The organism is Vibrio lentus (assembly GCF_002875945.1).
Taxonomy (GTDB): Bacteria; Pseudomonadota; Gammaproteobacteria; order Enterobacterales; family Vibrionaceae; genus Vibrio; species Vibrio apostichopi.
Window position 1 is genome coordinate 1 of record NZ_MCZK01000151.1, and the last position, 48,249, is coordinate 48,249.

Below are 48,249 nucleotides of genomic sequence, written 5' to 3' on the forward strand. Positions count from 1 at the left end.
ATGAATTACGCAACAAAGCCCGTCACGAGTTTCCGTATTGAACCGACGGAGTTCAATGTTGGTGGTGCTCTTACATCAAATGGATTAGTGGTTGAGCTAAAAGCCGACCCAACCACTCCGGGTGGCTACATCGGTTTTGTGACAACGGCTCCGAATGTTGAAACTAACGTGTTTACGATTAGTTTCTCGGATACCAATTTAGGCCAATACACCTTCACCTTACTTGAAGCGTTGGATCATGTAGATGGCTTAGCGAAGAATGATCTGACTTTTGATCTTCCTGTTTACGCGGTTGATAGCGATGGTGATGATTCACTGGTGTCTCAACTTAATGTGACCATCGGTGATGATGTACAGGTCATGCAAAACCAAGCGCTTAATATTATTGAGCCAACGGTTGCTGATTTGGCGGCAGGTACCCCGACGACAGCTACTGTTGATGTGATGCCTAGTCAAAGTGCCGATGGCGCGACAATTACTCAGTTTATCTACGATAACGGAGCAATAATAACGCTCGATCAAAACGATACGGGTGAACAAAAGTTCGTCTTTGCTGAGGGTTCACTGTTCATCACATTACAAGGTGAAGTTCGCTTCGAACCAAACCGTAATCTAGACCACACGCTTAGCGACGACATCGTGAAGTCGATTGTGGTGACTTCAAGCGATTTAGATAAAGATGTGGTGACGTCAACGGTCACTCTGACCATTACTGATGGTGATATCCCAACCATTGATGCAGTGCCAAGCGTTACCTTGTCTGAAACCAACCTTGCAGATGGTTCAACTCCAAGCGGCAGTGCTGTAAGTCAAACAGAGACGATTACTTTTACGAATCAAAGTGATGATGTGAGCAGTTTCCGTATTGAGCCAACCGAGTTCAATGTGGGTGGTGCACTTAAATCGAATGGGTTTGCGGTTGAGATAAAAGAAGACTCTGCGAATCCAGGTACTTACATAGGCTTTATTACCAATGGTTCGAGCACTGAAGTTCCAGTGTTTACCATTAGTTTCTCGACCACCACGCTCGGTGAATACACCTTTACCTTACTTGAAGCGTTAGACCATGTAGATGGCCTTGCGAATAACAGCTTAAGCTTTGACCTACCTGTTTACGCTGTCGACAGTGATGGCGATGATTCACTGGTGTCTCAACTCAATGTGGCCATTGGTGATGATGTCCAAATCATGCAAGACGGTACGTTAGATATCACTGAACCAAACCTTGCAGATGGAACCATTACAACCAACACCATTGATGTGATGCCAAATCAGAGTGCCGATGGTGCGACGATCACTGAATTCTCATTTGGCGGTATTGTCAAAACACTCGATCAAAGCATCGTAGGTGAGCAGCAATTCAGTTTCACAGAAGGTGAGTTGTTTATTACTCTGCAAGGCCAAGTGCGCTTTGAACCGAATCGCGACCTTGACCATTCAGTTAGCGAAGACATCGTGAAGTCGATTGTCGTTACTTCAAGTGATTTTGATAACGATCCGGTGACTTCAACCGTTACGCTGACCATTACCGATGGTGATATTCCAACCATCGATGCGGTACCAAGCGTTACGCTCTCAGAAACAAACCTAGCTGATGGTTCTGCACCAAATGCTGGCGCGGTCAGCTCAACACAGACGATTACTTTCACCAACCAAAGTGATGATGTGGTTCGCTTCCGTTTGGAACCAACCGAGTTCAATACTAACGATGCACTTAAGTCGAATGGCTTAGCGGTCGAACTACGTGAAGACCCTCAAGGCTCTGGTCAGTACGTCGGTTTTACTACCAGTTCGTCTAATGTAGAGACGACAGTATTTACGTTGGACTTTAACGCTGGAACCTTAGGCGAATACACATTTACCTTAATCGAAGCTCTGGATCATCAAGATGCACGTGGCAACAACGATTTAAGCTTTAATCTACCGGTGTATGCAGTTGATAGTGATGGCGATGACTCGTTAGTTTCTCAGCTTGGCGTAACCATTGGTGACGATGTGCAATTGATGCAAGACGGCACAATCACCAGCCGTGAGCCAGCATCAAGTGTTGAAACATCAAATACCTTTGATGTGATGCCAAACCAAAGTGCTGATGGAGCCAAAGTTACTTCATTTGTTTTCGATGGTAGTACTGCAGAAAGCCTTGATTTAAATGTGAATGGTGAACAATAGTTCGTCTTCACGGAAGGCTCGGTATTCATTACGACGGAAGGTGAGATACGTTTCGAACCAGTGCGCAATCAAAACCATGCAGGCGGTGATATTACCAAGTCGATTGAGGTGACGTCTGTTGACCTCGATGGCGATATTGTTACATCGACAGTGACACTTAAGATTGTTGATGGTGACCTCCCTACCATCGACCTCGTTCCTGGAATTACGTTATCTGAAGTGGATCTGGCTGATGGCTCTGTGCCAACGGGCAACCCAGTAACGATGACACAAACCATTACCTATACCGTCGGTAGTGACGACGTCAGTCATTTCAGAATTGACCCTACGCAGTTCAATACTTCAGGGGCTTTGAAATCAAACGGTTTAGATGTCGAGATAAAAGAGCAGCCAGCTAATTCTGGTAATTACATTGGCTTCGTTAAAGACGGTTCTAACGTAGAAACCAACGTCTTCACGATCAGCTTCTCGACGAGCAATTTAGGGCAATACACGTTCACACTGCTTGAAGCGTTAGATCATGTCGATGGATTACAAAACAATATACTAAGCTTCGATGTCCCTGTTTTAGCGGTTGATGCGGATGGTGATGATTCTGCAATGTCGCCAATGACGGTTGCGATCACCGATGACGTACAAGGTGTTCAAGATGGTACCTTGAGTATCACTGAGCCTTCATTAGCTGATTTGGCATCGGGTACGCCACCAACGACGCCAATCATTGATGTTATGCCAACGCAGAGTGCTGATGGCGCGAAAGTGACACAGTTTACTTATGATGGTGGCACAGCTGTAACGTTAGACCCAAGCATCTCTACAGAACAAGTCTTTACCGTAACCGATGGCTTACTGTACATCACCATTGAAGGGGAGGTTCGTTTTGAGCCGAGCAGAGATCTAGACCATTCATCTGGCGATATCGTAAGAACGATTGTCGTTACCACCAGTGATTTTGATAACGATACAGATACCGCGGATGTCACTTTGACGATCAAAGACGGTATCGATCCAGTTATCAATGTGGTTCCAGATGTTAACTTATCGGAAGTCAATCTAGCGGATGGCTCGACGCCAACTGGTTCTCCGGTAAGTTCGACTCACACAATCACTTACACCGAAGGAAGTGATGATTTTAGTCACTTTAGAATTGCGACCAACGAATTCAATCCTGGCGATCTGTTGAAATCAAGTGGTCTTGTTGTTCAACTAAAAGAAGATCCTTCTTCTGCTGGTGACTACATTGGTTATACCGATGATGGTATGGGTAACGTTACCGATGTATTTACCATTAGCTTTGATAGTGCAAACAAAGCTCAGTTTACATTTACCTTGATTGAGGCGCTTGATCACCTTGATGGCGTGCTCAACAACGACCTTACTTTCCGCTTACCTACCTATGCTGTTGATACAGATGATTCTGAGTCAACAAAGCGCGATGTGGTGGTTACGATAGAAGATGACATCCAGCAAATGCAAGATGGCTTCTTAACCATTACCGAGCCAAATTCTGGTACGCCAACAACAACTACCGTTGATGTGATGCCAATACCAAGTGCAGACGGCGCGAACATTACGCAGTTCACGTATGACGGTGGTTCTCCAATTACTCTGAATCCTAACATCAGTGGCGAACAAGAGTTTGTTTTCACTGAAGGTTCATTGTTTGTGACACTAGATGGTGACGTAAGGTTTGAGCCAAATCGAAACCTTGATCACTCTGCAGGGAACATTGTTAAGTCAATCGTGTTCACGTCTTCAGACTTTGATAACGATATCTTTTCGTCGACGGTTACGCTCACCATTGTTGATGGTGACGGACCAACAATCGACGTTGTGCCGGGTGTGGCATTGTCAGAAAGCTTACTTGCGGATGGTTCTACGCCTAGCGTAAACCCTGTGAGTATGACTCAAACCATTACTTCACTTGCAAGCAGTGATGATATTGCTGAAATAGTGGTGGAAGTAGGGCTATTCAATACCAACGGCGCGTTGAAGTCGGATGGTTTGTCACTGAGTTTGCGTGAAGACCCTGTAAATTCAGGCGACTACATTGCATTCACGACGGATGGTTCGGGTGTTGAGAAAGTTATCTTCACTCTAGATTTTGATGACACGAATCCGAGCCAATATACATTTACTCTGCTTGAACGTTTAGACCATGTTGATGGCTTAGGAAATAACGATCTGAGCTTTGATCTTTCTGTTTATGCAGAAGATACCGATGGTGATATTTCAGCGTCTAAACCGCTGACAGTCACCATCACCGATGATGTTCAGCTGATGCAGTCAGGTGCGCTCAACATTACTGAGCCAACCACGGGAACACCGACTACAGCAGTCTTTGATGTGATGCCTGCGCAAAGCGCAGATGGTGCCACAATCACTAAGTTTACCTATGGCAGCCAACCTGAAGAGTCTCTGGTACAAACCGACACGGGTGAGCAAGAATTTGTGTTCACTGAAGGTTCTCTGTTTATCAATCTCGAAGGGGATGTACGTTTCGAACCTAACCGTAATCTCGATCATTCGGGTGGTAACATCGTTAAAACCATTACGGTGACATCGGAAGATAAAGATGGCGATATTGTCACTTCGACTGTAACGCTAACTATTGCAGATGGCGCGCCACCAACTATCGACACCGTACCGACTGTCGCGCTGGCTGAAGCAAATCTGATTGATGGTTCTTCACCGGGTTTACCTGTGAGCCAAACTGAAACCATTACTTTCACAGCAGGAAGTGATGATGTTAGCTACTTCCGCATTGATCCGGCTCAATTCAACACATCAGGCGATCTGCAAGCGGATGGTTTGGTGGTTCAACTAAAAGAAGATCCTCTGAACAGCGATAATTATATTGGTTACGTTGAGAGCGGCGGTGTCCAAACGGATATCTTCACCATCGCGTTTAGCAGCGTGGTTCTAGGAGAGTACACATTCACCTTGTTGGAAGAGTTAGATCACCTGCCAGTACAAGGTAACAATGATCAAATCTTCACCTTGCCAGTTATAGCAGTCGACAAAGACAACACTGACTCAGCCGTGAAGTCTCTTACGGTGACGATTACCGATGATGTACCAACCATTACTGACACCACTAGCGCGAGTACGTTTGTGGTTGATGAAGATGATTTAGGTACTCTGGCACAAGCGACGGGTTCGTTTGTTACCACAGAAGGTGCAGACCAAGTTGAAGTTTACGAACTACGTAATATCTCAACGCTGGAAGCAACGCTATCGTCGGGCAATGAAGGTATTAAGATCACTGAGATCACCGGTGCTGCCAACACGACCACCTACCAAGGGGCGACCGACCCAAGTGGAACGCCGATTTTCACATTAGTGCTGACTGATGATGGTGCTTACACCTTTACCTTGCTTGGCCCTCTCAATCACGCTACGACACCGAGTAACCTCGATACATTAACAATACCGTTTGATGTTGTTGCCGTTGATGGTGATGGCGATGATTCTAACCAATATGTATTGCCAATCGAGGTGATCGATGATGTGCCTGTGATGACCGCTCCGACAGGTGAAACGGTTGTTGATGAAGACGATCTTACAGGTATTGGTTCGGATCGTTCTGAAGACACCATTATCAATGGACTGTTCACGGTCGATGAAGGCGCTGATGGCGTTGTGAAGTATGAATTGGTTGATGAAGATTTGGTTCTGGCTGGCTTAACTTCCGATGGAGAAGGCTTAGAGTGGTTAACTGTTTCACAGGTAGGCACAACATTTACCTATGTTGCTCAAACCGTAACGAGTAATGAAGCGGTGTTCGAGATTATTTTCGATACCTCGGATAACAGCTATCAGTTTGAATTGTTTAAACCGCTTAAACACCCTGATGGTGCCGATGAAAATAACATCGAACTTGATTTCTCAGTCGTGGCTGAAGACTTTGACCAAGACCAATCAAACGCAATCGATCTGAAAATCACAGTGACGGATGATGTTCCGTTAGTGACAACTCAGTCGATCACTCGTATTGAAGGTCAGAATTACAATGGTTCTAAAGTCGATATGTTTGCCAATGCGACGGATGTGGGGGCTGATGGTGCGGTACTGAGTCGAATTGAGGGCATCTCAAGTAACGGGGCTGATATTGTTTTTCAACGAGGTAACAATACTGGCTTTAGCGATGGCTTGAATGTTCAAAGTGGAAGTCGAACTATCCGTGTTTATGAGCAGACTGATGATGGCAATGGTGGTACTCAGGAAAGGCAACTGGGTACTTTACGTATCAACTCAAATGGCGAAATAGAATTTAGAGCTAATGGCTATCTAGATCATGACGGTGATGACACCATCGACTTCTCGATTAACGTGATTGCGACGGATGGCGATTTAGACACTTCTGAAACTCCGTTAGATATCACGATTATTGATAGGGACTCGACAAGAATCGCGCTGAAAGTGACTACTTTCGAGGACGCGGGTAGAGATTCAACGATACCTTACGCAACGGGCGATGCTCCGACTCTTGAGAATGTTCAAGATAACCAGAGTGGTCTGCCTAATGCGCCAGCTCAAGTTGCGCTGCAAGTTAACCTATATGACCAAGATAACAACGAGTCTATCGGTCAACTGACGATTCAAAACAGCAACCACAGAGGTATGTTCTATTACTTTGATGGCATGGAGTATCACAAGTTAGATCCGGAACCTAACGGCGATATCATCTTTGATTCCTCTGTGATGGACCAAAGTTTTGCTCCAAACCCAAATGAAGCAAGACAAACCATTGCGACGATCGACAACCTGTACTTTGTCCCTGACCAAAACTTTGGTTCTGGTGAAAATGGGGTTCGAATCAATTATGAACTTGAAATTGACAACAACAATAACAATCCTGATCACACCATTAATTCAAACTTCAGAATTGAGATTGAAGCTGTAGCTGATATTGCAACTTGGGATGACACCAGTAGCACGTATCAGTATCAAGTGAACGAAGATGAAGACAACGTTACCCTGCAATTAAACGCAGAATCACAAGATAACAGCCGCACTGAAACCATTACCTATGAGCTCGAAGTTGTTCAGGGAGATGGTAAGTTTGAGTTGCTTGACCAAAATGGCTCAGTGCTTACGCCAGTTAATGGTTTTTATATCATCACATCTGCTGATATCAATAGCACCGTGGTTAACCCTATTGATAACTTCTCTGGGCAAATTGAATTTAAAGCGACAGCTATTACTGAAGAGACACGTAACCCATACGATGATGCAGCCAACGGTGGAGCAAACGATAAGACGACGGCTCGTTCTGTAGAGCAAAATATTATCATTGATGTCACTGCTGACGCCGACCCAGGCACATTCAGTGTGAGTCGTATCAAGATCAACGAAGACAACATCGATGATCCTGATTACATTGGTCCTTTGGACAACAAAGACGCATTCACGCTAGACGAAGTCATCACCATGACTGGGTCAGTGGATACCGATGGTTCTGAAGAACTGTTTGTTCGTATCAGCAATGTTACTGAAGGCGCGGTGCTCTATTTCCTAGGGACGACTACAGTTGTTCCTACAGTCAGTGGTACCAATTACCAAGAAATTGCGTATTCCGATTTGGCTAACGTGGAAGTCGTTCCAACCAAACACAGCAATGTGGATTTTACTTTCGATGTAACCGGTGTGGTTAAAGACACCGCGAACCTTTCTTCAGGTGCGCAAGTCGATGAAGAAATACTGGGTACTAAGACGGTCAACGTCGAGGTTAAAGGTGTTGCTGATGTTCCTTATGGTGGAACGAATGGTACAGATTGGACAACGTTTGATGACGGTACAACGAGTGGTGTTCAAACGACTATTGAAGAGAGTCAAAATGGCGATAGATATGCTCTGCTGGACTTCACAGTGTTATCTGGAGAAAGAAGACCTGATACTGGTACTACGCCATTAGCTGATGATGGTTCGGAGTCGCTCACTGTGATTCTATCGGGTATACCCGACGGCGTTATTCTGGAAGACGGCGACGGTACAGTGATTGATCTTAACTTTGTTGGTTACGAGACTGGACCGGGCGGTAGTCCTGACTTATCTAAACCTATCTATGAAGCGAACATTACTGAGGCGGGTAAAACCTCAGGTATTCGCATCAGACCTGTCGATTCGTCGACGGAGAATATCCATATTCAAGGTAAAGTGATCGTGACTGAAAACGATGGTCATACGCTTTCTTTTGATCAGGAAGTTCGAGTGTTGGTAGAGCCTAGGATCGATACCTCAGCAACTTACAATACCGTGACCAACGGCGACGAAGATACGGCTATCAATATTGATTGGCACCCAGAGGGTACTGACTATATTGATGATGATGAGCATTTTACTTCTATTGTCATCAGTGACATTCCAACGGATGTTGAAAGTGTTGTGGTTAATGGCGATGTAACTTGGGTTTACGATGCTGCCGCAGGCACTTTAACCATCACACCTAAGAGTGGCCAGACGCCAGAAGAGTTCACTCAAATCGCGCTGAACAATAACTTCATCCAAATCACTCCAGCTCAAGATTCAAGTACTGATTTTACACTTGATACTGTGGTGATGATTGAAGAGCGAGATCATGAATACGTCGACGCTGGCAATCCTGGTCAAGGCATCGTTACCGCGACGATTAACGGTTCTATTGATGTTCAAGTACGACCTGTGGTTGAACCAGAAGATGCCAATAACAAACTTGTTGTCGATGAGGTTTCAGGTCTCACTGCTCTAACAACAGTGGTTGCAGATGCTCTGACCGGTGTCCTCAAATTTACAACCAACAGTGACAATGCATCGGTAACGGATGAGTTTGTTATTCGTTACGAAGAAACTGATGCTTCGTCTGCTATCGAAGAAGTGGACCAGTTAGTTATTCAATTGACAAACGTGGACGACTCAGCGCTATCAGATGATGTGCTCAATCAGTTACTTGTTATTGGTGCTGCATACGAAGGTAATGGTCGCTGGGTTGTAACCAATGAAGATCTGTTTAGCATTGGTGCACCGAACGGTCTAGCATTTCCGCCAGTTTCTAATATCCCCGGCGTTTTCAATGACATCAAGATGACCATCTTTAGTACAGTGGTTGATCGCGGTGATGGTGTTGAAATTGAGTCATCAGCGGCGGTTCAAAGGGAAGGTGAAGTAAATCTATCGTTCCCAGAAGTGCTTGTTGGCGGGAATGAGGTGGCTGCAGATATTACGATGACACCAGACAGCGTTGTCGATGCTATAGAAGACACACAGCTAGACTTAGGCTCTGCGCTAAATAGTTTGATCACTTTCTCTGGAGAAGATGCCTCAACAGACCAAGTGACCATCATTATTGATTCCTCTGTGACCATTAACCCAGGCGGTACTTTCCCAATCAGTTTAGCGGGAAGCAGTGAAGTCGACTTCGTTAACGGCAAATATGTATTCGAAACAACAGTCGACCAAGGCGTTTCAACGGACTTTTCTGGGCTGTTACTGAACCTACCAGCGGACTACTCTGGTGACTTTAAGTTACCACTAACCATTGTGACCAAAGATCTCCTTTCAGGTGATGAAAAAACCTTGGTGACCGATGTGGTAATCAAAGTCGCGCCAGATGTTGAAGGCAACCCAGACATCGACGTTACAGTCACAGGCTCATTGGACGACTTGTTCAATCCTGTCGATACCGATGGCCAGGCTGGGCAAGATCCAGTTGGCTACGAAGATACCTATATCCAGCTTGATTTCAGCTCAACTATTACTGACCAAGTAAGTGGGGTTGAAGGTGGTGACGAAAAATTCACATCTATTACGCTGACTTTGGATGACACGAGTGTTGGTGCGTTTTATACCAGCGCGGGTGTATCTCTTGGTACAACGGTAACCTTCGATGAAGCTCAGATTAACGCGGGTGCTCTAGATAACGTCTTGTTCAGAGCTGCTCCTAATTACCCTACGGGTAATGACGTTAATCAGGTTCAAGTGAATGTCAGTGGGACAATTACCGATACGGCTACCTACAATGAGACAGCTTCTCCTGTTGGCAGTGCAATCGACACGGATACTTTCTCTACGAGTGTGAACTTTGAAGTGGTTCCTGTCGTGGATGATGTCCTTGTCACAGGACCGGGCAGTGATCCGGATGTTATCGAGATTACAGGTAACGAAGACCAGCTTATTTCCTTGTCAGGTACGGGCCCAGTATCGATTGCATTGACTGACCTTGATGGCTCAGAGCAGTTCGTTTCGATTAAGTTTACGGGTGTACCCGATGGCTTCTTAATGAGTGCAGATGCTGCATCAGCATACACAGTGAAGAATAACGGTGGTGGTGAATGGAGTGTTCAACTGCCTCAAGCATCAGGGTTTTCGTTCGATTTGAGTGAGCTATCGATTTTACCGCCGAAAAACTTCAGTGGTACGGCCGAGTTTGGCGTTGAAGTCTTCACTCAAGAATCTTTGTTGGGTGTGCCTACTGCGGCGGCAAACTTGCCAAGCTTCAAACTGCATGTGGTACCTGTTGGTGATGATGTCGATACCAATCCAACTGACTCTGTGACAGGCAACGAAGGTCAAAACATTGATATCGAAATCAATGCGACTATTTTGGACAAAGAATTGTCGGCAACAGGAAGCGGAACGTTTACTGAAAATGCTCCTGAAACACTTCGAGTTGAAGTGGCGGGTGTGCCTCAAGATGCTTCTATTTTCTATCCAGACGGCACGACATTGGCTAGCTACGATTCGGGGACACAACTATGGACACTTGATGTTCCTGCTCAGTCGCTCGATAAGATCGTATTTAGTTCGGGTGAACATAACAGCGATGCGGGTAATGTGCTTGGCATCAATGGACCATTGCAGATTACGGTTCGCTCTGTAGATACAGACGCTGACAACACCGAATACTTAGGTACTCCAACCAGCTTCGATGTTGATTTAGTGATTGACCCTATTAACGATCAACCGACGTTTGTGAATGTGACCAACATTGAAACGGCGGAAGATATTAGCATCGCTATCGACAACTTCAGTATCTACGATGTTGACGCTAACTTTGATAACCCAGATGCGCCGTATGTTCTTACGTTGCAAATGGATCAAACGCTGCAGGGAGCGCAAGGTGTGTTTGAGTTTACGAGCTCACCTGACGTGACGTTTGTGTTGCAACCTGACGGTTCATTGGTGATTACCGGTAAAGAAGCTGACATCAATACCGCATTGACTAATGGAACAGTGACTTTCAAACCAGACCCAGATCAGAACTACCTCAATCAGAGTGGTTTAGTCACAATCAATGCAACGCTCGATGATGGTGGTAATAACGGCTTGATTGACGCGGGTGATCCGAATACCGCTCAAACCAATCAAACTACGTTCACCATTAAGGTGACGGAAGTGAATGACGCTCCGGTGGCGACTGATGTTGATTTAGGTTCGATTGCTGAAGATGGCCAGATAGTCATTGTTGAAGGCGATTTGATTGCAGCAAGTTCTGACATCGAAAGCCATAACCTGACGGTTACGGGTGTAACCCTGACTCAAGGACAAGGCCAATTAACGCGCTTTGAAAATGCTGGTGGTGCTGATGACGCTGGGATAACTGGACCATTCTGGATATTCACTGCAGCCAATGATTTTAATGGCGATGTGAAGTTCAATTACGACATTATTGATGACGGTACCACCAACGGTGTGGATGATTTCTTAACTGATAATGCTGAAATTAGCCTTGTCGTAACGGAAGTGAATGATGCACCTGTCGCGACAGACGTTGATTTAGGTTCGATTGCTGAAGATGGCCAAATCGTCATTGTTGAAGGTGATTTGATTGCAGCAAGCTCTGATCCAGAAAACCACAACTTAACGGTAACTGGTGTAACTCTGACTCAGGGACAAGGCCAACTAACGCGCTTTGAAAATGCAGGTGGTGCGGATAATGCAGCGATTACTGGACCATTCTGGCTGTTCATAGCTGACAACGATTTTAACGGCGACGTTAAATTCAATTACTCAATTACTGATGACGGTACAACTAATGGCGTGGATGATTTCCTAACCGATAGTGCTGAAATTAGTCTTGAAGTAACCGAAGTAAATGATCAGCCAGTGGCAACGGACATCGACTTAGGAAACATCCTTGAAGAAGGTCAGTTGATCATCAAAGAGGGCGATTTAATTGCTGCGACGAGCGATCCGGAAAACGACACGATTACCGTGACTAATCTGGTGCTCGACGAAGGCCAAGGCCAGTTACAGCGCTTCGAAAACGTAGGTGGCACTGATGACGCTATGATCACTGGCCCATACTGGATATTTACGGCGGCTGATGAATACAATGGCAACGTTAAGTTCACCTATACCGTTGAAGATGATGGTACAACCAACGGCGCTAATGACTTCTTAACGGATACTGCAGAGATCACCGCGATTGTCGATGGAGTGAACGATACACCTGTCGTTAATGGTGACAGTGTCACTACGATTGTTGACGAGGATGCTGGTCAGCTATTGAGTGGTATCAATGTCAGTGACCCTGATTATGTTGATACATTTTCTGATGATCTGATGACCGTCACGCTGACAGTGGATTACGGTACATTGAACGTTTCACTTCCGGCAGTGACGACGGTGATGGTCAATGGCAACAATACCAGTTCGGTTATCTTAGTTGGCACTCTGAGTGACTTAAATGCGCTGATTGATACGCCAACCAGTCCAAACGGTGTCTACCTTGATGCGAGCCTGTCTCCAACCAGTAGCATTGGCTTAGAAGTTGTCGCTAAAGACAGCGGAAACCCTTCTGGTATCGCGATAGAGACGACGCCTGTTGTTTACAACATCGCGGTAACGCCAGTGGCGAATGCGCCAACCTTGTCGATTGATACTGCGTCTAATTACGTGAGAAACATTACTGCGAGCCAGTCAGTCAGTGCGAGTGGCGTTCCTTTGGTGGGAATTATCGCTGCCTTAACGGACATTACTGAGGAGCTAACGCTGCATATCAGTGATGTGCCTGCTGGCGCTCAAATCACCAGTGATGTCGGTTCTGTGACCGATCTCGGTGGCGGTGTTTGGGTAGCAACGGCGGATGCAATTGAAAGCTTGCAGGCGGTAGGGCTTTCTCAAACTCCGGGTAGCTACACGCTTAAAGTTGAGGCGGTTTCTGAAGAGACTGACAACAACGACACGGCGACCTCGGCTTCAATCGACCTTAACCTGAACATTGTGTCTGACGCGGTCGACATTAACCTGGCTTCGGAAACCGACGATATTCAACTATTGGCAGGCGCGAATGCGACTGACCTAACTGCGGGTTCTGGAAATGACCGACTGGAAGGTGGCGCGGGTGACGATACGCTGGTTGGCGGTGACGGTAACGACACACTGATTGGCGGCGGCGGTTCAGATATCCTAACTGGTGGTGATGGAATGGATTCGTTCGTATGGCTTAATATCGAAGATGGCGTTGAAGACACCATTACCGATTTCAGCCTATCTGAAGGTGACCAGATCGACTTGCGCGAAGTATTGCCAGAGCTGAAGAACACATCTCCAGACATGACGGCGTTACTGCAACAGATAGACGCGAAAGTGGAAGGGGATGATATTGAGCTTACGATCAAGTCTGATGGTTTAGGTACTACGGAACAGGTGATTGTGGTTGAAGACCTTGCTCCTCAGCTAACCTTAAGTGGCACTATGCCTTCGGATATTTTGGATGCGTTAGTGCAACAAAATGTCATCACTCACGGTTAACGTTACATTGGAGGTTAGCTATTAGAATCTAACGATTAAACTAAAAGCGAACCATTTAACCATAACGAAAGAGGCCAGCATTGCTGGCCTCTTTTTTGTCACTGTATAAATCGAAAAGAGTTACTTAAGAGAGTTGTGGATCAAGAACTCTTCTTCAACGCCTTTCAATTTCATCTCATCCATAATGAAGTTTACTGTGTTCAACAAGCGTTGTTCACCTTTTGGAATCAGGTAACCGAATTGGCTGTTGGTAAACGGTGTCTCACAACGAGCTGCTTCAAGGCGCTCGTCTGTCACTTGATAGAACAGGCCTTCAGGAGTTTCTGTCACCATCACATCAACTTTACCTTCCGCAACGGCTTGCGGAACGTCTAGGTTGTTCTCGTAACGTGTGAAGCTCGCGTCTTGCAAGTTAGCATCCGCAAAAATCTCGTTAGTCCCGCCGATATTAACGCCAACACGCACAGAAGAAAGGTTCACTTTCTCGATGCTGTTGTACTGTTCTGCTTTGCCTTTCGCAACTAAGAAACACTTGCCAAAAGTCATGTAGCCTTGAGTTTGTTCTGCGTTTAACTGACGCTGCATTTTGCGCGTGATACCGCCCATCGCGATGTCGTATTTATCGTTGTCTAGATCGGTCAGTAGATCTTTCCATGTAGTACGAACAATCTGCAATTTAACGCCCAGCTGCTCTGCAACATGTTTAGCTACGTCAATGTCATAACCAGAGTAGGTTTTGCCGTCGAAGTAAGAAAAAGGTTTGTAGTCGCCGGTGGTGCCGACACGAAGTGTGCCTGATTTTTGGATGTCTTCTAATTGGTCAGCTTGTGCGACACCAGAAAGAGCCAGAGTAATGGAAGCAAGTAATAGTGATGTTTTTTTCATTGTAATTATCTGTTGTGTTTGTCTAGTTGTTAAAAGTAACAGAAAGAAAAGCAGAAAGAGATCAAACCATTGGAAAGTTTAAAAGAAAGTGAGATTACAAAAAATAGAGGTAAGAAAACTCTGTCTGAAAGAGGGGGGTAACGGGTGTATTGGATGGGTTTCGAGAAGGAGGGGAGAAACATTAAAGTGCTATTCAGAGTTGACAGTATGCGCAAGCTTAAGTGGTAAACAAAAAGCCCATGTTATCGAATAACATGGGCTTCATTATTGGTTTAACGTGTTAGTGGCCTGTTTAGCTACTTAGCAACTGACTCGTTGTTCATCTTAGCCGGAGCTTTAGATGCGTTAACCAGTAGGATACCAACGGTGAGTACCATTGAACCACATAGTAGGAACAACAAGCGTCCTGTTGGTTCGTTTGGAATCAGAGCCATTGCTAGGATACCGAAACCTGCTGTGCTGATAAGCTTACCAAGCATTGAACGCTGTTTAGTATCTAGGTTTTGTTGCTCTTCACCTTCCGCTACTAGCGGCGTGTTCCAGTTAGTGAATAGTTGGTCAACTTCTTTCTCACGTTCAGGCGATAGGCCTTTGTAGAAGCGAGAAGTTAGGATGAAGTAACCACCAGTGAACACTACGTGAGCCGCTAGGCTAAGACCAACTTTCAAGTCGCTCCATTCACGGCCAGTAAGCGCTGTTTCCATACCGAATAGGTGCTCGATGTCTTCTGCTTGAAGCGAGATACCGAAGATGTAAGAAACGAAGCCACCAACGATTAGCGTAGACCAACCAGCCCAGTCAGGCGTCTTACGAATCCACATACCAAGTAGTACAGGGATAAGCATTGGGAAGCCAATTAACGCACCTACGTTCATTACGATATCGAACAAGCTCAAGTGACGTAGAGAGTTAATGAACAAGCCAATCGCGATGATGATAACACCCATCATGATAGTGGTTAGCTTACTTACAATAACCAGCTCTTTCTGAGTCGCGTTTTGACGAAGAATCGGGCTGTAGAAGTTCATTACAAAGATGCCAGCGTTACGGTTCAAACCTGAATCCATAGAAGACATTGTTGCAGCGAACATTGCTGACATAAGAAGACCAACCATACCTGCTGGCATTACGTTCTGTACGAATGCTAGGTAAGCAGCATCACCCGCTTTATCACCCATTGAAGCGTACTCCAATGCGAAATCAGGCATGAATGCACTTACGTACCAAGGTGGCAGGAACCAGATTAGTGGGCCAACAACCATAAGGATACATGCTAGGCCTGCCGCTTTACGTGCGTTTTCACTGTCTTTCGCACATAGGTAACGGTAAGCGTTGATGCTGTTGTTCATTACACCGAACTGCTTCACGAAGATGAACACAACCCAAAGAACGAAGATGCTCATGTAGTTTAGGTTGTTACCTAACATGAAGTCGCCGTCGAAGTTAGCAACGATGTTAGTTAAGCCGCCACCGTGGAAGTAAGCCGCAACCGCACAAGTAATGGTTACCGCCATGATAACAAGCATTTGCATGAAGTCAGAAGCAACAACCGCCCAAGAGCCGCCCGTGACTGCCATCAATACTAGAACCATACCCGTTACCACAATGGTTGCTTCCATTGGGATGTTGAATACCGCTGCTACGAAGATAGCTAGACCATTTAGCCAGATACCCGCAGAGATAAGGCTGTCAGGCATACCTGCCCATGTGAAGAACTGTTCAGACGTTTTACCAAAGCGCTGACGAATAGCTTCGATCGCCGTTACCACACGAAGTTGGCGGAACTTTGGAGCGAAGTACATATAGTTCATGAAGTAGCCAAAAGCATTGGCTAAGAATAGGATTACAATAACGAAACCGTCATTGAACGCGCGTCCTGCGGCACCTGTAAACGTCCATGCTGAAAACTGTGTCATGAAGGCAGTTGCACCAACCATCCACCACAACATTTTGCCGCCCCCTCTGAAGTAATCACTAGTCGACGTGGTGAACTTACGGAACATCCAACCAATAGCGATTAAAAAGAAGAAGTAGGCGAGAACAACAAAAGTATCAATAGTCATCTTTTCAGCCTTTTAAATATCATAATTAACTGGGCTTAGATTAACGCGTCCAAAGGTTTATTTGTACTACAATATGTCTTTAGTATGATCTAGGTCGCATTGATTTTTGGGTACACACGGTAAGTTAATTTAACCTGCTGTTTTTATTGGTTTTAATTGTTTTTGTGAATTGCTCTAGATCCAAGGTAAATTGAAGTTTAAATGTTTATATGTATTACAATATAAGTAATAAGGCTTTGGTTTGCCTTATTTATAAGATTTTAATTATAACCGTAACAAATATGCTACAACTGAACGTGGTTGTGCGACGGGATTCACGTTAAATCTCAGTACTAAATCGCAAAATTTCGTTTCTGGCATTTAAGTGTAGCTTATTGTTTTTATGCCGCTATTTTCTATTTCACGCCCTGAATTGCTCATTATTTATCCGTACTATTTATCTACACGATTTATCCGCTCAATTTTTCTGCTGTTCTGCTGTTCTGCTGTTTAGGGTCTAGGTTTGTCCAACCGCTCGAAATTGGAGTAGGCGACAGCGAGAATCATACCCAATACCCAATACCCGATAAGCGATAACCATAGCCACAGCCATAAGCCTTGTATTACTTCATGGCGATTTCTAAGCATATGAAAGATATTTGTATGCTTATGGGCTAAGAAGGGCGGAGGCGTCGATACAGGGCTCAAGATACGATATGAGTCGAGTGAGTTAGATTACATAAGTGAGTGCTTAGAGTGTTTGTCAGGTCGTGTAAGTCGTTCTAGCGAAGTGAAATAGCATGTGCACAAAATTACAAATTACCAGTCACAAAGCTGGTGGATGGCCTGATAAACGGGAATGTATTGTAGAGGTCTTAACTTGTTTGAGCATTGTGCTTTTCAGGTAACAGCTTCAAACTATCAACTATCAACTATCAACTATCAACTATCAACTATCAAACTTCAGTTACCCAAAAGATTTAGATAACAAAATCCAGTTATTGAAAAACCTCAGATAACAAAAAGCCCCACCGAAGTGAGGCTTTATCACCAAATCTAAAACAGATTAAGCGTTAACGTGATCAACTGCGTCACGAACAAGCTTGCCTAGTTCGTCCCACTTACCTTCGTCGATAAGATTAGTTGGAACCATCCAAGTACCACCACACGCAAGTACAGAAGGGATAGATAGGTACTCATCTACATTCTTCAAGCTTACGCCGCCAGTTGGCATGAATTTAACAGGGTAAACCGCAGTAAGTGCTTTAAGCATACCAGTACCGCCAGAAGGCTCAGCAGGGAAGAACTTCAACGTGCGAAGACCCATTTCCATTGCTTGCTCAACTAGGCTTGGGTTGTTTACACCCGGTACAATTGCAACACCTTTGTCGATACAGTATTGAACAGTACGAGGGTTGAAACCTGGGCTTACGATGAAATCAACGCCTGCTTCGATAGATGCGTCAACTTGCTCGTTAGTCAGTACCGTGCCTGAACCGATTAGCATGTCTGGGAATTCTTTACGCATGATGCGAATCGCTTCGATTGCACATTCTGTACGTAGTGTGATTTCTGCACATGGCATACCGTTTTCAACAAGTGCTTTACCTAGAGGGATAGCGTCTTCAGCACGGTTGATTGCGATTACAGGGATTACTTTTAGGCTTGCTAGTTGTTCATTTAATGTAGTCATGAATTCTTTCTCACGTTAATTATGGGCTTGCTTTCAACTAAGCAAACCCTTGATTAATATATAAAGTGCGTAATTATAGAGACAAATCAGGCGTCGCTTCTAGAGGTATGATAGCACCTGGATGCTGAATCACGGTCCCTGCCACAATATGACCTGCTAATGCTGCATCGCTAGCATTACCACCACTTAAGCGTTTAGCTAAGAAGCCAGCACTGAATGAATCACCAGCTGCGGTAGTATCAACGATGTTGTCTACAGGGTTGGGTGCAACGTATCGAGCACTTTGGCTTTCAACCACTAAGCAATCTTTTGCACCACGTTTAATGATGATCTCTTTCACACCAGACTCAGACGTACGTGCAATACACTGTTCAATACTTTCGTCACCGTACAGCTCTTGTTCGTCATCGAACGTGAGTAGAGCCGTGTCCGTGTACTTAAGCATTTTCAAGTACCAAGAAATCGCTTCTTGTTGGCTTTCCCAAAGTTTAGGACGGTAGTTATTGTCGAAGAATACTTGGCCGCCTTGAGCTTTGAATTTGTCTAAGAAGTTGAATAGCTGCGTACGTCCGTTCTCAGTCAAGATAGCAAGCGTAATACCACTTAGGTAAACCGCGTCAAAAGAGAATAGCTTATCAAGTAGAGCAGGGGTGTCTGGTTGATCAAACATGAATTTCGCGGCAGCGTCACTACGCCAGTAATGGAAGCTGCGTTCACCAGTTTCATCGGTCTCGATGTAGTAAAGCCCTGGTTGTTTGTGATCAAGCTGAGCCACTAGGCTTGTGTCGATACCTTCTGCTCGCCACTTTTTCAACATGTCGACACTGAATGGATCAGTACCTAACGCTGTTACATAGCTAGTTTGGATATCTTGCTCTTTTGTTAAGCGTGACAAGTAAAGTGCAGTATTCAGCGTATCGCCACCAAAACTTTGCTTAAGCCCGTCTTGTTTCTTTTGTAGCTCAACCATGCACTCGCCAATGACCGCGATGTTTAATGATTTCATATGCTTACCTTAGCAACTGAGGTTGCGCTATTAATTATTTTAGGAAATCTTCACGCGCAGGGTTGAAGATATCAAGAAGGATGCTGTCTTGCTCTAGTGCAACTGCACCGTGCATCATGTGTTTACGAGCGAAGTAAGCATCGCCTTCTTTAAGCACTTTCTTCTCGCCGTCGATTTCAGCTTCGAAGCTACCACGAACAACATAACCGATTTGGTCGTGAATTTCGTGAGTATGAGGATGGCCAATCGCGCCCTTATCAAAACACAGGTGTACAGCCATAAGATCGTCAGTGTAAGCAACGATTTTACGCTTAATGCCGCCACCAAGTTCTTCCCATGGGTTTTCATCTAGGATAAAGAAAGAGTTCATTGTGTATCTCCTAATCTGTTTAAATCTTTTAAGTGTTACTTAACTTGCATCCATCATAAGGGAATGAGCCTAATTGTAATACAATATATCTAAATTTGTGTGATATTGATCAAGCGATACTTTATATAGCGTAAATAAATCAACAACTTAATGAATGACTGATATTTGTCATTAGTCAGCTACATCAATGACTTATAGCTAATTATGTGACTCTACTCATCATTTGGCGACGAATAGGTATAATTAAAGCTCATATTGTATTACTTTATATGGAGTTTGAAAATTTAATCAAAGTTTAAGCAGATAAACTCTTTATTGAGGGTGACAAAGAATATGACGACTAAACCAGTATTGTTGACTGAAGCTGAAATAGAGCAACTTCATCTTGAAGTGGGCCGTTCTAGCTTAATGGGCAAAACCATTGCAGCGAACGCGAAAGATCTAGAAGCATTCATGCGTTTACCTATTGATGTCCCAGGTCATGGTGAAGCTGGGGGTTACGAACATAACCGCCATAAGCAAAATTACACGTATATGAATCTAGCTGGTCGCATGTTCTTGATCACTAAAGAGCAAAAGTACGCTGACTTTGTTACAGAATTACTAGAAGAGTACGCAGACAAATATCTAACGTTTGATTACCACGTACAGAAAAACACTAACCCTACCGGTCGTTTGTTCCACCAAATCCTGAACGAACACTGCTGGTTAATGTTCTCAAGCTTAGCTTACTCTTGTGTTGCTTCAACACTGACACAAGAACAACGTGACAACATTGAGTCTCGCATTTTCGAACCAATGCTAGAAATGTTCACCGTTAAATACGCACACGACTTCGACCGTATTCATAACCACGGTATTTGGGCAGTAGCCGCAGTGGGTATCTGTGGTCTTGCTCTAGGCAAGCGCGAGTACCTTGAAATGTCAGTGTACGGCATCGACCGTAACGACACTGGCGGTTTCTTAGCGCAAGTTTCCCAACTGTTTGCACCTTCTGGTTACTACATGGAAGGTCCTTACTACCACCGTTACGCGATTCGTCCAACGTGTGTGTTCGCTGAAGTGATTCACCGCCACATGCCTGAAGTGGATATCTACAACTACAAAGGCGGTGTGATTGGCAACACAGTACAAGCGATGCTTGCGACGGCTTACCCGAACGGTGAGTTCCCGGCTCTGAATGATGCTTCTCGTACTATGGGTATCACAGATATGGGTGTTCAAGTTGCCGTTAGTGTTTACAGCAAGCATTACTCTTCTGAAAACGGCGTAGACCAAAACATTCTTGGTATGGCGAAGATTCAAGACGCAGTATGGATGCACCCATGTGGTCTTGAGTTATCTAAAGCCTACGAAGCCGCTTCTGCTGAAAAAGAAATCGGCATGCCTTTCTGGCCAAGTGTTGAGTTGAACGAAGGCCCTCAAGGTCACAACGGCGCACAAGGCTTTATCCGTATGCAGGATAAGAAAGGCGACGTTTCTCAACTTGTTATGAACTACGGCCAGCACGGCATGGGTCACGGCAACTTTGATACGTTGGGTATTTCTTTCTTCAACCGTGGTCAAGAAGTGCTGCGTGAATACGGCTTCTGTCGTTGGGTGAACGTTGAGCCAAAATTCGGCGGCCGTTACCTAGACGAAAACAAATCTTACGCTCGTCAAACGATTGCTCACAATGCCGTCACGATTGATGAAAAATGTCAGAACAACTTTGACGTTGAACGTGCAGACTCAGTACACGGTTTACCTCACTTCTTTAAAGTAGAAGACGAGCAAATCAACGGTATGAGTGCATTTGCTAACGATCACTACCAAGGCTTTGACATGCAACGCAGCGTGTTTATGCTAAACCTTGAAGAATTAGAATCTCCGCTACTATTAGACCTTTACCGTTTAGATTCTGAGAAAGGCGGTGAAGGCGAACATCAATACGACTACTCACACCAATATCAAGGTCAGATTGTTCGTACTAACTTCGAATACCAAGCAAACAAAGAGTTGAACACCCTAGGTGACGATTTCGGTTACCAACACCTATGGAACGTGGCAAGCGGTGAAGTGAAGGGCACAGCACTTGTAAGCTGGCTACAAAACAACACTTACTACACTTGGCTAGGTGCAACGTCTAACGACAATGCTGAAGTTATCTTTACTCGCACTGGCGCTAACGATCCAAGCTTCAACCTACGTTCAGAGCCTGCGTTCATTCTACGTAGCAAAGGCGAAACAACATTGTTTGCTTCTGTTGTTGAAACGCACGGTTACTTCAACGAAGAATTCGAGCAATCAGTTAATGCACGTGGTGTTGTGAAAGACATCAAAGTAGTGGCTCACACGAATATCGGTTCGGTAGTTGAGATCACCACAGAGAAATCAAACGTGACAGTGATGATCAGCAACCAACTTGGCGCGACTGACAGCACTGAACACAAAGTAGAGCTGAACGGCAAAGTATACAGCTGGACAGGCTTCTACTCAGTAGAAACAACTTTAAACCCAGAATTAGCAGAGCAGGGGAAATAATAATGAGCTATCAACCACTTTTACTTAACTTTGATGAAGCAGCAGAGCTTCGTAAAGAACTTGGCAAGGATAGCCTTTTAGGTAACGCACTGACTCGCGACATTAAACAAACTGACGCTTACATGGCGGAAGTTGGCATTGAAGTACCTGGTCACGGTGAAGGCGGCGGTTACGAGCACAACCGTCATAAGCAAAACTACATCCACATGGATCTAGCGGGTCGTTTGTTCCTTATCACTGAGGAAACAAAGTACCGTGATTACATCGTTGATATGCTAACCGCGTACGCGACGGTGTACCCAACACTTGAAAGCAACGTAAGCCGTGACTCTAACCCTCCGGGTAAGCTGTTCCACCAAACGTTGAACGAGAACATGTGGATGCTTTACGCTTCTTGTGCGTACAGCTGCATCTACCACACTATCTCTGAAGAGCAAAAGCGTCTGATCGAAGACGATCTTCTTAAGCAAATGATCGAAATGTTCGTTGTTACTTACGCACACGACTTCGATATCGTACACAACCACGGCTTATGGGCAGTGGCAGCGGTAGGTATCTGTGGTTACGCAATCAACGACCAAGAGTCTGTAGACAAAGCGCTTTACGGCCTGAAACTAGATAAAGTAAGCGGCGGTTTCTTAGCGCAACTTGACCAACTGTTCTCGCCTGACGGCTACTACATGGAAGGTCCTTACTACCACCGTTTCTCTCTACGTCCAATCTACCTGTTCGCAGAAGCGATTGAACGTCGTCAGCCTGAAGTTGGTATCTATGAATTCAATGATTCAGTGATCAAGACAACGTCTTACTCTGTATTCAAAACGGCATTCCCAGACGGTACATTGCCAGCTCTGAACGATTCATCGAAGACAATCTCTATCAACGATGAAGGCGTTATCATGGCAACGTCTGTGTGTTACCACCGTTACGAGCAGACTGAAACTCTGCTTGGTATGGCTAACCACCAACAAAACGTTTGGGTTCATGCTTCAGGTAAAACATTGTCTGACGCGGTTGATTCAGCAGACGACATCAAAGCATTCAACTGGGGTAGCCTGTTTGTAACCGACGGCCCTGAAGGTGAAAAAGGCGGCGTAAGCATCCTTCGTCACCGTGACGAGCAGGACGACGATACGATGGCGTTGATCTGGTTTGGTCAACACGGTTCTGATCACCAGTATCACTCTGCTCTAGACCACGGTCACTACGATGGATTGCACCTAAGCGTATTCAACCGTGGCCACGAAGTACTGCACGATTACGGCTTCGGTCGCTGGGTAAACGTTGAGCCTAAGTTTGGCGGTCGTTACATTCCAGAGAACAAGTCTTACTGTAAGCAGACGGTTGCTCATAACACAGTAACGGTTGATCAGAAAACGCAGAACAACTTCAACACAGCATTGGCTGAGTCTAAGTTTGGTCAGAAGCACTTCTTCGTAGCAGACGACCAGTCTCTGCAAGGCATGAGCGGCACAATTTCTGAGTACTACACAGGCGTAGACATGCAACGCAGCGTGATTCTTGCTGAACTTCCTGAGTTCGAGAAGCCACTAGTTATCGATGTATATCGCATCGAAGCTGACGCTGAGCACCAATACGACCTACCAGTTCACCACTCTGGTCAAATCATCCGTACTGACTTCGATTACAACATGGAAAAAACGCTTAAGCCATTAGGTGAAGATAACGGTTACCAACACTTATGGAACGTTGCTTCAGGCAAAGTGAACGAAGAAGGTTCTCTAGTCAGCTGGCTACATGACAGCAGCTACTACAGCCTAGTAACCAGCGCTAATGCGGGCAGCGAAGTGATTTTTGCTCGTACTGGTGCTAACGATCCAGACTTCAATCTTAAGAGTGAGCCTGCGTTCATCTTACGTCAGTCTGGTCAAAACCACGTGTTTGCTTCTGTACTAGAAACGCATGGTTACTTTAACGAGTCTATCGAAGCCTCTGTAGGCGCTCGTGGTCTAGTTAAATCAGTGTCTGTTGTGGGCCATAACAGTGTCGGGACTGTTGTTCGCATTCAGACTACTTCTGGCAACACTTACCATTATGGTATTTCAAACCAAGCTGAAGACACGCAGCAAGCAACTCACACTGTTGAGTTCGCGGGTGAGACATACTCGTGGGAAGGATCATTTGCTCAACTGTAAATGATTAATACCAATCACAGTAAGTAAGTGTTCAGAAATAGCGCAGGAAAAAAGCTTGAGAACAAGACGGAATTTTTCGATAAGTAGTTATTCTACAATCAAAAATTCTAACGAAGTTGTCGAGCTTTTTAACAAGCTAGGATGACCAGTTATTTACTACGATTGGTATAACATACATGCCGTTTAACAATGGCATGTATTGATGTGGTGCTTTGCGGGAACGAAGCATCACATTGAATTCAGTCGTGATTGCAAAATCGTTCGTTGATACCAACAACGACTGAATACATCGGGAATAAGTCAAACCGAGTAACTCACTGCGAGTTGCTCGGTTTTTTTATGCGTGTAGAAAACAGAATCGAACGGTTTGCTAGACAGGAAAAGGAACAAACAGAGAACCTGATCCGCTGAGAATAAGCGATGCATACTTGTGTTTAGACTACAGTAACTGATAGGAATAAACGGTTAGGGAGTTAGCCATGAAGTTAATGAAAGGGTTGGTATCAATACTTGCGGTGTCTTGTTCTACCTTTGTTTTTGCTAACGCTGCTTTAGCAAATGACGAGTCTGATAGCAGCGTCGAAACTGAGGAGTTCGTGCGCTATCAATATCAAGATAAGATCAGCTATGGGAAGTTAGATAAAGACTCTGTGTTGCCAATCAGTGGTGACATCTTCGGTGAATATGCAGTCGCAAAAACCTCGATTCCTCTTGAGTCAGTCGAAGTATTATTGCCTACCAAGCCTGAAAAGGTGTTTGCGGTCGGCATGAACTTCGCTAGTCACCTAGCATCACCTGCCGATGCGCCGCCACCTATGTTTCTTAAGCTTCCTTCTTCTTTAACCCTCACAGGCGAAGTGATTCAAGTGCCACCGAAAGCGAAGAACGTTCATTTTGAAGGCGAGCTGGTGGTTGTGATTGGTAAAGAGTTGAGCCGAGTCAGTGAAGAAGAGGCGGAACAAGCGATCTTTGGTGTCACTGTGGGTAACGATATTACAGAGAGAAGCTGGCAAGGCACGGATTTACAATGGTTACGAGCGAAAGCATCCGATGGCTTTGGCCCAATTGGTAATACGATTGTGCGTGGTGTCGATTATAACAACGTGCAACTGACCACACGCGTTAACGGCGAGGTTGTGCAGCAAGAAAATACGTCTTTCATGATTCACAAGCCTCGAAAAGTCGTCAGCTACTTGAGTCACTATTTTACTCTCAAGCCGGGTGATCTTATTTTTATGGGCACACAGGGCAGAACGTTTGCTTTATCCGATAAAGACCAAGTGAGTGTCACTATTGAAGGAGTAGGTACTGTCGTTAACGAAGTGCGGTTCTAAGTGTGAATTTGTCTGTAAAGTCTTAACAAACAAAAAGCCTACTCAGTGAGTAGGCTTTGATCTTATTGACTAGGGCGTGTTGACTTTTCGCGGTTAAATTTTGTTCGAGATAAAAGCGTTTTAATCGAGGCGAGGGGGAAGTCGCCTAGTCATTCTAAGCAAATCCCCCTCAACAAAGAGTAAAACGCTTTTAGCCGAACCCTTCGGGCAGCGTTTGCTGGTCATTTCTACTACGTTATCGGCTTCTCATGTAGGCTAGCTACACATCGAAGCCTCTGTCTTGTATAAATACCCAGCAACTCGCTGCAAAAATCAGCTCGAAAGGTCAACACGCCCTAAATAACCGTCTATTTGACGTTGTTTTTAGTATTTAGATAAGGGCTTTTCTTGCTTTGGCAGCCACCCATTCGGAGAAGATGACTGTCACTAGAATCGCACAGAAAATCACAGTTACTTGAGGCCAAGCCAGCATTGCCATCGACTCTTGTAATTTTAAGCCGATACCGCCAGCGCCCACCAAACCTAAGACGGTAGACTCTCGAATATTGATGTCCCAACGGAACAAGCTCGTGCCGATGAAACTTGGCATTACTTGCGGAAGAATGCCGTAGTTCAATACTTGTAGTGGAGATGCCCCCGTCGATTGGATCGCTGACATCTGCGTGACGTTCACTTCTTCAATCGCTTCGTACATCAACTTAGCTACGAAACCAATCGAGCGCAGCGCAATCGCGATAATACCTGCCAATAACCCCGGGCCGATGATAGCCACCAACAGGAGCGCCCAAATTAGCGAGTTGATCGAACGACTTGCCGCAATGATGAACAGTGCGATAGGCCTGATAAACGTTGTGCTTGGCGTTGTGTTGCGTGCAGCTAAGAATGCAACTGGAAATGCCAGTACAATTCCTAACAGTGTGCCAAGTGTTGCGATGTTAATGGTGTCCCACAAAGGACTCCAAAGTGACTCTAAATAACTCCATCTTGGTGGCCACATACGTGACGAGATATCAGCAAGTTGGTTGGGTGAATCAGTCACAAAGTACCAAATGGTGTCTTTGTTCATGACTTGCCATGCAAAAACCGTTAGCGCAACAAAGCAAAGCCAGCCAATCCAAAGCATTAGGCTCTGCTTACTGTCGTAACGCTGCCATTGGGTACGATTCATGGAGCTTGTAGAGGTGTCATTTAGCGTGCTCATTGGTCGTTCCTTACTGCACATGCTTGCGGATGATGGTCGATAGGTATTCACACAACATCACGATCACGATAATAATCAATAGAATAGCGGCCGCTGCGCTGTATTCGTAACGGTCCATGGCAGTGTTCAATGTTGCGCCGATGCCCCCTGCGCCCACAATGCCAATCACAGCAGACTCACGAAAGTTGATGTCGAGTCGGTACATCGAAAGCCCGATAAAGCGTGGCATAACCTGCGCTTGAATGGCGTAGTTCACCTGTTGTAACCAACTAGCGCCAGTTGCGCGCATTGCGGTGAGTGGTGCTGGGTCGATGGCTTCAATTTCATCGGCAAACAATTTCGCGAGAAAGCCGATGGTTGCGAATGTCAGCGTGACAAAACCCGCAAACGTACCAAAGCCAAACAGTGCCACACACAGAATCGCAACGATGATCTCTTGTAAGCTACGAGCGATCGAAATAAACGCACGGCAGAATAGATAAACAGGAGTAGGGGCAAGGTTTTTGGCTGCGCCTAATCCGAATGGGATTGAAAGAATGACACCTGCCACGGTTGACGTGAGCGTCATGGTTAAGCTCTCAATCAAACCTTGTGAGATGTTGTTCCAACGTCCGCCAAAATCTGGATTCATGAAAGCTAAAATGAACTGCCAGCCGCGCTCGCTGCCTTCGTAGATCCGAGCCCAGTTTACGTGTACCGATTGAGTCGCAAGGTATAAGTACACCGCGACGATGATGATCAAACTCCAACGCAACCATGAATTAGATATCAGTGGCGGCTTTGTCCAATGCGTCGGGTATTGTTTGGGGTTCTGTTGTGCAGACTTTAAATGCCGCTGAGCTTGTTTTGGATATGGCTGAGTCATATTGTTGCCTCAGACAAGCGAGGGTTCATGATGATCAGATCATCTTCCTCTTCTTCTGCTTGTTGGCTCCAATCTTCTTCACCGTAGATCTGTGTGAGTACGTCTTCGGTGAGCAAGTTTGGTTTGTCATCAAACACCACACAGCCAGCATTTAGGCCGACAACACGGTCGACAAACTGTTTCGCTAACTGAACGTCGTGAATATTGATGATGGCTGGGAGTTGTTGTTCTGAACAAATTTCGCTGATCAATCGCATGATCTGTCGGGCAGTGCGTGGATCGAGCGCGGCCGTAGGTTCATCAATTAATAGTAACTTTGGCTTTTGAGCGAGTGCACGTGCAATACCTACGCGTTGGCGTTGGCCACCTGATAGGGCATCAGCTCTTTTATTTGCGTGTTCTAATAATCCAACGCGGTCGAGTAGCGCATAAGCGGCTTGGATATCCGATTCTGGGAAACGACGAGTGAAGCTTTGCCAGAAATTCACGTACCCCAAACGGCCTGAAAGTACGTTTTCCATGACTGTTAAACGTTCAATCAGTGCATACTCTTGGAAAATCATCCCAATTTCACGTCGAGAATGTCTCAGTTGGCGCTTAGACCAGGTCTCTAGGTTGGTGTTGGAGAAGATAACTTCACCGCTGGTGGGCTCGGTTAGTCGATTAATACAGCGAATCAGCGTTGATTTACCCGCACCAGATGGGCCAATCAATCCAACGACTTCACCGGCATTCACCGATAAGCTAACGTTGGTCAGGGCTTTATCAGAACTGGAGTAGTGCTTAGTAAGCCCTTTAAGGGTAAGAGTAGACATAGAATTCCTATAAGGACGGTGTACTAACAGTCCGCCTGAGGCAGAAATCGGAAGCAAACCGCTGAGAGTGGTGAATAACTGCAGGCACATAAGCCTGCAGTTAGTTTTATCAATGTGTGATTGGCTTTTAGTTCGGTTGAACTTAGCTACACGTGTAAGACACTTTATTCGCGGTATCGATAGTGCGGATCACTTCCCAGTGCTCTTGGTAAGTGATCGGAACAAATTTCGCTTCACCGTTACGCTCAAATTCTTCTTGAAGCTTCGTGCCTTCCCAGTCGAAAGTGAAAAACGCTTTTTGAATCTTCTCTTGAAGCTCTGGTGTCAGGTTGTGCGCTGTGCCGTAAGCCGTTGTTGGGAAGGTCTGTGACTTGTAGATGCTCTTGATTTGACCTTCTTTCACGACTTCACGTGAAAGCATACGGTTCAATACTGAGTTAGCGACGGCTGCTGCGTCATAATCTTTGTGTGCCACACCCAAAATAGAGTTGTCGTGTGCGCCAGAGAAAGCTGGTTTGAAATCACGCTCAGGTTGAAGCTGGTATTCAGCATCCAGAATCGCAGAAGGCGCTTTGAAACCAGAGTTTGACGTTTGCGATGTGAATGCTAGGTTTTTGCCTTTTAGGTCTTCAACCTTTTCGATGCCTGAACCTGGGTGCGTGATGATTTCCATTTCGTAACCGAAAGAGCCATCTTCAGCCGCCATCATTGTGAATGGAGCAAAGCCAGCACAGTTAACTGCTAGTGGCGTTGAACCAGTGTTGAAACCTGCGATATGCAGACGACCTGAACGCATTGCTTCAATTTGAGCTGCGTTATTTTGAACAGGGAAGAAACGAACCGTTTTTTCCGTTGTTTTTTCAAGGTGGCTCAAAAACTCGCTCCACACATCAGCGTATACTGCTGGATCTTCAACTGGCGTGTAAGCAAAAATTAGCGTGTTTGGATCCACCCATTGTGATTCATCTTGAGGTACATCGGCGACCAAGTTACCAGAGCGGTCTTCGTATCGCGTATCCATCGCTAATGCAGAACCAGAAAAAATCAGCGCAGCAGTAATAGCGCTTTTAAGCGTGAGATTTGTTTTTGTCGGTTTCATTATGTCAGTCCAATTGAGTGATTTGTTGGAAGGAAGTATAGGAATCGAGGATGACAGAACCGATGCTTTTTGATGACGGATTTATGAATGGTGTAACATAATGTTTCTAGCGGAGTGGAATTAGATACTTTCTAAGTGTTTGATTAGGCGAGTAAATTAATAGCCTGTGATTCGTTTGGATTTTACTCAATTGGCTGTAGGTTGAAATACTGTTATAGTGATCCTTAAATAATACATAAACATAACATATAAAATAAGTGAACTTATGGTTACCACTTTTAATTCAATTTCGGGCTCGAAGCGCAGCCTGCACGTGCAAGTAGCTCGTGAAATCGCTCGTGGAATCTTGTCTGGCGAACTGCCACAAGGTTCTATTATTCCTGGTGAAATGGCGTTGTGTGAACAGTTTGGTATCAGCCGAACAGCACTTCGTGAAGCAGTTAAACTATTGACCTCTAAAGGTCTGTTAGAGTCCCGCCCGAAAATCGGTACTCGTGTAGTTGACCGCGCATACTGGAACTTCCTTGATCCTCAACTGATTGAATGGATGGACGGTCTAACCGACGTAGACCAATTCTGTTCACAGTTCTTAGGTCTTCGCCGTGCGATTGAACCTGAAGCGTGTGCACTGGCGGCAAAATTTGCGACGGCTGAGCAACGTATCGAGCTTTCAGAGATCTTCCAAAAGATGGTAGAAGTGGATGAAGCTGAAGTGTTTGACCAAGAACGTTGGACAGACATTGATACTCGTTTCCATAGCTTGATCTTCAATGCAACCGGTAACGACTTCTACTTGCCATTTGGCAATATTCTGACAACCATGTTCATTAACTTCATTGTGCACTCTTCTGAAGAGGGAAGCACATGTATCAATGAACACCGTAGAATCTATGAAGCTATTATGGCGGGTGACAGTGACAAGGCGAGAGTCGTGTCTGCAGCTCACTTGCAAGATGCTAACCACCGTTTGGCTACTGCGTAATAAAAACGATTTAAAGCACATCTGAGCCATCTCACATTGAGATGAGTGGCCACACACTCAGATAAACGACTTAAAAAGGTATGCCAAGTGCATGCCTTTTTTATTGTCTGTTTTTACAGGAATTGATTGTTTATTGTGTACTAAAAAGCCAGAGACTTAGGTCTCTGGCTTTGATTTTTTAAGGTTACAGGTTACAGGTTATAGCTAATAATCTAAATGCTGTGCCTTAACCGCTATCCATTGAACAAGTCGTCAACTATGGACATTGTTCAGTTTCCTTTTGTTTCTGTTTCTTCTTCATTTTTAACGTTGAATAAACAGAGAATACAGCCAACACGATAAACGCGAGTGCAATAGGGCGCTCATAAAGGAAAGACCAACTGCCATCGTACATCAGCAGTGATTTCCTCAGATTTGTTTCTGCCATTGGACCTAAAATGATCGCAAGCAGAATTGGCGAAGACGGAATATCCAGTTTAGTTAAGATAAAGCCTAACAGACCGAAGCCGATCGCAATACCCACATCAAACATCGAGTTGTTGATCGCATAAGCACCAACGATCGACAAGAAGACAATAATTGGGATCATGATGATCTTGGGTACTTCAATGATGCGGCAGAAGAAACGAATACCCAGTAAACCAATCACTAACATCACAAGATTAGCAACCAACATCGAGCTGAATACGCCATAAACCACTTCTGGGTTTTGGGCAAACAGTAGAGGCCCCGGAGTTAAGCCTTGAACAATCAATGCGCCTAGAAGAACCGCTGCCACAGCATCCCCCGGAACGCCAAGTGTTAACAATGGAACTAGCGAACCACCCGTTACACCGTTGTTTCCAGATTCGGCTGCTGCTAGACCTCGTACTGATCCTTTACCAAACTCTTCTGGATTTTTCGATGAACGTTTTGCTTCGTTGTAACAAACGAATGCCGAAATATCAGCACCAGCCCCCGGTACAGAACCGATGGTTGTTCCCATCAAGCCACTTTTTATTGCGGTTGGTAGCATTTCTTTAAGGTCGCCTTTGCTCAATAGTTTATGGTCAAACTTCGGCGCGACGACTTTCTTCTCAGAGAACAGTTTCTCAAGTTGGTTTAATGCTTCAGATAGAGCGAACAGACCAATCAAAACAGGGATGACGTTGATTCCGCTGTAGAGATCCATGATGTCAAAAGTAAACCTTGGCACACTGCTGATTGGATCGAGCCCAACGGTTGATACCAATAGTCCAATCGTACCCGCAAGTAACCCTTTAAAGATGTTGTTCGAAGAAACACTCGCAATGATAGTTAAACCAAACAGAGCAAGTGCGAAGTACTCTGGTGCATTAAAACGCAGTGCAAAGGTCGCAAGTTTAGGTGCAATGGCAATAAGGACGATAGTACTGAGTAACCCGCCAATAAATGAAGCAACAGCCGAAATACTTAATGCTCTTGCTGCTTGTCCTCTCACTGCCATGGTGTGGCCGTCGAGTACACTGGCTGCAGACGCTGGTGTCCCTGGTGTTTTAAGCAGTATTGCGGCAATTGAACCACCGTAAATGCCACCAATGTATACACCAATTAACATCACGAGGGCTGACGTCGGTTCCATGCCAAAGGTAAACGGTAGCAGAATCGCAACGCCCATCGTCGCCGTTAGGCCGGGTAGTGCGCCTAGAATTACGCCGCCCAGTACGCCAAAAACAAGGACAGGAAGCACTGCAAAACTAACAGCTGTTGCGAGACCATCGATTAGATATTCAAACATTATGACCTCCTATGACCAGGTTGCTTCAGGAAGCGCGATGTAGAACACCTCGCCAAACAAATAGTAAACCGCAAAAACAAAAACAACGGCGACAACGTAGTAGATTGGCTTCTTAACTTTGAAGTAAACGAGGTAGAACATAAATGCAATCAAACTCGCGTAAAGGTAGCCAACCACACTGATGAGTAATGCGTATCCGATAAGAAAGGCAACGCCGAAGATAGACATCTTGCTTATCATCGGTTCTTGTTGTTCTGAGACGCCTTTGAGTTTGTGTTGAATGATGAGAACAATGCAGATAGCAATCTGAGCAATCACAATCATCATCGGGAAGAATTTTGCATCAACACTTGCATCTTGATACATCGGACGATCAAACTGAGTAATCAACGCGAGTGCTATTGCGCTCAATATGATGATTATGGAAGGGAAAACGACATTCCGATTTAAGTTGGCGTTAGACATAGAATTTACCCCTAAAAAGTAAAGCAAGGGAAAGGTACAGACCGATAAAAAAGGCACAACTGATTGTTGTGCCTCTGGATGAATGTTATTGAATGAGTTCAGTAAGCGATTTTGTATCTTCGGAAACGAACGTAGTGAAGGCTTTATCGTCAAGGTTGTGGATAGTCATTGCGCCTTTTGCCATGAAAGACTTGAACTCTTCACTTGCCATTGCTTCATCAAATGCCGCACCCAGCTTCTCGATGACTGCATCCGGCGTATCTTTTGGAGCGCCGATACCACGCCATGTTCCTGTTACTACATCAATACCTTGCTCTTTCAAAGTAGGGACATCGGGAATGTACTGAATACGTTCTTCTGACATGACACCCAATGCTTTTAGTTGGCCTGAACGAAGCTGAGCGATAGCTTCACCCGGTGTTACCATGGTTACGTCTGTGTGGTGGCCGAGTACTGCAGGAATTGCTTCAGATGCACCGTTGTAAGGGATAGCATTGAGTTTAATATCTTGGTCTTTTTCAAGAGACATTAAGTAGAAGTTTGGCGCAGCGGTTGAAGCAAATTTTACGCTGCCTGGGTTTTCTTTAGCTTCTTTAATCAGATCATTAATGGTGTTGTATGGGCTATCTGCTGCAACTAATACGACCGCTGGGTCGAGGTTTACTAAGCGAATGAGTCTAAAATCGTCTGCGGTATGGCGCATCAAACCCATTTGAGGAAGCGAAGCGATTTCACGAGTGACCACTGTTAAAGTGTAACCATCAGCACGCTGCTGAGCACCAAAGCTCATACCAACGGCGCCAGCACCACCCGTGCGGTTCATGATTGAAATGTTTTGTCCTAGAATATCTTTCGCACTATTTGCAAGGGTACGGCCAACGGCATCTGTACCGCCGCCCGCGCCAAATGGGACAACTAAGCGAATGTTTTTGCTCGGGTAGTCAGCTGCAATCGACGTTGCAGAAACAAGTATGCCGGCTGCCAACATGATGGATTTCAATAATTTACTCATAGTAAGTTCCTTCTGTTTCTAATTATTAGCGATATGTTTTTGTAGGGTTTTCTGCTTTTTCTGTTTGGTATTCGTGCATTGCTAGCTGTTCAATAGCCACCGCTATCCAGCCACTGATCAGCATGTCATACCATTGTTGTACGCCACTGCAGGCAACAACCACGTTTCCGTAAACAAACGAACCATAAAACAGTAAGTCTTCGTCACGTAATGAAGATGGGTGTTGGGAATGAAGTGTTAGATTGCTTGTCGATTCACGCCATGCTTGCTGAGCTTTCTTACGAGCAAGGTGATCAAACTTGATAGTCCAGTTATCAGGGGTTCCTAAAGACTCTTCATAAAGAATGGCGTCTTCGAAAGAGGCTTCCCAAGGCTTGAGGTGCGGATTCATAACGACAATATACAGTTCTTTTCTATTGGTTCTTTCAAACAGCTTGTCGATAGAAGGTTTAACGATATCGATAGCGTCTTGAGTGATATCTTTCATTGAGCGCATGCCACATGTCCTTATGTCTGGTTAGACATATAGAATATTGTATGACAATAATTCTTCAATTAACGAAAGCTTGGAAGCGCGTAGCGATCACAACCGGAACTCTTCTAACTAGACTTCGATCTTGTTTTAACCGTATTGTTTCGGAAATAGTGTGATTCTGGTCTTTTATTGAGCTGGAAATAAATGCACTCAGCGCCAGCTTATTTTGTCTTATTTATTAGATATAAACTCATCATCATATGGTCACCATTCTATTAATTCATATAGGCGAAAATTTTGGCGTGATAACAGAGCATCCTATAAAACCATGGGATACATACGAACATGTAAGCGAACTAATCTGTTTGTTTTTAGGAAGTGTGTTGCACTGTTTTGGTTCAATCATTTTCCCATATTTCTTAAGCTATTCATGTTGCTCAATACCCCCTAATCTTTGCACGCTCTCTTTATCACTCTCAGAGACAGCATGTTAAATTTCCTCTCTTAACTCATCAGGATATGGTCAAAATAATCATTCGATTGAGGTGATTTCTCATCCATTTGTATTTAGATCTAAAGATAAGAGCACTACACAAATTTGAATTGAATTCTAACTAGATTAACTTGTCAATTTTTTAAAAGACACTGGTTTATTGTGTGATTAATGGTCTTAATTGTCCTTTAGCTTGGCTTTGATTATTTTTGAGGATTTTATATTTATATGTATTTTGTTGCATTTTTAATTTAGTGCGTAAAGTCCCACTGTTTTATGTAAGTGACTGATTTTAAATAATTATTTTGTTTGTTTCTTTTAGGGGTGAAATTTTTATCTAAAATATCAGTAATTACCTTGATTAATTGGCCATATTCCATCCTATGTCATATATATAATTAACTTAATCAATCAAAATAAGATCACCATCACTTATTTGGATTATTGTACTACAAATAAATGGTCGAATTTCCTATAGTCCTCGTAACAAATTATAACGGACAAAGGATACACGATGGAACTCAACACGATTATTGTCGGCATTTATTTCCTATTCTTGATTGCGATAGGTTGGATGTTTAGAACATTTACAAGTACTACTAGTGACTACTTCCGCGGGGGCGGTAACATGTTGTGGTGGATGGTTGGTGCAACCGCCTTTATGACCCAGTTTAGTGCATGGACATTCACCGGTGCGGCAGGTAAAGCGTATAACGATGGTTTTGCTGTTGCGGTCATCTTCGTAGCCAACGCATTTGGTTACTTCATGAACTACGCATACTTCGCGCCGAAATTCCGTCAACTTCGTGTTGTTACCGTAATTGAAGCGATTCGTATGCGTTTCGGCGCAACCAACGAACAAGTATTCACTTGGTCTTCAATGCCGAACTCAGTGGTATCTGCGGGTGTGTGGTTAAACGCATTAGCAATCATCGCTTCGGGTATCTTCGGTTTCGACATGAACATGACTATCTGGGTGACTGGCCTAGTGGTATTGGCAATGTCGGTAACAGGTGGTTCATGGGCGGTAATTGCATCTGACTTCATGCAGATGGTTATCATCATGGCGGTAACGGTAACTTGTGCGGTTGTAGCGGTTGTTCAAGGTGGCGGTGTTGGTGAGATTGTTAACAACTTCCCAGTACAAGATGGTGGTTCGTTCCTTTGGGGCAACAACATCAACTACCTAAGCATCTTCACGATTTGGGCATTCTTCATCTTCGTTAAGCAGTTCTCTATTACTAACAACATGCTTAACTCATACCGTTACCTAGCGGCTAAAGACTCAAAGAACGCTAAGAAAGCTGCACTGCTTGCTTGTGTGTTGATGTTGTGTGGTGTGTTTATTTGGTTCATGCCTTCTTGGTTCATTGCAGGCCAAGGTGTCGATTTATCAGCGGCTTACCCGAATGCAGGTAAAAAAGCGGGTGACTTTGCTTACCTATACTTTGTACAAGAATACATGCCAGCAGGTATGGTTGGTCTATTAGTTGCCGCGATGTTTGCCGCGACAATGTCTTCAATGGATTCTGGTCTAAACCGTAACTCAGGTATCTTCGTTAAGAACTTCTACGAAACAATCGTTCGTAAAGGTCAAGCATCAGAGAAAGAGTTAGTAACCGTATCTAAAATTACTTCAGCGGTATTTGGCTTCGCTATTATCCTTATCGCACAGTTCATCAACTCGCTTAAAGGTTTGAGCCTGTTTGATACGATGATGTACGTAGGTGCGTTAATCGGTTTCCCTATGACGATTCCTGCATTCCTTGGCTTCTTTATTAAGAAGACTCCGGACTGGGCTGGTTGGGGTACGTTAGTTGTTGGTGGTATCGTATCTTATGTGGTTGGTTTTGTTATCGACGCAGAGATGGTAGCAGCGGTGTTTGGTCTTGATACTCTAACAGGACGTGAATGGTCTGATGTTAAAGTTGCGATTGGTCTCATTGCTCACATCACGCTAACCGGTGGCTTCTTCGTACTATCTACAATGTTCTACAAGCCTCTATCAAAAGAACGTCAAGCGGATGTTGATAAGTTCTTTGGCAACTTAGAAACACCATTAGTCGCTGAATCGGCAGAGCAAAAAGTGTTGGATAACAAACAACGTCAAATGCTTGGTAAACTGATTGCGGTAGCGGGTGTTGGTATTATGCTGATGGCTCTTCTGACTAACCCAATGTGGGGGCGTTTAGTCTTCATCCTATGTGGTGTGATAGTGGGTGGTGTCGGTATTCTACTTGTGAAAGCGGTCGATGACGGCGGCAAGCAAGCTAAAGTTGTAACTGAAAGCTAATATATAGCGAACACTTAGATAGAATGCGACGACTCGAAAGGGCGTCGCATTTTTGCTTTGTGAAGCGAGTAAACGTGTCAGCCTTACAACATCAGACCTAAATCACGAAAACTGTAAAAAATTGTACGATTGAATCGAAATACGTTCAATTGTCCTACAATAAGACGTATATTATTGCTAATTCCTTTCAATCAACTTGAAAAATAAGTGAGTTAGAATGAGCGACCAAAAATCTCTTGATGCAATCAGGAAGATGAAGCTGGAAAATGATACTTCAGCAGGTAATCTTGTAGACCTACTCCCTATCGAAGTTCAAACACGTGACTTCGACCTATCATTTCTAGACACCTTGAGCGAAGCACGTCCGCGTCTTCTTGTTCAAGCTGACCAGTTAGAAGAATTCAAAGCGAAAGTGAAAGCTGATGAAGCTCACTGCATGTTTGATGACTTCTACAATAACTCTACTGTTAAGTTCCTTGAGACTGCTCCTTTTGAAGAGCCTCAAGCGTACCCAGCTGAGACGGTAGGTAAAGCTTCTTTATGGCGTCCTTATTGGCGTCAAATGTACGTTGATTGCCAAATGGCACTGAACGCGACACGTAACCTAGCGATTGCTGGTGTTGTGAAAGAAGACGAAGCGCTCATTGCGAAAGCAAAAGCTTGGACTCTAAAACTGTCTACGTACGATCCAGAAGGCGTGACTTCTCGTGGCTATAACGATGAAGCGGCTTTCCGTGTTATCGCTGCTATGGCTTGGGGTTACGACTGGCTACACGGCTACTTCACAGATGAAGAACGTCAGCAAGTTCAAGATGCTTTGATTGAGCGTCTCGACGAAATCATGCACCACCTGAAAGTGACGGTTGATCTATTAAACAACCCGCTGAACAGCCACGGTGTTCGTTCTATCTCTTCTGCTATCATCCCAACGTGTATCGCGCTTTACCACGATCACCCGAAAGCAGGCGAGTACATCGCATACGCTCTAGAGTATTACGCAGTACACTACCCACCATGGGGCGGTGTAGACGGCGGTTGGGCTGAAGGTCCAGACTACTGGAACACACAAACTGCATTCCTAGGCGAAGCATTCGACCTATTGAAAGCATACTGTGGCGTAGACATGTTTAACAAAACATTCTACGAAAACACAGGTGACTTCCCACTTTACTGCATGCCTGTTCACTCTAAGCGCGCAAGCTTCTGTGACCAGTCTTCAATCGGTGATTTCCCAGGTTTAAAACTGGCTTACAACATCAAGCACTACGCAGGTGTTAACCAGAAGCCAGAGTACGTTTGGTACTACAACCAACTGAAAGGCCGTGATACTGAAGCACACACCAAATTCTACAACTTTGGTTGGTGGGACTTCGGCTACGACGATCTTCGTTTCAACTTCCTTTGGGATGCACCTGAAGAGAAAGCACCGTCAAACGATCCACTGTTGAAAGTATTCCCAATCACGGGTTGGGCTGCATTCCACAACAAGATGACTGAGCGTGATAACCATATTCACATGGTATTCAAATGTTCTCCGTTTGGCTCAATCAGCCACTCTCACGGTGACCAAAACGCATTTACGTTGCACGCATTCGGTGAAACGCTAGCGTCAGTAACAGGTTACTACGGTGGTTTCGGTGTAGACATGCACACTAAGTGGCGTCGTCAAACGTTCTCTAAAAACCTTCCACTATTCGGTGGTAAAGGTCAGTACGGCGAGAACAAGAACACAGGCTACGAAAACCACCAAGATCGCTTCTGTATCGAAGCGGGCGGCACTATCTCTGACTTCGACACAGAATCTGATGTGAAGATGGTTGAAGGTGATGCAACGGCATCTTACAAGTACTTCGTTCCTGAAATTGAATCTTACAAGCGTAAAGTCTGGTTCGTTCAAGGTAAAGTATTCGTAATGCAAGACAAGACAACGCTTTCTGAAGAGAAAGACATGACTTGGCTAATGCACACAACTTTCGCAAACGAAGTGGCAGACAAGTCTTTCACTATCCGCGGCGAAGTTGCACACCTAGACGTAAACTTCATCAACGAGTCTGCTGATCACATCACTTCAGTTAAGAACGTTGAAGGCTTCGGCGAAGTTGACCCATACGAGTTTAAAGATCTTGAGATCCACCGTCACGTTGAAGTGGAATTCAAGCCATCGAAAGAGCACAACATCCTGACGCTTCTCGTTCCTAATAAGAACGAAGGCGAGCAAGTTGAAGTGTCTCATAAGCTTGAAGGCAACACGCTACTGCTCAATGTTGACGGTGAAACGGTTTCAATCGAACTGTAATCCGCTGAAGTAACAGAAGCTAGATACCAAAAACTCCGAGTGAAAGCTCGGAGTTTTTTTGTTTTCCTAGTTAGTTAGTTGGATAGCTAGTTGGTGGAAGAGTTGGTTAAGTTGGTAAACCCATCAGGTTGCGAGAAAACTTGATTGGCTAAAGATAAATAGCTTCTCGATGCTAAGTCAGTGGCTCAAGGGCTGAATCTGGACACTGATGCACACAAAGACCGGGCATGTACTTAGCCATTATGCTGAATGAAATATGCAGAAGTCGTATAAGAGACTCGCATGTATCGCACTGTTAGAAGAATAGGGCGCCAACGCCTGTTTCCTAGAAATTGTTATGACTTACTTTTCCGTGAACAGTCTAATCACTGGCTGAGTAAGGGAGGAGTGAACTATACATAGATAAAGGCGTAGCTTGTTTTTACTAATCGTATGACATTTAACGTACGTTATTTCATCAATAGACGGTTTTTTAAGTGGTAAATAGTTCCTGTAAGTACAAAGCGTGACCCATATTTTCTCGTAAAGTGAACCCCCGTCACAACTTGCATCGAACCATCAAATCAATGCCCTAAAACTATTGCGTAACGAGAAAGACGTAGTTATTATAATGAGCATATAATCATACAATACTATATTTGGAGTTTGAACATGACTAAACCTGTAATCGGTTTCATTGGCCTAGGTCTTATGGGCGGCAACATGGTTGAAAACCTACAAAAGCGCGGCTACCACGTAAACGTAATGGATCTAAGCGCTGAAGCTGTTGCTCGCGTTACAGATCGCGGCAATGCGACTGCATTCACTTCTGCTAAAGAACTAGCTGCTGCAAGTGACATCGTTCAGTTTTGTCTTACAACTTCAGCTGTTGTTGAAAAAATCGTTTACGGCGAAGACGGCGTTCTAGCGGGCATCAAAGAAGGCGCAGTACTAGTAGACTTCGGTACTTCTATCCCTGCTTCTACTAAGAAAATCGGCGCAGCTCTTGCTGAAAAAGGCGCGGGCATGATCGACGCACCTCTAGGTCGTACTCCTGCACACGCTAAAGATGGTCTTCTGAACATCATGGCTGCTGGCGACATGGAAACTTTCAACAAAGTTAAACCTGTTCTTGAAGAGCAAGGCGAAAACGTATTCCACCTAGGCGCTCTAGGTTCTGGTCACGTAACTAAGCTTGTAAACAACTTCATGGGCATGACGACTGTTGCAACTATGTCTCAAGCTTTCGCTGTTGCTCAACGCGCTGGTGTTGATGGTCAACAACTGTTTGACATCATGTCTGCAGGTCCATCTAACTCTCCGTTCATGCAATTCTGTAAGTTCTACGCAGTAGACGGCGAAGAGAAGCTAGGTTTCTCTGTTGCTAACGCTAACAAAGACCTTGGTTACTTCCTTGCTCTTTGTGAAGAGCTAGGTACTGAGTCTCTAATCGCTCAAGGTACTGCAACAAGCCTACAAGCTGCTGTTGATGCAGGCATGGGTAACAACGATGTACCAGTAATCTTCGACTACTTCGCTAAACTAGAGAAGTAATCGACGTACGACCTCGCTAGGGTATTGTCTGTCTTTTAGGCGGCGATACCTCAGCGAGGTTCGTTTTTATCTACACCAGGTCTTATTTACAAGCCCGTTTTATCTCAAATTCCGCTTTATCTGCAACTACAATTCCCAGCTTACTCCCACGGTTTCACTCTTTTTCGTAAATCCCGTTACCATCTGCATTATTCTTCTAGCTCTACTTTTTTGCTTCCTGTTGTTCTATCTAATCAAAACTCTACCTGTTTCGACTTTCATTTAATCTCGATTTTCAATGCTGCAAAGCTGCTTGCTAACACTCAATGCCTCTAGGAATTCTTTGTTCTAGACGCGCTTTGTTAGGCATCAGCTGATTCTCTATTCTCACATGCTCAAATATCTAATACCGTCACTACTGCGCGATAGTTTGTAGCGTAGATCGATAACCAAAACCCGAAGCAATAATAACAAAGTAAAAAAAGCCCACACAGCTGGTGACTGTGTGGGCGTATTCGGACTAGCCGTCTGGAAAAACCAATGAACAAGACAAGTGAAATAACGATTAACGAGATCCCCCGACAGTTTCTGCATTAAACGTGTTCAATGACCTTAAAGCGAGTTGCTTCAATTACCACTTTGAATTGCACAAAAGCATCCAGAAAGAACTTAAGTTATGATTCAAATACACCATACATCAGGGGGTTATTGTATTACAAATAAATCTGGGGATTGAATGCCTTTAGTGAATGGTTGGTTAGTGAAAATGTGATTTAATGCTCACTTTTCTAGTCAGCGAATCGAGATTGATATGAATAATTTAAGTAGAGGCATTATCGGCGAAGTTGTTGTTCTGTTATTCAAAAATCGATCATTTTTAGTGATTTACTTATTCTTTCCCAATCGCGTTAAAAGTCCAGATTCATAAATGATACCTATGTCACAGGGTGGTTTTAGCCAGTTTTAATATATCAATATCGCTCACAGAAAGTGCAATTAATTAAACATACAATATTAATTAAATCGATGGTTGTGACGATGGATCGGCATGAACAAGTTTCGCTTCCCGTATCTTCGAAAATCTTAAAAATGACCATTTCATTCGGATGAAAATAATAGATATAGGTTGATATGGATGATGAGTTTTATGAATTCAAAATTGTCTCTAGGGTTTAAAGGAAAATTGATTTTAATGGTAGCGATCGTCAGTTCTAGTGCCTTGGCATTTACGAACTGGTTTACGCTTGACTTAGCAACAGACCAGGTAAACCAAACGATTTATAATGAGATTGACCACTCGCTAACGATAGAAATTAATCAAATCGAAAGTACCGTCCAGCGCACCATAGATACCGTCAATTCCGTAGCACAAGAGTTCATGAAATCCCCATATCAAGTGCCTAATGAAGCGCTTATGCATTACGCTGCTAAGCTTGGTGGCATTGATAAAATTGTAGTGGGTTTTGACGACGGCCGTTCTTACACTTCTCGTCCGTCAGAGTCTTTCCCTAACGGTGTTGGAATCAAAGAAAAATACAACCCAACAACTCGCCCTTGGTATCAACAGGCAAAATTGAAACCAGGGTTATCTTTTAGTGATCTGTTTTTCACTAAGAGTACTCAAGTGCCTATGATTGGTGTGACGTACTCATACCAAGATCGCGTGATCATGGCCGATATTCGCTTTGATGATTTGGAAGCACAGCTTAAACAGTTAGATAGCATCTACGAAGCAAAAGGTATCATCGTGGATGAGAGAGGAATGGTTGTTGCTTCCACAATAGAGAACGTGCTTCCGCAAACCAATATCTCCTCTGCTGACGCTTTGATGAAACTAAGCAGTGCAATTGAACTGCCTGACCAGTTCATTGAAGGTGTGATTGATGGCAATACAAGAATCTTGATGGCTAAGAAGGTGGATATTGGCAGTCAAAAAGAATGGTTCATGATTTCCAGTATCGATCCTGAATTAGCGTTAAATCAGTTGAATGGCGTGATGTCGAATACGCGAATGCTGATTGTTGCCTGTGTATTCGGTTCGGTGATATTGATGATTTTACTTCTGAATCGTTTTTACCGCCCAATCGTGTCACTGCGCAAAATCGTTCATGACCTTTCTCAAGGTAATGGCGACTTGACTCAAAGGCTTGCTGAGAAAGGCAATGACGATCTAGGACATATTGCAAAGGACATCAACTTGTTCATCATTGGCCTGCAAGAAATGGTTAAAGATGTAAAATTCAAGAACTCGGATCTCGATACCAAGGTATTAAGCATTCGAGAAGGTTGTAAAGAAACCAGCGATGTATTGAAAGTCCATACTGATGAAACCGTTCAAGTGGTCTCAGCGATTAATGGTTTGTCTGAAGCATCAAATGAAGTGGAAAAGAACTCACAGTCAGCGGCAGATGCCGCACGAGATGCCGCTGTGTTTAGCGATGAGACTAAGCAAATCAATACAGTGACAGAAACGTACATCAGTGATCTTGAGAAGCAAGTCGGTACGACGTCTGATGATATTCGCTCTATGGCCAACGAAACACAGAGCATACAGTCGATTGTGTCTGTGATTGGCGGCATTGCTGAACAAACCAACTTACTGGCATTGAATGCGTCTATCGAGGCGGCAAGAGCAGGCGAGCATGGTCGAGGTTTTGCTGTGGTGGCTGATGAAGTCCGTGCGCTAGCAAACCGAACTCAAATCAGTACCTCTGAAATAGAAGAGGCGCTATCTGGGTTGCAGTCGAAATCGGATGGCTTGGTTAAATCGATTGAGTTAACGAAGAGCAATTGCGAGATGACTCGTGCTCAAGTGGTTCAAGCCGTTAACATGCTGGCGAAGCTAACGGAACAGATGGAAACCGTGAGTCGTTTCAATAATGATATTTCTGGCTCTTCTGTCGAGCAGAATGCCCTCATTCAAAGTATCGCTAAGAACATGCACAAGATTGAAAGCTTCGTCGAAGAGCTCAATAAGTTAAGCCAAGATCAACTGACAGAATCCGCTGAAATCAAAACACTGAATGGCAGCGTCAGTGAGCTGATGAGCAGTTTTAAAGTTTAATTGATCCCATAAATAATATTTAAAAATCAGTAGCTTAAATTTTATTTTTAGTCAAAGAGCCACTCAATAACTTTCGAGTTTAGAGTGGCCTTTCTGCGTTGTTTTTGTCTCAAACCCTACGTGAAATCTACTCATATAACTTCATCTGTCGCATCTCACATTCTGATAAACCTACAATTGACATAAAATAGTACAAATATACATTGTCACTCTACTCTTATGGATAAGTGAGATAAATGTGAATAAGCCAATCATCATCGTTGCGCTCGCTTCACTCACATACGGCTGCGGTGGAAGCAGCTCAAGTGATAGCAGTGACTCTTCTGATAACACCAATCCAGGATCGTCCTATGGCGTTGTTGCGCCTTATGATATTGCTAAGTATCAAAACATCCTCTCGAGTTCTGACCTTCAGGTATCGGATCCTAACGGCACAGAGGGTAATAAAACCTCTGAAGTGAAAGATGGGGATTTCGATGGCTACATCAGTGATTATTTTTACGCGGATGAAGAGACGGAAAACCTAATCTTCAAAATGGCGAACTATAAGATGCGTTCAGAGGTTCGTGAGGGAGAAAACTTCGATATCAATGAAACTGGCGTAAGACGAAGCCTGTATGCGGAAATAAGCTTACCTGATATCGAACATGCAATGGCGAGTTCACCCGCTGATCATGATGAAGTGACGTTGCTACAGATACACAATAAGGGCACTGACGAGAATGGCACAGGTTACATTCCTCATCCGTTATTACGTGTGGTGTGGGAGCAAGAGAGGGAAGGCCTCACAGGTCATTATTGGGCGGTCATGAAGAACAATGCGATTGACTGTAGCAGTGCTGCTGACTCTTCGGATTGTTATGCCACTTCGTACGATCGCTACGATTTAGGAGAGGCGGAACTGGATAGTTTTACCAAGTTTGATCTTTCTGTTTATGAAAACACACTGTCGATCAAAGTGAATGACGAAGTAAAAGTGAATCGAGATGTCGCGTATTGGCAGCACCTATTGAGTTATTTCAAAGCGGGTATCTACAACCAGTTCGAAAATGGTGAAGCGACCGCTTACTATCAGGCCTTGAGATACACCACGACTCAAATTAATGGTTCAAACGATTGGGACATTAATGATTGGAAGCTGACCATTCCCGCGAGTAAAGACACTTGGTATGGATCTGGTGGTGACAGTGCTGCTGAATTAGAACCGGAGCGTTGTGAATCGAGCAAAGATCTTCTTTCAAATGACAGCGATGTGTACCACAGCGATATCAACCTTTCTTACTTCAATACAGATGAAGGAAGAATGCACTTTAGAGCGGATATGGGATATGGCACTTCTACTCAAAACTCTAGCTATATTCGCTCTGAGCTTAGGGAGTTGTCTCAAAGCAGTGCTCAACCGGGTTGCAGTACTAGCGATGAAGATACAAGTTGGTATTTGAACGACACTAGAACAAACGCTTCCAGTCACGAGCTAACCGCAAGTTTACGAATTGAAGACTATCCGAATATCAATAACCAAGATCCGAAAGTGGTGCTTGGGCAAATACACGGTTGGAAGATCAATCAAGCCTTGGTCAAGTTGCTTTGGGAAGGAGAGGGTAAGCCAGTGCGAGTAATATTGAACTCGGACTTTGAGCGTAATAATCAAGATTGCGATTCTTGCGAACCGTTCAGTGTTGAGCTCGGTACTTACTCGGCCAGTGAAGAGTGGCGATATACGATTCGCGCTAACCAAAATGGTGTTTATCTGGCGACTCATGATTCAGATGGAACCAATACAGTATCGCACATGATTGCTTGGGGCGAAGATTATCAAGATAAAGATGGAGAGACGGTTTCGTTGACGTCAGATTGGACATCGACAGACATTGCATTCTATTTCAAAGCGGGTATCTACCCTCAATTTAAGCCTGATAGCGATTATGCCGGTGAGGTGTTTAATGTGAGCTTTAGCTCTCTTAGATCCACACACTATTGAGTATCCCGGAACTTGAATACCATCACTGATGCTTGAATAGTTATAACTGATATCTAAAGGCCACATTTGTTTCTAACAAGGTGGTCTTTTTGTTTTCTGGAAGGGGAGGTGATTGGTTGCATTTATTGATGAAAAATCGGGCTCATTGAGTTAAAAATTCGTCGTTTCAACGTGGTTGTTCTTCGGCTTGCTAGCCTATTTTGTATTCCTAATTTATATATATTGTCTTTTATCAATAGGAAGTGTGATCCAGTTAAAGTATGGCAGATCGGAAAGTGTTCCTAGTCTCATTTATTCAATGAAATGTTTTATTTGTATTATAAGATTACGTAATATTTTTGTGTTATCGCAAATACTGAGAGAGGAATTGCCTTATAGCTCGTGTTTGCTGATTTAGCTTTCACTTACGAACGCTGTCTTTGTATTATAATAATGGATTAAATATGAAACAAATCACTCTAAAAACCTTACTCGCTTCTTCTATTTTACTTGCGGTTGGCTGTGCAAGCACAAGCACGCCTACAGCAGATTTTCCAAATAACAAAGAGACCGGTGAAGCTATCCTAACACCGGTTGCTATGACCGCTAGTAGCCACGATGGCAACGGTCCCGATCGTTTGTTTGACCAAGACTTAACAACACGTTGGTCTTCTGCAGGTGACGGCGAGTGGGCCATGTTGGATTATGGTTCAGTGCAAGAGTTTGACGCTGTTCAAGCATCATTTAGCAAAGGTAATGAGCGTCAATCTAAATTTGATATTCAAGTTAGTGTTGACGGTGAAAACTGGACAACCGTACTTGAAAACCAAATGAGTTCAGGTAAAGCGATTGGCCTAGAGCGTTTTCAGTTTGAGCCTGCGGTTAAAGCACGTTACGTAAGATATGTTGGTCACGGTAACACCAAAAATGGTTGGAACAGTGTAACTGAACTAGCAGCGGTTAACTGTAACGTTAACGCTTGTCCAGCTAGCCATATCATCACTTCAGATGTTGTTGCTGCAGAAGCCGTAATGATCGCTGAAATGAAAGCAGCAGAGAAAGCCCACAAGGCCGCACGCAAAGATCTTCGTTCTGGTAACTTCGGTGTCGCAGCAGTTTACCCTTGTAAAACTTCAGTTGAATGTGACACTCGCAGTGCGCTACCAGTACCAACAGGCTTACCAGCAACACCTATTGCGGCTAATGCACCGAGCGAAAACTTTGATATGACTCACTGGTACCTATCTCAACCATTCGATCATGACAAAAATGGCAAGCCTGATGATGTGTCTGAGTGGAATCTGGCAAATGGTTACCAACACCCAGAAATCTTCTACACAGCTGACGACGGCGGCCTAGTATTCAAGGCTTACGTGAAAGGTGTACGTACATCTAAAAACACTAAGTACGCGCGTACTGAGCTTCGTGAGATGATGCGTCGTGGTGACCAGTCTATAAGCACTAAAGGTGTTAATAAGAACAACTGGGTATTCTCAAGCGCACCTGAGTCTGACCTAGAAGCTGCCGCAGGTATTGACGGCGTTCTAGAAGCGACGTTGAAAATCGACCACGCAACAACAACGGGTAATGCGAATGAAGTAGGTCGCTTTATCATTGGTCAGATTCATGATCAAAACGATGAGCCGATTCGTTTGTACTACCGTAAATTACCAAACCAAGCAACGGGCGCAGTTTACTTTGCACACGAAAGCCAAGACGCGACCAAAGAGGACTTCTACCCTCTAGTGGGCGACATGACGGCTGAAGTGGGTGAAGATGGTATCGCGCTTGGCGAAGTGTTCAGCTACCGCATTGACGTTAAAGGCAACACGATGACTGTTAGCTTGATGCGTGAAGGCAAAGACGACGTTGTACAAGTCGTTGATATGAGCGAAAGCGGCTACGACGTTGGCGGCAAATACATGTACTTCAAAGCGGGTGTTTACAACCAAAACATCAGCGGCGACCTAGACGATTACTCACAAGCGACTTTCTACCAGCTAGACGTATCGCACGATCAATACAAAAAGGGCTCTTCTCCGCTTAG

The 48,249-nt window shown here is 44.4% G+C and carries 24 protein-coding genes and 1 pseudogene; 12 read left to right on the plus strand and 13 right to left on the minus strand.

Features of this window, described 5'->3' with window-relative positions:
• Both BCT49_RS26395 and BCT49_RS18530 read left to right on the plus strand, forming a co-directional pair.
• A pseudogene (locus BCT49_RS26395) lies at positions 1–2,172 on the plus strand (hypothetical protein); the annotation flags it as partial.
• Positions 2,173–2,232: 60 nt separating this feature from the next.
• The gene (locus tag BCT49_RS18530; RefSeq protein WP_372166271.1) at positions 2,233–13,905 is read left to right on the plus strand and encodes a cadherin-like domain-containing protein; all 11,673 of its coding nucleotides are present in this window, start codon (positions 2,233–2,235) and stop codon (positions 13,903–13,905) included.
• A 120-nt stretch (positions 13,906–14,025) separates the two neighbouring features.
• Here BCT49_RS18530 and BCT49_RS18535 read toward each other — a convergent pair whose 3' ends face one another.
• The 5 genes from BCT49_RS18535 to BCT49_RS18555 all read right to left on the minus strand — a co-directional run bounded on the left by BCT49_RS18535 (position 14,026) and on the right by BCT49_RS18555 (position 19,901).
• A complete protein-coding gene (locus BCT49_RS18535; RefSeq protein WP_102437320.1) occupies positions 14,026–14,790 on the minus strand; it encodes a transporter substrate-binding domain-containing protein in 765 nt (254 codons plus the stop codon).
• Positions 14,791–15,086: 296 nt separating this feature from the next.
• Positions 15,087–16,853, minus strand: a complete 1,767-nt coding sequence (locus BCT49_RS18540; RefSeq protein ID WP_017110888.1) for a sodium:solute symporter family protein — start codon at positions 16,851–16,853, stop codon at positions 15,087–15,089.
• Between the two features lie 1,045 nt (positions 16,854–17,898).
• A complete protein-coding gene (locus tag BCT49_RS18545; protein WP_017110887.1) occupies positions 17,899–18,525 on the minus strand; it encodes a bifunctional 4-hydroxy-2-oxoglutarate aldolase/2-dehydro-3-deoxy-phosphogluconate aldolase in 627 nt (208 codons plus the stop codon).
• A gap of 73 nt (positions 18,526–18,598) precedes the next feature.
• Positions 18,599–19,531, minus strand: coding sequence for a sugar kinase (locus BCT49_RS18550; RefSeq protein ID WP_102437322.1), 933 nt, complete (start codon positions 19,529–19,531; stop codon positions 18,599–18,601).
• A 34-nt stretch (positions 19,532–19,565) separates the two neighbouring features.
• Positions 19,566–19,901: a cupin domain-containing protein gene (locus BCT49_RS18555; protein WP_004733502.1), complete on the minus strand. Its 336-nt coding sequence runs from the start codon at positions 19,899–19,901 to the stop codon at positions 19,566–19,568.
• Between the two features lie 333 nt (positions 19,902–20,234).
• Between BCT49_RS18555 and BCT49_RS18560 the strand changes: the two genes are divergently transcribed.
• The 3 genes from BCT49_RS18560 (at position 20,235) to BCT49_RS18570 (ending at position 25,914) form a co-directional block, all read left to right on the plus strand.
• Positions 20,235–22,424: a heparinase II/III domain-containing protein gene (locus tag BCT49_RS18560; RefSeq protein WP_102437324.1), complete on the plus strand. Its 2,190-nt coding sequence runs from the start codon at positions 20,235–20,237 to the stop codon at positions 22,422–22,424.
• A gap of 2 nt (positions 22,425–22,426) precedes the next feature.
• On the plus strand, positions 22,427–24,580 hold the full coding sequence (locus BCT49_RS18565; protein WP_017080993.1) for a heparinase II/III domain-containing protein: 2,154 nt from the start codon (positions 22,427–22,429) through the stop codon (positions 24,578–24,580).
• 479 nt (positions 24,581–25,059) lie between these two features.
• A complete protein-coding gene (locus tag BCT49_RS18570) occupies positions 25,060–25,914 on the plus strand; it encodes a fumarylacetoacetate hydrolase family protein (protein WP_102437326.1) in 855 nt (284 codons plus the stop codon).
• Between the two features lie 370 nt (positions 25,915–26,284).
• Here the strand turns inward: BCT49_RS18570 and phnE (BCT49_RS18580) are convergent, their stop codons facing one another.
• The 4 genes from phnE (BCT49_RS18580) to phnD form a co-directional block, all read right to left on the minus strand.
• Positions 26,285–27,115 (minus strand): phosphonate ABC transporter, permease protein PhnE, encoded by an 831-nt coding sequence (phnE, locus tag BCT49_RS18580; protein WP_198595879.1) that lies wholly within the window; start codon positions 27,113–27,115, stop codon positions 26,285–26,287.
• 10 nt (positions 27,116–27,125) lie between these two features.
• Positions 27,126–27,980 (minus strand): phosphonate ABC transporter, permease protein PhnE, encoded by an 855-nt coding sequence (gene phnE / locus BCT49_RS18585; RefSeq protein WP_241908102.1) that lies wholly within the window; start codon positions 27,978–27,980, stop codon positions 27,126–27,128.
• Entirely contained in the window at positions 27,977–28,795 is an 819-nt protein-coding gene (gene phnC, locus BCT49_RS18590) for a phosphonate ABC transporter ATP-binding protein (RefSeq protein WP_102437328.1), read from the minus strand. Before phnC ends, phnE (BCT49_RS18585) begins: the two co-directional genes overlap by 4 nt.
• Positions 28,796–28,937: 142 nt before the next feature.
• The gene (phnD, locus tag BCT49_RS18595) at positions 28,938–29,894 is read right to left on the minus strand and encodes a phosphate/phosphite/phosphonate ABC transporter substrate-binding protein (RefSeq protein ID WP_061021537.1); all 957 of its coding nucleotides are present in this window, start codon (positions 29,892–29,894) and stop codon (positions 28,938–28,940) included.
• A 265-nt stretch (positions 29,895–30,159) separates the two neighbouring features.
• On the opposite strand from phnD, the gene BCT49_RS18600 reads away from it, so the two are divergent.
• Positions 30,160–30,876 carry a FadR/GntR family transcriptional regulator gene (locus BCT49_RS18600; protein WP_017090781.1) on the plus strand — a complete coding sequence of 239 codons (717 nt, stop codon included), beginning with the start codon at positions 30,160–30,162 and terminating at the stop codon, positions 30,874–30,876.
• Positions 30,877–31,132: 256 nt separating this feature from the next.
• Here the strand turns inward: BCT49_RS18600 and BCT49_RS18605 are convergent, their stop codons facing one another.
• From BCT49_RS18605 to BCT49_RS18620, 4 genes are all read right to left on the minus strand, one after another.
• Positions 31,133–32,632, minus strand: a complete 1,500-nt coding sequence (locus BCT49_RS18605) for a tripartite tricarboxylate transporter permease (RefSeq protein WP_017077174.1) — start codon at positions 32,630–32,632, stop codon at positions 31,133–31,135.
• A gap of 9 nt (positions 32,633–32,641) precedes the next feature.
• Complete coding sequence (locus tag BCT49_RS18610; RefSeq protein ID WP_102437330.1) at positions 32,642–33,097, minus strand: tripartite tricarboxylate transporter TctB family protein; 456 nt, start codon at positions 33,095–33,097, stop codon at positions 32,642–32,644.
• 85 nt (positions 33,098–33,182) lie between these two features.
• The gene (locus BCT49_RS18615; protein ID WP_017080996.1) at positions 33,183–34,109 is read right to left on the minus strand and encodes a tripartite tricarboxylate transporter substrate binding protein; all 927 of its coding nucleotides are present in this window, start codon (positions 34,107–34,109) and stop codon (positions 33,183–33,185) included.
• Positions 34,110–34,134: 25 nt separating this feature from the next.
• A complete protein-coding gene (locus BCT49_RS18620) occupies positions 34,135–34,605 on the minus strand; it encodes a hypothetical protein (RefSeq protein ID WP_102437332.1) in 471 nt (156 codons plus the stop codon).
• 986 nt (positions 34,606–35,591) lie between these two features.
• Here BCT49_RS18620 and BCT49_RS18625 point away from each other — a divergent pair.
• The 6 genes from BCT49_RS18625 to BCT49_RS18650 form a co-directional block, all read left to right on the plus strand.
• Positions 35,592–37,370 (plus strand): sodium:solute symporter family transporter, encoded by a 1,779-nt coding sequence (locus BCT49_RS18625; protein WP_102437334.1) that lies wholly within the window; start codon positions 35,592–35,594, stop codon positions 37,368–37,370.
• A gap of 217 nt (positions 37,371–37,587) precedes the next feature.
• Entirely contained in the window at positions 37,588–39,666 is a 2,079-nt protein-coding gene (locus BCT49_RS18630) for a DUF4962 domain-containing protein (RefSeq protein WP_102437336.1), read from the plus strand.
• 651 nt (positions 39,667–40,317) lie between these two features.
• Positions 40,318–41,199 (plus strand): NAD(P)-dependent oxidoreductase, encoded by an 882-nt coding sequence (locus BCT49_RS18635; RefSeq protein WP_004733521.1) that lies wholly within the window; start codon positions 40,318–40,320, stop codon positions 41,197–41,199.
• 1,171 nt (positions 41,200–42,370) lie between these two features.
• Positions 42,371–44,242, plus strand: a complete 1,872-nt coding sequence (locus BCT49_RS18640) for a methyl-accepting chemotaxis protein (protein WP_102437338.1) — start codon at positions 42,371–42,373, stop codon at positions 44,240–44,242.
• Between the two features lie 238 nt (positions 44,243–44,480).
• Entirely contained in the window at positions 44,481–46,223 is a 1,743-nt protein-coding gene (locus BCT49_RS18645; protein WP_102437340.1) for a polysaccharide lyase family 7 protein, read from the plus strand.
• 443 nt (positions 46,224–46,666) lie between these two features.
• On the plus strand, positions 46,667–48,249 hold a 1,583-nt coding region (locus tag BCT49_RS18650), incomplete at its 3' end, for a polysaccharide lyase family 7 protein (protein WP_102437342.1).

Coding starts and splice junctions, on each gene's coding strand:
- BCT49_RS18555 (WP_004733502.1), bottom strand. CDS start 19,901: ATGAACTCTTTCTTTATCCTAGATGAAAACCCATGGGAAGAACTTGGT.
- BCT49_RS18615 (WP_017080996.1), bottom strand. CDS start 34,109: ATGAGTAAATTATTGAAATCCATCATGTTGGCAGCCGGCATACTTGTT.
- phnE (WP_198595879.1), bottom strand. CDS start 27,115: ATGAGCACGCTAAATGACACCTCTACAAGCTCCATGAATCGTACCCAA.
- BCT49_RS18635 (WP_004733521.1), top strand. CDS start 40,318: ATGACTAAACCTGTAATCGGTTTCATTGGCCTAGGTCTTATGGGCGGC.
- BCT49_RS18605 (WP_017077174.1), bottom strand. CDS start 32,632: ATGTTTGAATATCTAATCGATGGTCTCGCAACAGCTGTTAGTTTTGCA.
- BCT49_RS18640 (WP_102437338.1), top strand. CDS start 42,371: ATGGTAGCGATCGTCAGTTCTAGTGCCTTGGCATTTACGAACTGGTTT.
- BCT49_RS18560 (WP_102437324.1), top strand. CDS start 20,235: ATGACGACTAAACCAGTATTGTTGACTGAAGCTGAAATAGAGCAACTT.
- phnE (WP_241908102.1), bottom strand. CDS start 27,980: ATGACTCAGCCATATCCAAAACAAGCTCAGCGGCATTTAAAGTCTGCA.
- BCT49_RS18565 (WP_017080993.1), top strand. CDS start 22,427: ATGAGCTATCAACCACTTTTACTTAACTTTGATGAAGCAGCAGAGCTT.
- BCT49_RS18540 (WP_017110888.1), bottom strand. CDS start 16,853: ATGACTATTGATACTTTTGTTGTTCTCGCCTACTTCTTCTTTTTAATC.
- phnD (WP_061021537.1), bottom strand. CDS start 29,894: ATGAAACCGACAAAAACAAATCTCACGCTTAAAAGCGCTATTACTGCT.
- BCT49_RS18545 (WP_017110887.1), bottom strand. CDS start 18,525: ATGACTACATTAAATGAACAACTAGCAAGCCTAAAAGTAATCCCTGTA.
- BCT49_RS18550 (WP_102437322.1), bottom strand. CDS start 19,531: ATGAAATCATTAAACATCGCGGTCATTGGCGAGTGCATGGTTGAGCTA.
- phnC (WP_102437328.1), bottom strand. CDS start 28,795: ATGTCTACTCTTACCCTTAAAGGGCTTACTAAGCACTACTCCAGTTCT.
- BCT49_RS18625 (WP_102437334.1), top strand. CDS start 35,592: ATGGAACTCAACACGATTATTGTCGGCATTTATTTCCTATTCTTGATT.
- BCT49_RS18620 (WP_102437332.1), bottom strand. CDS start 34,605: ATGCGCTCAATGAAAGATATCACTCAAGACGCTATCGATATCGTTAAA.
- BCT49_RS18610 (WP_102437330.1), bottom strand. CDS start 33,097: ATGTCTAACGCCAACTTAAATCGGAATGTCGTTTTCCCTTCCATAATC.
- BCT49_RS18570 (WP_102437326.1), top strand. CDS start 25,060: ATGAAGTTAATGAAAGGGTTGGTATCAATACTTGCGGTGTCTTGTTCT.
- BCT49_RS18535 (WP_102437320.1), bottom strand. CDS start 14,790: ATGAAAAAAACATCACTATTACTTGCTTCCATTACTCTGGCTCTTTCT.
- BCT49_RS18600 (WP_017090781.1), top strand. CDS start 30,160: ATGGTTACCACTTTTAATTCAATTTCGGGCTCGAAGCGCAGCCTGCAC.
- BCT49_RS18630 (WP_102437336.1), top strand. CDS start 37,588: ATGAGCGACCAAAAATCTCTTGATGCAATCAGGAAGATGAAGCTGGAA.